The sequence below is a fragment of the Streptomyces sp. NPDC021212 genome (genome assembly GCF_044332925.1).
In the GTDB taxonomy this organism is placed as follows: Bacteria; Actinomycetota; Actinomycetes; order Streptomycetales; family Streptomycetaceae; genus Streptomyces.
This window is the reverse complement of sequence record NZ_JBIRPZ010000019.1, coordinates 2,638-59,093: the sequence shown is the minus strand read 5'-3', so window position 1 is coordinate 59,093 and position 56,456 is coordinate 2,638. Positions and strand designations below refer to the sequence as shown.

The 56,456-nt window shown below is 70.8% G+C and carries 50 protein-coding genes, 1 tRNA gene, 1 pseudogene and 1 riboswitch (1 of these 53 running past the window's edge); of the genes and pseudogenes, 23 read left to right on the top strand and 29 right to left on the bottom strand.

What is annotated here, in order from left to right:
- The 3 genes and pseudogenes from cynR to ACH4SI_RS36910 form a co-directional block, all read left to right on the top strand.
- On the top strand, positions 1-551 hold the 3' portion of the coding sequence (gene cynR / locus ACH4SI_RS36920) for a transcriptional regulator CynR (RefSeq protein ID WP_398303744.1). Its footprint begins 358 nt before the window's first position; only the last 551 of its 909 coding nucleotides appear in the window; its start codon lies off the left edge, out of view; it ends in the stop codon at positions 549-551.
- A gap of 368 nt (positions 552-919) precedes the next feature.
- Complete coding sequence (locus ACH4SI_RS36915) at positions 920-1,825, top strand: recombinase family protein (RefSeq protein ID WP_398303742.1); 906 nt, start codon at positions 920-922, stop codon at positions 1,823-1,825.
- 47 nt (positions 1,826-1,872) lie between these two features.
- Positions 1,873-2,361, top strand: a pseudogene (locus tag ACH4SI_RS36910) (radical SAM protein); the annotation flags it as partial.
- 34 nt (positions 2,362-2,395) lie between these two features.
- On the opposite strand, the gene ACH4SI_RS36905 reads toward ACH4SI_RS36910, so the two are convergent.
- Positions 2,396-3,628 (bottom strand): tetratricopeptide repeat protein, encoded by a 1,233-nt coding sequence (locus ACH4SI_RS36905; protein ID WP_398303740.1) that lies wholly within the window; start codon positions 3,626-3,628, stop codon positions 2,396-2,398.
- Between the two features lie 350 nt (positions 3,629-3,978).
- On the opposite strand from ACH4SI_RS36905, the gene ACH4SI_RS36900 reads away from it, so the two are divergent.
- Positions 3,979-4,767, top strand: a complete 789-nt coding sequence (locus ACH4SI_RS36900) for a helix-turn-helix transcriptional regulator (protein ID WP_398303737.1) — start codon at positions 3,979-3,981, stop codon at positions 4,765-4,767.
- A gap of 18 nt (positions 4,768-4,785) precedes the next feature.
- Here ACH4SI_RS36900 and ACH4SI_RS36895 read toward each other — a convergent pair whose 3' ends face one another.
- Positions 4,786-5,061: a hypothetical protein gene (locus tag ACH4SI_RS36895; RefSeq protein ID WP_398303735.1), complete on the bottom strand. Its 276-nt coding sequence runs from the start codon at positions 5,059-5,061 to the stop codon at positions 4,786-4,788.
- A gap of 91 nt (positions 5,062-5,152) precedes the next feature.
- The gene (locus ACH4SI_RS36890) at positions 5,153-6,535 is read right to left on the bottom strand and encodes an acyl-CoA synthetase (protein WP_398303733.1); all 1,383 of its coding nucleotides are present in this window, start codon (positions 6,533-6,535) and stop codon (positions 5,153-5,155) included.
- A gap of 85 nt (positions 6,536-6,620) precedes the next feature.
- Between ACH4SI_RS36890 and ACH4SI_RS36885 the strand changes: the two genes are divergently transcribed.
- Entirely contained in the window at positions 6,621-7,043 is a 423-nt protein-coding gene (locus ACH4SI_RS36885; protein ID WP_398303731.1) for a hypothetical protein, read from the top strand.
- Between the two features lie 256 nt (positions 7,044-7,299).
- Here the strand turns inward: ACH4SI_RS36885 and ACH4SI_RS36880 are convergent, their stop codons facing one another.
- Positions 7,300-8,685, bottom strand: coding sequence for a cystathionine beta-synthase (locus tag ACH4SI_RS36880; RefSeq protein WP_398303729.1), 1,386 nt, complete (start codon positions 8,683-8,685; stop codon positions 7,300-7,302).
- A gap of 190 nt (positions 8,686-8,875) precedes the next feature.
- Between ACH4SI_RS36880 and ACH4SI_RS36875 the strand changes: the two genes are divergently transcribed.
- From ACH4SI_RS36875 to ACH4SI_RS36865, 3 genes are all read left to right on the top strand, one after another.
- Positions 8,876-9,883, top strand: coding sequence for an SGNH/GDSL hydrolase family protein (locus tag ACH4SI_RS36875; protein ID WP_398303727.1), 1,008 nt, complete (start codon positions 8,876-8,878; stop codon positions 9,881-9,883).
- A 521-nt stretch (positions 9,884-10,404) separates the two neighbouring features.
- Entirely contained in the window at positions 10,405-11,625 is a 1,221-nt protein-coding gene (locus ACH4SI_RS36870) for an acetyl-CoA C-acetyltransferase (RefSeq protein WP_398303725.1), read from the top strand.
- A gap of 240 nt (positions 11,626-11,865) precedes the next feature.
- On the top strand, positions 11,866-12,792 hold the full coding sequence (locus ACH4SI_RS36865; protein WP_398303723.1) for a hypothetical protein: 927 nt from the start codon (positions 11,866-11,868) through the stop codon (positions 12,790-12,792).
- Between the two features lie 25 nt (positions 12,793-12,817).
- On the opposite strand, the gene ACH4SI_RS36860 is transcribed toward ACH4SI_RS36865, so the two are convergent.
- On the bottom strand, positions 12,818-13,159 hold the full coding sequence (locus ACH4SI_RS36860) for a hypothetical protein (protein WP_398303721.1): 342 nt from the start codon (positions 13,157-13,159) through the stop codon (positions 12,818-12,820).
- Positions 13,160-13,282: 123 nt separating this feature from the next.
- On the opposite strand from ACH4SI_RS36860, the gene ACH4SI_RS36855 reads away from it, so the two are divergent.
- The gene (locus tag ACH4SI_RS36855; RefSeq protein WP_385446208.1) at positions 13,283-13,513 is read left to right on the top strand and encodes a DUF4287 domain-containing protein; all 231 of its coding nucleotides are present in this window, start codon (positions 13,283-13,285) and stop codon (positions 13,511-13,513) included.
- A 162-nt stretch (positions 13,514-13,675) separates the two neighbouring features.
- Here ACH4SI_RS36855 and ACH4SI_RS36850 read toward each other — a convergent pair whose 3' ends face one another.
- Positions 13,676-14,572 (bottom strand): Bax inhibitor-1/YccA family protein, encoded by an 897-nt coding sequence (locus ACH4SI_RS36850; RefSeq protein WP_398303718.1) that lies wholly within the window; start codon positions 14,570-14,572, stop codon positions 13,676-13,678.
- Between the two features lie 206 nt (positions 14,573-14,778).
- Positions 14,779-14,861 (bottom strand) — tRNA-Leu (locus tag ACH4SI_RS36845).
- A gap of 402 nt (positions 14,862-15,263) precedes the next feature.
- On the opposite strand from ACH4SI_RS36845, the gene ACH4SI_RS36840 reads away from it, so the two are divergent.
- Together ACH4SI_RS36840 and ACH4SI_RS36835 are read left to right on the top strand one after the other, a co-directional pair.
- Complete coding sequence (locus ACH4SI_RS36840) at positions 15,264-16,046, top strand: ABC transporter ATP-binding protein (RefSeq protein WP_398303716.1); 783 nt, start codon at positions 15,264-15,266, stop codon at positions 16,044-16,046.
- Positions 16,047-16,123: 77 nt separating this feature from the next.
- Complete coding sequence (locus ACH4SI_RS36835; RefSeq protein ID WP_398303714.1) at positions 16,124-18,670, top strand: ABC transporter permease; 2,547 nt, start codon at positions 16,124-16,126, stop codon at positions 18,668-18,670.
- A gap of 84 nt (positions 18,671-18,754) precedes the next feature.
- On the opposite strand, the gene ACH4SI_RS36830 is transcribed toward ACH4SI_RS36835, so the two are convergent.
- The 9 genes from ACH4SI_RS36830 to ACH4SI_RS36790 all read right to left on the bottom strand — a co-directional run bounded on the left by ACH4SI_RS36830 (position 18,755) and on the right by ACH4SI_RS36790 (position 29,060).
- Entirely contained in the window at positions 18,755-20,080 is a 1,326-nt protein-coding gene (locus ACH4SI_RS36830; protein ID WP_398303712.1) for a class I SAM-dependent methyltransferase, read from the bottom strand.
- Between the two features lie 209 nt (positions 20,081-20,289).
- Positions 20,290-21,678 carry an NAD(P)/FAD-dependent oxidoreductase gene (locus tag ACH4SI_RS36825; RefSeq protein WP_398303710.1) on the bottom strand — a complete coding sequence of 463 codons (1,389 nt, stop codon included), beginning with the start codon at positions 21,676-21,678 and terminating at the stop codon, positions 20,290-20,292.
- Between the two features lie 396 nt (positions 21,679-22,074).
- Positions 22,075-23,037 carry an exopolyphosphatase gene (locus ACH4SI_RS36820; protein WP_398303708.1) on the bottom strand — a complete coding sequence of 321 codons (963 nt, stop codon included), beginning with the start codon at positions 23,035-23,037 and terminating at the stop codon, positions 22,075-22,077.
- Complete coding sequence (locus ACH4SI_RS36815) at positions 23,034-23,582, bottom strand: DUF501 domain-containing protein (RefSeq protein ID WP_398303706.1); 549 nt, start codon at positions 23,580-23,582, stop codon at positions 23,034-23,036. The genes ACH4SI_RS36820 and ACH4SI_RS36815 overlap by 4 nt, the downstream gene beginning before the upstream one ends.
- A gap of 65 nt (positions 23,583-23,647) precedes the next feature.
- Positions 23,648-24,124, bottom strand: a complete 477-nt coding sequence (locus tag ACH4SI_RS36810) for a septum formation initiator family protein (RefSeq protein ID WP_398303704.1) — start codon at positions 24,122-24,124, stop codon at positions 23,648-23,650.
- Between the two features lie 126 nt (positions 24,125-24,250).
- Positions 24,251-25,537 carry a phosphopyruvate hydratase gene (gene eno, locus ACH4SI_RS36805; RefSeq protein WP_199831129.1) on the bottom strand — a complete coding sequence of 429 codons (1,287 nt, stop codon included), beginning with the start codon at positions 25,535-25,537 and terminating at the stop codon, positions 24,251-24,253.
- A gap of 114 nt (positions 25,538-25,651) precedes the next feature.
- On the bottom strand, positions 25,652-26,326 hold the full coding sequence (locus tag ACH4SI_RS36800) for a transglycosylase family protein (RefSeq protein WP_398303702.1): 675 nt from the start codon (positions 26,324-26,326) through the stop codon (positions 25,652-25,654).
- A 6-nt stretch (positions 26,327-26,332) separates the two neighbouring features.
- Positions 26,333-26,499, bottom strand: a riboswitch (cyclic di-AMP (ydaO/yuaA leader).
- Between the two features lie 256 nt (positions 26,500-26,755).
- The gene (locus ACH4SI_RS36795) at positions 26,756-27,676 is read right to left on the bottom strand and encodes a transglycosylase family protein (protein ID WP_398303700.1); all 921 of its coding nucleotides are present in this window, start codon (positions 27,674-27,676) and stop codon (positions 26,756-26,758) included.
- Between the two features lie 112 nt (positions 27,677-27,788).
- Complete coding sequence (locus ACH4SI_RS36790; RefSeq protein WP_398303698.1) at positions 27,789-29,060, bottom strand: cytochrome P450; 1,272 nt, start codon at positions 29,058-29,060, stop codon at positions 27,789-27,791.
- Positions 29,061-29,639: 579 nt separating this feature from the next.
- On the opposite strand from ACH4SI_RS36790, the gene ACH4SI_RS36785 reads away from it, so the two are divergent.
- From ACH4SI_RS36785 to ACH4SI_RS36760, 6 genes are all read left to right on the top strand, one after another.
- Positions 29,640-30,749 (top strand): ATP-binding protein, encoded by a 1,110-nt coding sequence (locus ACH4SI_RS36785; RefSeq protein WP_398303696.1) that lies wholly within the window; start codon positions 29,640-29,642, stop codon positions 30,747-30,749.
- Entirely contained in the window at positions 30,746-31,144 is a 399-nt protein-coding gene (locus ACH4SI_RS36780) for a roadblock/LC7 domain-containing protein (RefSeq protein ID WP_055557694.1), read from the top strand. Before ACH4SI_RS36785 ends, ACH4SI_RS36780 begins: the two co-directional genes overlap by 4 nt.
- Positions 31,141-31,512 (top strand): DUF742 domain-containing protein, encoded by a 372-nt coding sequence (locus ACH4SI_RS36775; protein WP_398303694.1) that lies wholly within the window; start codon positions 31,141-31,143, stop codon positions 31,510-31,512. The genes ACH4SI_RS36780 and ACH4SI_RS36775 overlap by 4 nt, the downstream gene beginning before the upstream one ends.
- Positions 31,487-32,077 carry a GTP-binding protein gene (locus ACH4SI_RS36770; protein WP_398303692.1) on the top strand — a complete coding sequence of 197 codons (591 nt, stop codon included), beginning with the start codon at positions 31,487-31,489 and terminating at the stop codon, positions 32,075-32,077. The genes ACH4SI_RS36775 and ACH4SI_RS36770 overlap by 26 nt, the downstream gene beginning before the upstream one ends.
- Before the next feature lie 10 nt (positions 32,078-32,087).
- Positions 32,088-33,422: a cytochrome P450 gene (locus tag ACH4SI_RS36765; RefSeq protein ID WP_398303690.1), complete on the top strand. Its 1,335-nt coding sequence runs from the start codon at positions 32,088-32,090 to the stop codon at positions 33,420-33,422.
- Between the two features lie 286 nt (positions 33,423-33,708).
- Positions 33,709-36,360, top strand: coding sequence for a tryptophanase (locus ACH4SI_RS36760; protein ID WP_398303688.1), 2,652 nt, complete (start codon positions 33,709-33,711; stop codon positions 36,358-36,360).
- 73 nt (positions 36,361-36,433) lie between these two features.
- Here ACH4SI_RS36760 and ACH4SI_RS36755 read toward each other — a convergent pair whose 3' ends face one another.
- The 4 genes from ACH4SI_RS36755 to ACH4SI_RS36740 form a co-directional block, all read right to left on the bottom strand.
- Positions 36,434-36,853, bottom strand: a complete 420-nt coding sequence (locus ACH4SI_RS36755; RefSeq protein ID WP_398303686.1) for a DUF6479 family protein — start codon at positions 36,851-36,853, stop codon at positions 36,434-36,436.
- Between the two features lie 91 nt (positions 36,854-36,944).
- The gene (locus ACH4SI_RS36750; protein ID WP_398303684.1) at positions 36,945-37,940 is read right to left on the bottom strand and encodes a nucleoside triphosphate pyrophosphohydrolase; all 996 of its coding nucleotides are present in this window, start codon (positions 37,938-37,940) and stop codon (positions 36,945-36,947) included.
- A gap of 14 nt (positions 37,941-37,954) precedes the next feature.
- On the bottom strand, positions 37,955-38,572 hold the full coding sequence (locus tag ACH4SI_RS36745; protein ID WP_398303682.1) for a SurA N-terminal domain-containing protein: 618 nt from the start codon (positions 38,570-38,572) through the stop codon (positions 37,955-37,957).
- A 135-nt stretch (positions 38,573-38,707) separates the two neighbouring features.
- Entirely contained in the window at positions 38,708-39,418 is a 711-nt protein-coding gene (locus ACH4SI_RS36740) for an HNH endonuclease family protein (RefSeq protein WP_398303680.1), read from the bottom strand.
- Between the two features lie 61 nt (positions 39,419-39,479).
- On the opposite strand from ACH4SI_RS36740, the gene ACH4SI_RS36735 reads away from it, so the two are divergent.
- Positions 39,480-40,958, top strand: coding sequence for a DUF2079 domain-containing protein (locus ACH4SI_RS36735; RefSeq protein ID WP_398303678.1), 1,479 nt, complete (start codon positions 39,480-39,482; stop codon positions 40,956-40,958).
- Here the strand turns inward: ACH4SI_RS36735 and ACH4SI_RS36730 are convergent.
- The gene (locus ACH4SI_RS36730; protein WP_398303676.1) at positions 40,930-41,718 is read right to left on the bottom strand and encodes a VOC family protein; all 789 of its coding nucleotides are present in this window, start codon (positions 41,716-41,718) and stop codon (positions 40,930-40,932) included. The two genes, ACH4SI_RS36735 and ACH4SI_RS36730, sit on opposite strands and share 29 nt — an antisense overlap.
- A gap of 128 nt (positions 41,719-41,846) precedes the next feature.
- On the opposite strand from ACH4SI_RS36730, the gene ACH4SI_RS36725 reads away from it, so the two are divergent.
- On the top strand, positions 41,847-42,449 hold the full coding sequence (locus ACH4SI_RS36725) for an RDD family protein (RefSeq protein WP_398303674.1): 603 nt from the start codon (positions 41,847-41,849) through the stop codon (positions 42,447-42,449).
- A gap of 192 nt (positions 42,450-42,641) precedes the next feature.
- Here ACH4SI_RS36725 and ACH4SI_RS36720 read toward each other — a convergent pair whose 3' ends face one another.
- A complete protein-coding gene (locus tag ACH4SI_RS36720; protein ID WP_398303672.1) occupies positions 42,642-43,898 on the bottom strand; it encodes an Ig-like domain-containing protein in 1,257 nt (418 codons plus the stop codon).
- Positions 43,899-44,206: 308 nt separating this feature from the next.
- Between ACH4SI_RS36720 and ACH4SI_RS36715 the strand changes: the two genes are divergently transcribed.
- Positions 44,207-44,497, top strand: coding sequence for a hypothetical protein (locus tag ACH4SI_RS36715; RefSeq protein ID WP_398303670.1), 291 nt, complete (start codon positions 44,207-44,209; stop codon positions 44,495-44,497).
- 82 nt (positions 44,498-44,579) lie between these two features.
- Here ACH4SI_RS36715 and hutH read toward each other — a convergent pair whose 3' ends face one another.
- Entirely contained in the window at positions 44,580-46,118 is a 1,539-nt protein-coding gene (gene hutH / locus ACH4SI_RS36710) for a histidine ammonia-lyase (protein ID WP_398303900.1), read from the bottom strand.
- Between the two features lie 240 nt (positions 46,119-46,358).
- The gene (locus ACH4SI_RS36705; protein ID WP_398303668.1) at positions 46,359-47,237 is read right to left on the bottom strand and encodes a helix-turn-helix transcriptional regulator; all 879 of its coding nucleotides are present in this window, start codon (positions 47,235-47,237) and stop codon (positions 46,359-46,361) included.
- A 102-nt stretch (positions 47,238-47,339) separates the two neighbouring features.
- On the opposite strand from ACH4SI_RS36705, the gene ACH4SI_RS36700 reads away from it, so the two are divergent.
- Positions 47,340-48,035 carry an SDR family NAD(P)-dependent oxidoreductase gene (locus ACH4SI_RS36700; protein WP_398303666.1) on the top strand — a complete coding sequence of 232 codons (696 nt, stop codon included), beginning with the start codon at positions 47,340-47,342 and terminating at the stop codon, positions 48,033-48,035.
- A 243-nt stretch (positions 48,036-48,278) separates the two neighbouring features.
- On the opposite strand, the gene ACH4SI_RS36695 is transcribed toward ACH4SI_RS36700, so the two are convergent.
- The 5 genes from ACH4SI_RS36695 to ACH4SI_RS36675 all read right to left on the bottom strand — a co-directional run bounded on the left by ACH4SI_RS36695 (position 48,279) and on the right by ACH4SI_RS36675 (position 54,305).
- Positions 48,279-49,376 carry a diguanylate cyclase domain-containing protein gene (locus ACH4SI_RS36695; protein WP_398303897.1) on the bottom strand — a complete coding sequence of 366 codons (1,098 nt, stop codon included), beginning with the start codon at positions 49,374-49,376 and terminating at the stop codon, positions 48,279-48,281.
- Positions 49,377-49,577: 201 nt separating this feature from the next.
- Positions 49,578-50,372: an enoyl-CoA hydratase/isomerase family protein gene (locus ACH4SI_RS36690; RefSeq protein WP_398303664.1), complete on the bottom strand. Its 795-nt coding sequence runs from the start codon at positions 50,370-50,372 to the stop codon at positions 49,578-49,580.
- A gap of 46 nt (positions 50,373-50,418) precedes the next feature.
- Positions 50,419-51,921, bottom strand: a complete 1,503-nt coding sequence (locus tag ACH4SI_RS36685) for a cytochrome P450 (protein ID WP_398303662.1) — start codon at positions 51,919-51,921, stop codon at positions 50,419-50,421.
- Positions 51,922-52,006: 85 nt separating this feature from the next.
- Complete coding sequence (locus ACH4SI_RS36680) at positions 52,007-53,293, bottom strand: adenylate/guanylate cyclase domain-containing protein (protein WP_398303660.1); 1,287 nt, start codon at positions 53,291-53,293, stop codon at positions 52,007-52,009.
- Between the two features lie 100 nt (positions 53,294-53,393).
- Positions 53,394-54,305: a biotin--[acetyl-CoA-carboxylase] ligase gene (locus ACH4SI_RS36675; protein WP_398303658.1), complete on the bottom strand. Its 912-nt coding sequence runs from the start codon at positions 54,303-54,305 to the stop codon at positions 53,394-53,396.
- A gap of 174 nt (positions 54,306-54,479) precedes the next feature.
- Between ACH4SI_RS36675 and ACH4SI_RS36670 the strand changes: the two genes are divergently transcribed.
- Both ACH4SI_RS36670 and ACH4SI_RS36665 read left to right on the top strand, forming a co-directional pair.
- Positions 54,480-56,075 carry an acyl-CoA carboxylase subunit beta gene (locus tag ACH4SI_RS36670; RefSeq protein ID WP_398303656.1) on the top strand — a complete coding sequence of 532 codons (1,596 nt, stop codon included), beginning with the start codon at positions 54,480-54,482 and terminating at the stop codon, positions 56,073-56,075.
- A 20-nt stretch (positions 56,076-56,095) separates the two neighbouring features.
- On the top strand, positions 56,096-56,302 hold the full coding sequence (locus ACH4SI_RS36665; RefSeq protein ID WP_398303654.1) for an acyl-CoA carboxylase epsilon subunit: 207 nt from the start codon (positions 56,096-56,098) through the stop codon (positions 56,300-56,302).
- Positions 56,303-56,456 lie beyond the last annotated feature (154 nt).

Below are 56,456 nucleotides of genomic sequence, written 5' to 3'. Positions count from 1 at the left end.
CCCACATCTCCCTGAGCATCAGGGAGATGACGCAGGACCGCATCGAGTCCGCCCTCCTCGCCGACGACCTCGATCTCGGCATCGCCTTCCACGGCTCCCACCTGCCCGGCATCACCGCAGAGAACCTGTTCACCGAAACCCTCGGCCTCGTCGTCGGCACCCACCACCCCGACACCGACCGCACCGCACCACTACCGGTGCGCGAACTGGAGGGGCGCCCTCTGGCCCTGCTCAGCAGCGACTTCGTCACCCGCAGGCACATCGACGCGTACTTCGACAGGCACCGCACCACACCGCACATCGCGGTGGAAGCCAACTCGATCCACGCCGTCACCGAGATAGTCCGGCGCACCCCTCTGGCCTCGGTCCTGCCCGCGGCGATCGCCCGCGACCATTCCCACCTGCGCCCCGTCCCTCTAGACCCGCCCCTGCCCGAGCGCACCGTCGCTCTCCTCCGCCGCTCGGACGCCTACCAGAGCGCCGCCGCCCGGGCTTTCGTCCGCCTCACCCGACAATGGGTCGCCTCCAGCGGGTACCCCGCCTCCCCGTGAGACCGCGAAGGCAGGCGCTCGCAGCAGGGGTCACGGTAGGAACGGAACGCAGAGTCCGGGTTACTGTCAAAACTTTTGACGCTCGCGACCGGCAAGGGTGGGCTGCCCCCAATGCGCCGGTAGGCGACTGAACGGTTGTCGGTTGATGTGACCGGACGTGCACTGCCGGTCGAATGGCGGGCGGGGGGCGGAATCAGTCGATTCCGCTCCCAGGCGCAGATCCAATCGGCTCGGCCCGCCGACCTGCCGGAACCGGCCGCCGATCCAATCGAATCCGGTCCACCGTTCCGCCTCCCCATTCAGCCCCCGCTAGAGTGGTCCGCGGCCACCGCCGGGCCCCGCCCGGCCCACCGGGGAGGCGAAGAGCAATGGCCGACCGGCTCTACCTGCGGCACTCCACCGACAAGCAGACCGACGCCCGCCAGCGCCATGCCCTGGCCCCGCTGCTGGCGGCCGGCGCCCCCGTCTACGAGGACCCCGCCACCTCCACCCGGCAGCTCTCCCTCGACCGCCTCGGCTTCACCCGGCTGCTGAACGAGGCCGCCGTCGGCGACACCATCCGCATCGCCGACGCCGCCCGGCTCTTCCGCTCGGTGGCGGACATCCTCGCCCTGCGGCCGGTGCTGATCCGCCGCGGCCTGCACCTGCGAGTCGAGTCCGGGCTGCTGTCCGGCATCGACCTCGCCTCCGACGACCCCGGCACCAAGATGATGGTGAACGTGCTCGCCGCCGTACTGGAGTTCCAACGCGACATGATCTCGGAGAACACCCGCGAAGGCGTCGCCGCCGCCGAAGCCTCCGGCAAGACGCTCGGCCGCCCCGCCGCGCTCGACCCGGAGCAGGCGGCGAAGGTGGTCGAGGCGTTCGGCGAAGGCATCGCCGTCAAGGCCCTCGCCCGGCAGCACCAGGTCGACCCGAAGACGATCCGCCGCGTCCTGGACGCCGCCGGCGCTCGCGAACTGCCCGAGCAGCTCGACGTCCTCCACGACCCGCCCGCCGAGCAGCAGCCGGAGCCGGACCAGGTGGTCACCCTCGACCTGCCCGGCCTGCTTGCCGACCACCTGCGCGCCGCAGGCGACGAAGCTGTTCGCGCGGCGCTCGCCTCCGGCCGGACCATTCGCCGTGGCCAGGGCCACTCGCTCCGGATCACCGTGCCGCTCGAACTCCACCACGCCGTGCTGCAGCAGAGTGCCGTCCTCGCCACCGACACGGCCAGCCCGGCCGAGCGCAAGGCCCACCGGGTCTACGCCACCCGCATCACGGCCGCGACCTGATCATCAGGGGCTAACCGCTAACCACGTCCTGATTGATCCCCGAAGCCGAACGCGTGCAGCGCATCATTGAGCAGCACGGTCGTTCGGTGGTGGTGCGCATGCTCGTGTCGCTGGAGGACGACGGGGCGTCACTGGCCGCCATGCAGGAAGTCGTCGACCACCTCGACGCCGTGCCGGTCCGGAGGATCGTCACAGCGGGTGCGTCGGATCAGCGAGTGCGGTACCGGCTGCCGGACGGGCGGACTCTGTACGCGAAGAGCATCCGGCCCGTGCGCCTCCCGGAGACGTGCGCCGACTGCCGGTTCAACAACCCCGACGACTGCCAAGAGGGAGACTACGGCGTCCGGATGTACCGGGCCACCGACGGGCCATTCATGGTCGGCGTGTGCATTCAGCGGATGGACCTGTGCCTACCGCTCGGCGAGTTCATCATGAGCCAGCGCTGCCGAGAGGTCGCCGCGTTCCGAGACGACGAAGCGGCGAGACTCGCGAAGCTGTACGCGACCCGCATGCCGTCGCCTCAGCATCGGGCATAGCGCCCCCAAGTGGGCCTCGACGGTCAGTGCGGCGTCACGCGAGGGCGGCGGTGATGCGTTCGCGCAGGGCGGCCGCTCGGGGGTCATCGTAGGCGGTGAGCGCGCGCAGAGCCTCTGCCCAGTGCCGCCGCGCCTCCTCCTCGGCCTCCCCCGCCTCGCGCAGCGCACCGGCGAGGCCGTCGAGGGCGAGCGCCGTGTGCCACTGGTCGTCCAGCTCGCGGTGGGTCGCTGCGGCGCGGCGGTGGAAGTCGGCCGCCTCTGCCGGACGCCCGAGCAGGCGGTACGTCTCCCCCGCGCCGTCCCACGCCCGCGCCTCTCGCGCACGGTCGCCGAGGCGGCGTTGAAGCGAGGCGGCACGTTGGAAGGAGATCAGGGCGGCGTCGAAGTCACCGTTCGCCTGCTGCGCCCGGCCCAGCTCCAGGAGCCAGTAGCCCTCCCACATGTGGTTGCGGTGGCTCAGTGCGATCTCCAGCGCGCTCTCGGCGGAGGCCAGCGCCTCGCCTGCCTGGCCGAGGTCCCGCTGAACGGCGCTCAGGATGCGCAGCGCGTTGCCCTCGCCGCCCTGGTTGCCCAGCTCGCGGTGCATCTCCAGGGCCCGTTCGACGAAGGACGCCGCCTCGTCCGGCCGGGCCAATTCGTACGTCACCTCGGCGAGGTTCGCCGTGACGACGGCCTCCCAGTGGGCCGAGTCCAGCTCCCGGAACAGCGCCGCGGCCTGCTCGAAGTGGCTTCTGGCCGCCTCCAGCCGGCGCCCCCGCAGGTGGATCAGCCCGATGTCGTTGAGGGACAGCGCCTCCCCCAGACGGTCCCCCGTCTCCCGGCGGGCGGCGAGGGCGCCCTGGTGGTACTCGGCGCCCTCGGCGAGGCGATGGGACTGCGTACAGGCCATCCCGAGGCTCTCCAGAAGCTCGGCCTCCGCCGTGCGGTCACCCACCCGGCGCGCCGCGCCCAGCCCGATCCGGCTCATGGCGAGCCATTCCTCGAACGGGTTGAGGATCATGTGCACGCTCCGCAGCACCGCCGGCAACTGCCAGGCGATCACGTCGAGACCGGCCTCCTCGGCGGCCCGCGTCGCGGCCAGCAGATTGCCCCGCTCCGCCTCGTACCACCGCATGGCCTCGTCGTAGTCCGCGAAGGAGGCCGCAGTGCCCCCCTCGCTCAGGGGCTCCAGCGGGATGTGGGCCTCTTGCGGGTTGATCCAGGTCTGGGCCGCGTCTGCTGAGTGCAGATACCAGAGCAACACCCGGCGCAACTCGTAGCGGTTCACTGGGCCGTTCCGCCCGTGAATCGGTCGGGCGCCGGACCTGGGCCGACCGCACAGCGTAAGCATTGGCACGGGGGCCACGCCGAGGTGGACAGGGGAGCCAGCGGGTCACTGCTGATGACCACCACTTCGGCGCCCCACGTCCGGCCGCCGTCACGGGACACGCGCATGCTCATGAGCCGTTGCCGTTTTGCTGCTCTGTCCATCACGATCCGCCTTCTCTGCCGCGTTCGGTCGTGATGGTGCCCTCGGCGCCCAGGCCATCGCGACGACAGAAAGGGCGTTGTTCGGGTGTCCCTCAAAAGGCGTCATTTAGATGTCATTGGCGGGCATCTGAGGCTAGCGTGGACATCATGACGACCGAGGTGCACGCACCGAACGACGCATTGCGGGCCGTGCGGATCGGCCTGCGGATGAGCCAGGACGACCTGGCGAAGGCGCTCCGCCGAGCAGGTGTGGAGATGGGCGAGCCGAACGAGGCCAGCAAACGACTGGTCCAACGCTGGGAATCCGGCATCAGCAGGTCGCCGAGGCCGGTCTACATCCGCGCACTGGAGAGGGTCACAGGGGTGCCGGTCGAGTCGTTGGGATTCGTCCCGCAGGTGCCCATGGCAAGGGTCCGAGGCGATGGGACAGGGGGCCATGACATGGCACCGAGCACGGAGGGCATCGTCGGCATCGCCCCCGCGTCCGCCGACACCCGGGCGGCTCAGCAGACGGCCGGGGACAACTTCAGCGGGGTCTGGCTTTCCCGGTACGAGTACTACTCGTCAGGCCGTGACGACGCCTACGAAGGCAGGCATTACGTGGTGCTCGTCCAGCACGGCAACCGTCTGACGGGACGGTCACTGAACGGGGCATCCCTGAACCCCGATTCCCCGCTCTCCCTCGACCTCACCGTCGACCGCAGCGTGGTCACGGGAGCCTGGACCGAGCAGACGGCCACCGATGGCTACTACCAGGGAGCGTGTTACCACGGCGCGATCCAGATGCTCGTGGAGCCGACCGGTCGCCGTATGGCCGGCAAGTGGGTCGGGTTCGGCAAGGACTTCCACGTCAACACGGGACCGTGGGAACTGCGCCTGATGGACACCTCGACCTCGAAGGCGACCCTGGAGCGGTACAGCGTCCCACCGGAGTGACCGGCTCGCGGCGGGCCCTCAAGCCCGGGCGTCGGGGATATCCGGCTTCGCGGCGCTCAGGGTGGCGCCCGGGATGACGACGAGGCGCTCGTCCGGGGCGATGCTGGCGTCGTCGGGGAGCTTCGCGCGATAGGCGTCGGTCAGGTCGCGGCCGATGACCGCGATGTCACCGTTGTCGAGCTGCCAGATGTCGGGGCATCCGTCGCGCCCTCCGGTCTTTCCGAGTTCGCGCGCCGATTTTCCCAATCGGCGCGCGAACGAGGCGGACGGGTCGGCTTCCCAGGCGCGGGCCATCGGTTCCTCCACTCATCCGTCTGTCCGGAATGGCCAACGGTAGACAGGGAGTTCACAGGAGGCAATGGCGCTCGGGGGCCGAAGATCGGGATCAAGCCGGGGGCAGGAGCTTCTTCTGGGGCTTGCCCATGGCGTTGCGCGGGAGGGCGTCCAGGAAGCGGACCTTGCGGGGGCGTTTGTGGACGGAGAGCTGGGTGGCGACGAAGTCGATCAGGTCCTGTTCGCCCACGCCGTCGGCGACGACATAGGCGACGATCTGCTGGCCGAGGTCGTCGTGGGGGGCGCCGACGACGGCGGCCTCCTGGACGGCGGGGTGGTCGAGGAGGGCGTTCTCGACCTCGCCGGCGCCGATGCGGTAGCCGCCGGACTTGATCATGTCGGTGGAGGCGCGGCCGACGATGCGGTGGAAGCCGTCCGGGTCGACGGCGGCGATGTCGCCGGTGCGGAACCAGCCGTCCTCGGTGTACGAATCGGTGGTGGCCTCGGGACGGCCCAGGTAGCCGTCGAAGAGGGTGGGGCCGGTGATCTGGAGTTCGCCGATCTCGGCGCCCTCCTCGGCGACGATCCGGGTGCGGACGCCGGTGATCGGGGTGCCGACGGAGCCGGGGCGGCGTTCGCCGCCGGCGCGGGTGGAGATGGTGATGAGGCTTTCGGTCATGCCGTAGCGCTCGACCGGGCGCTGGCCGGTGAGCTGCTCCAGGTCGCGGAAGACCGGGGCGGGCAGCGGCGCGGAGCCGGAGACCAGGAGGCGGGCGGCGGAGAGGGCGCGGGCGGACTCGGGGTCCTGGACGACGCGGTTCCAGACCGTCGGCACGCCGAAGTAGAGGCTGCCTCCCGCCGCCGCGTACGCCGCCGGGGTCGGCTTGCCGGTGTGGACGAGGCGGCTGCCCGTGCGCAGCGCGCCCAGGACGCCCAGCACCAGGCCGTGGACGTGGAACAGCGGCAGCCCGTGGACCAGGGTGTCGTCCGGCGTCCAGGCCCAGGCATCGGCCAGCCCGTCGAGGTCGGCGGCGACCGCGCGGCGCGAGATCAGGGCGCCCTTGGGCGCGCCCGTGGTGCCGGAGGTGTAGAGGATGAGGGCGGTGGACTCCGGGTCGGGCTCCGGCTTCGTCCACGCCGCCCGCTCGGCCAGGTCCACGGGCACCGTCTCGATCGGCGCCTCGACAGCGGCGTCGCCGGTCAGCAGCAGGGCGGCGCCCGAGTCGCGCAGGATGTGGTCACGTTCGGCGGGTCCGGAGTCCGGCGGTACGGGGACCACGGGCACCCCGGCGAGCAGCGCGCCGACCACCGCCGTCACCGTCTCCGCGGTCGCGGTCGCCCGGACCGCGACGACCGGCGCCCCGGCCACCCGGGCGGCCACCGCGCCCGCGGCGCCCAGCAGGTCCTCGCGTGAGAGGGCACGGCCGCCGACGGTGAGCGCGTCGGGGCGGTCACCGCCCGGCGCGGTGAGGGAGGAGAGGAGGGGTGCGGTCACGGAACTGACTCCTTTCGGCCCCCTGCGCCTTTCGTGGGGGCTGGCCCTACCGACACAGCGTCCCCGTGACCGTACCTTCGTACCCATGAACGCCCATGACCCGGACCTGAAAAGGGAACTCGACGCGACCCTCCAGACCCGCAAGGAGCTGGGCGCGGAATACGAGTCCGAGCTGATCGACTCCTTCATGGAGAAGGTCCGGCAACGCTTCGACGATACGTCGGACCGGGAACTGCGGCGGCAGCGGGCCGAGCGCCAGATGGCCGCCGCGCGCGGCGCGCGCCCGTACGCGGGCGGGGCGGGCGGGGACGGGGAGGCGGCGGGGCTGGGGCTCGGCGAGCGGTTCGCCTTCGTCGGGGTCTCCCTGGTGCTGGCGATCCCGCTGTCGGCGATCGGCGCGGTCAACGCGGGGGTGTCCGGGCTGCTGATCACCTGGTGCGGGATCGTCGGCGTCAACGCGGTGCACGCGCTGGGGTTCTTCTCCCGGTTCCGCCAAGAGCGGCGTTGAGAGGTAATCGCGGGAACCGCCGCACCCCGGCCGGTTGGCCGAGGGCGGGACGACGGCGGTTCCCGCGAGGGACGCGATAGGCCGCGCCCCGGGGCGACCATGGAGGTCCGGGAGCCGCTCCGGATGTCCTTGTCGCCGCATTCTGGGTGTCGGTGCCGTCCTTTCCGACACCCCCTAATCTGCCGGGGCAGTGTTAACGCTGTGCTGCGGTCACGTGACGCTCACGTACCACTTCACCGAAGCGCGAACTCCGGTACTACTTGGCCCCGTTGGCCAGGTACGCGAGCAGATCCTGCCGGCTCACGACGCCCTTGGGCTTGCCCTCCACCAGCACGACCGCCGCGTCCGCCCGGCCCAGGACGGCCATCAGGTCCTCGACCGCCTCGCCCGAGCCGACGTGCGGCAGGGGCGGGCTCATGTGCTTCTCCAGGGGGTCGGAGAGGGAGGCGCGCTGGGCGAACAGGGCGTCCAGCAGCTCCCGTTCCACGACCGAGCCGATGACCTCGGCGGCCATCACGTCGGGGTGTCCGGCGCCGGGCTTCACGATGGGCATCTGCGAGACGCCGTACTCCCGCAGGACCTCGATGGCCTCGCCGACGGTCTCGTCGGGGTGCATGTGGACGAGCGACGGCAGCCCGCCGGCCTTGCCCTGGAGGACGTCGCCGACGCGCACGGCCGGGCCGTCCTCCTCCAGGAAGCCGTAGTCGGCCATCCACTCGTCGTTGAAAATTTTACTAAGGTATCCGCGGCCGCTGTCCGGGAGCAGCACGACGACCACGTCGTCCGGGCCGAGCCGCTTCGCGACCTCCAGCGCGCCGACGACGGCCATGCCGCAGGAGCCGCCGACCAGCAGCCCTTCCTCCTTGGCGAGCCGCCGGGTCATCTGGAAGGCGTCCTTGTCGGAGACGGCGACGATCTCGTCGGCGACGGTCCGGTCGTACGCGGTGGGCCAGAAGTCCTCGCCGACGCCCTCGATGAGGTACGGGCGCCCGGTGCCGCCGGAGTAGACGGAGCCCTCGGGGTCGGCGCCGATGACCTTGACCCGGCCGTCGCTCACGTCCTTCAGATACCGGCCGGTGCCGCTGATCGTGCCGCCGGTGCCGACGCCCGCCACGAAGTGGGTGATCTTGCCCTCCGTCTGCTCCCACAGCTCGGGGCCGGTGGTCTCGTAGTGGGAGCGCGGGTTGTCGGGGTTGCTGTACTGGTCGGGCTTCCATGCCCCGGGGGTCTCGCGCACCAGGCGGTCGGAGACGTTGTAGTACGAGTCGGGGTGCTCGGGGTCGACGGCGGTCGGGCAGACGACGACCTCGGCGCCGTACGCGCGCAGCACGTTGATCTTGTCGGTGGAGACCTTGTCCGGGCAGACGAAGACGCACTTGTAGCCCTTGCGCTGGGCGACCATCGCGAGGCCCACGCCGGTGTTGCCGGAGGTCGGCTCGACGATGGTGCCGCCGGGCTCGAGCGCGCCGGACGCCTCCGCCGCCTCGATCATGCGTACCGCGATGCGGTCCTTCACCGAACCGCCGGGGTTGAAGTATTCGACCTTGGCCAGGACGGTCGCCCGGATGCCCTCGGTCACGGTGTTGAGCTTTACCAGCGGGGTGTTGCCGACCAGCTCAATCATCGATTCGTAGTACTGCACGCCTGCTCCTGGTCCGGAATCCGCGGGATCTCCGCGTCGGGACGGCCGCGTCGCGGGCCCGTACAGCCAGCTTATTGCGCGGACCCGCCCGCCGACCCGTGCGGTTGTGGTCGGGTACGCAGGGGGCACCAACTGGTTGGCAAGGCGTACAAAGGTACAGAAGGCGTTCGGACGGAGGTGGGCTGGACCGATGTCGATGTCGAGGGCGAGGGTTGCGCGGCGGATCGCCGCAGCGGCGGCGTACGGGGGCGGCGGGATCGGGCTGCTGGGCGGGGTGACCGCCGTGCTGTTGCTCACCGAGGTCTCCTTGGCGAGGCGGATCGTGGGCGGGTCGGAGGAGGCGCCGCCGCGCGCGGACGGCCGCTACGGCTTCGCCTTCGCCCGAAGGACCGGCCAGCCCCCGCTGCGGCTGGCCTTTCTCGGCGACTCCACGGCCGCCGGACAGGGCGTCCACCGCCCTAGTCAGACGCCGGGCGCGCTGCTGGCCTCGGGGCTCGCGGCGGTGGCGGAGCGCCCGGTGGACCTGCGGAACGTGGCGCTCCCCGGCGCGCAGTCCAGCGACCTGGAGCGGCAGGTCACGCTGGTGCTGGCGGATCCGGAGCAGCTGCCGGACGTCTGCGTCATCATGATCGGCGCGAACGACGTCACCGGGCGGATGCCGCCCGCCCAGTCCGTGCGGCTGCTGGCGGAGGCGGTGCGGCGGCTGCGCGAGAGTGGCTGCGAGGTCGTGGTGGGCACGTGCCCCGACCTGGGCACCATCGAGCCCGTCTACCAGCCCCTGCGCTTCGTCGCCCGCCGCCTCAGCCGCCAGCTGGCGGCGGCGCAGACGATCGGGGTGGTGGAGCAGGGCGGCCGTACGGTGTCGCTGGGCGATCTGCTGGGGCCGGAGTTCGCGGCCAATCCGCGGGAGCTGTTCGGCCCGGACAACTACCACCCCTCGGCGGAGGGGTACGCCACGGCCGCGATGGCCGTGCTGCCCACGCTGTGCGATGCGCTCGGGCTGTGGCCGGAGGAGGCGCCGGAGACCCGCGACGAGGGCATCCTGCCGGTGGCCACGGCGGCGGCCGCGGCCGCGGCGGAGGGTGGCACCGAGGTGACGGCCGCGCGGGGGCCGTGGGCGCGGCTGCTGCGGCGGCGGCAACCGGCCGGGGAGGTCCCTGCCGAGGACTCCACCGAGGTCCCGCCGCTGCCGCGCTGATTTCCCCCACGCCGCCCCTCCCCGAACCGGGGCTCAGCCCCGGACCCCGGCGGGGGCTTCGCCCCCGAACCCCCACCGGGGCTCCGCCCCTGGACCCCACGTGGGGGTCCGCCCCCACACCCCCGCTCCTCAAACGCCGGAGGGGCTGGGTTCGCGGGTGATCCGCCCGGAAGGAATGGGTGGTGCGCCCGGAGGGGGCGGGCTGCTGGCCTTGGGTCCCGCCCCGCGGGTTCGGGGTGCGGGGCCGGCCGGGCTGGGTGTTGCTCCTCGCCGTCGGCGCTGGACCCCACTCCCCCGAGGCGGAGCCCCGGAAGCCGGATGGGGCTCGGGGGCCGGGGGCGGAGCCCACGGTTTCGGGAAGGGGCGGGGTGGGGAAAAATCACCGCCTCCGGCCAGCTGAGCGTACGCTTAGAAAAAAGAGTTCCGCGTCACAGCACTCGCCCCGTGACCCCCGCTCTACGTACGGGTAACTTCCCTCACAGTCCCACGTCGCACCCCCCGATCCGCCCCATGGAGCCGTGATGCCCGAAGCCGTGATCGTCTCTGCCGCCCGTTCGCCCATCGGCCGTGCCTTCAAGGGGTCGCTCAAGGATCTGCGTCCCGACGACCTGACGGCCGAGATCATCCAGGCGGCCCTCGCCAAGGTTCCGCAGCTCGATCCGCGGGAGATCGACGATCTGATGCTCGGCTGCGGCCTCCCGGGCGGGGAGCAGGGGCACAACCTGGGGCGGATCGTGGCCGTGCAGATGGGCATGGACCACCTCCCCGGCTGCACCATCACCCGGTACTGCTCCTCGTCCCTCCAGACCTCGCGGATGGCGCTGCACGCCATCAAGGCGGGCGAGGGGGACGTGTTCATCTCGGCGGGCGTCGAGATGGTGTCGCGCAGCGTCAAGGGCACCTCGGACGGGCTGCCGGACACCCACAACCCGCTGTTCGCCGACGCCGAGGCCCGTACGGCCGCGCTGGCCGAGCAGGAGGGCACCGACTGGCACGACCCGCGCGAGGACGGGCTGATCCCGGACCCGTACATCGCGATGGGGCAGACCGCCGAGAACCTGGCCCGGCTCAAGGGGATCACCCGCGAGGACATGGACGCGTTCGGCGTGCGGTCCCAGAACCTCGCCGAGGAGGCCATCAAGAAGGGCTTCTGGGAGCGCGAGATCACCCCGGTGACGACCCCCGACGGCACGGTGGTGGCCACGGACGACGGGCCGCGCGCGGGGACCACGCTGGAGGGCGTGCAGGGCCTGAAGCCGGTCTTCCGCCCCGACGGCCTGGTCACCGCGGGCAACTGCTGTCCGCTCAACGACGGTGCCGCCGCCCTCGTGATCATGTCCGACACCAAGGCGCGCGAGCTGGGCATCACCCCGCTGGCCCGGATCGTGTCCACCGGCGTCTCCGGCCTCTCCCCCGAGATCATGGGGTACGGACCGGTCGAGGCGTCCAAGCAGGCGCTGTCCCGGGCCGGGCTGGCGATCGGCGACATCGACCTGGTGGAGATCAACGAGGCGTTCGCCGCGCAGGTCATCCCGTCCTACCGGGACCTGGGCATCGACCTGGACCGGCTCAACGTCAACGGTGGCGCGATCGCGGTGGGCCACCCGTTCGGTATGACCGGCGCCCGCATCACCGGCACGCTGATCAACTCGCTGCAGTTCCACGACAAGCAGTTCGGTCTCGAGACCATGTGCGTGGGCGGCGGCCAGGGCATGGCGATGGTCATCGAGCGGCTGAGCTGAGCCGGATCACGGCACATACGCGGCCCGAACGCGAGTTGTGACCCAATCTCCCCCAGGATGTGACCAACGTCCTGGGGGAGCCCCGTCCCCCCAGCTCAGCTAGGGTGGGCGGCCCCCTTCCGGGCAGGGACTTCGGTCCGCCGGGTGACGTCATGCACTGACGCCGAGAGGCGAACCGAGTCAAGCTGAGGTAGGAATTCGGGGGATCGACAGCAACCGGGAGTTACGTCAGTGAGCCCCATGACCCTTGCCCTCCTGCTGGCCGCGGTGGCCGCCACGGCCACCGGCGCCGCAGCCCTGCACACCGCGCGCGGAGTGCGGCGGCAGATCACCGAGCTGCGCGCCGAGCTGGCCGCCACGGTCGCCGCCGCCGCCGGCCGGGCGGACCGGTCCGGGGAGGACGCCGTCACGGTGCCCGCCGCCCGCGCCACTCCCGCCGCCGAGATACGCGCGGCCGTCGCCGACGCGCTCGCCGAGGAGCGGGAGCGCGAGCTGGCCGAGGCACGGGCGTTCTGGGCCGCCCAGGAGGCCCGGGACTCGGCCGGGACGTCCGACGTCCCCTCGCTGCTCGGCGGGCTGGCCGGGCTCGGCGAGGACGCACCGCAGCACGACACTCCGCACGACGCGCAGCTCTTCGTGCCCCGCCAGGCCGATCTGGCCGGTCTGGAGCCCCTGCTCGGCCTGGACGCGCTGGGTCCGGACGCCCAGGAGCCGGAGGAGCCGATGGAGCTGGAGGTGGGCGCCGAGGTCGGCGCGGAGATCGGCGGCGAGACGGAGCAGGAGGCCGAGGCGGTCGAGTCGCCCGAGCTGGCCGCCGCGCGCCGCCGCCACCCCTCGCACCCCGACTTCACGCCCTCGTCGCCGATCGCCGACCACGACCGGACCGTGGCCCGGCTGACCGAGCTGGCGGAAGCCCGTACCCCGCTGGCGGACGTACGCCCCGGCCCGCTCGGCACGCTCGACGTGTACGTCTTCGCCGACGGCACCACGATCTGCATGACCCCGGGCCACCGGGAGACGGCCGAACGGCTGGCGGAGGCGCTGCGCGAGGGCACCGCCCCGGTACTGCTCGGCGGCTCGGGCGTCTCGGGCGCGTACGCGCTCACCTTCGGCTGCGGGGACGAGAACGTGTATGTCCTCGCCGACCGCGTCATCGCGTCGCTGTAGTCGCCGTACACCTCGTAGGCGGGTCTCAGAACCCGCAGCGCCCGGCCGCCGCCTCGACGAGCGCGACCGCCTCGGCCACGCGCCCGTCCTCATCGCTCTCCGCCGCGCCACCCGGCGCGCGCTCCAGCGCGTGCACCAAATCATGACCGGCCACCGCGACCTGGTCGGCGATCATGAACATCCCCGCATCCGGCATGATCCGCGGCGGGCTCCCGGGCTCCTCCAGACGCTGGGCCCGCACCGACAACTCCCTCGCCAGGGCCAGTCCTTCGGCCGCCGCGCCCTGGCTCAGCCGGGACTGCGGAAGGGTGCGCAGCCGGTCGGCGAGACGGTCGACGGCACGGAGCAGGGGGGTCGCATCATCCACGCCAAGAGCGTATGCGCCACCCACGGACTGTTGCCAACGGCCGAACACTCAGGCACGGTGAGCTGAAGGACCCCACCCGGGTGCTTGAACCCGGGTCCGGAATGACCGCGTCCGGAGGCGCCGATGTCCCAGATCTTCTCCGACGAGACTCACCGGAACCTACTCTCCCGCATCCCCCAATGCACCGGCCGTGACATTGCCGACTGGCTGCGCACGGTAGACGAAGGTCCCGCCTTCTTCCGCTTCGAGGAGAAGGTCAGCTGGCTGCGGGGCGAGCACCAGCTCGCCTATGGGCACGCCAAAGCGATCATCCACGAACACGACCTGAGGCGCGCGGCACGCAAACTGCTGTAGCAGCCCCCTGCGCCCGCTGCCTGGAGGCAGAAGCGTGTATCACAGACGGGCACGACATGAGAGCGGCTCAGACCGCAGAAGACCGCGAAGGGCCCGTGGAGGCGATCGCCTCCACGGGCCCTTCGACTGTCCGGACCGCCGGGGGCCGTCGGCCCCCGGACGCTAGTCCCTGAAGATGGAGATCAGCCGGAGCAGCTCCAGGTAGATCCACACCAGCGACAGCGTCAGACCGAACGCGGCCAGCCAGGACTCCTCGCGCGGAGCGCCGTAGCGGACGCCGTCCTCGACCTGCTTGAAGTCCATCGCCAGGAACGCGGCACCGAGCACGACGCCGATGATCCCGAAGACGATGCCGAGGGGGCCGCTGCGGAAGCCCAGGCCGTCACCGCCGCCGAAGGCGACGAACAGCAGGTTGACCGCCATCAGCAGCAGGAAGCCGATGGCCGCCGCGATCACGAAGCGCTGGAAGCGCGCGTTCACCCGGATGAGCCGGGTCTTGTACGCGGCGAGCACACCGACGAAGACGGCCATCGTGCCGAGGACCGCCTGCATCGGGGCGCCGGACCAGCGCTCGTTGTAGACCTGGCTGATGACGCCGAGGAACAGCCCCTCGAAGAGGGCGTATCCCAGGATGAGCGCGGGCGACGCCTTGCGCTTGAACGCCTGCACGAAGCCCAGCACCATCGCGACCAGCGCGGCACCGAAGCCCACACCGACCGGAAGGTGCGCGATCCAGGCGACGGCGGCGGCGACGATGACGGTGCCCAGCGTCATGCCGGTGCGCATGACGACGTCGTCCATCGTCATCCGGCCGGTCTGCTGACCGGCCGGGGGCGCTCCGTACATCTGCTGGAGCTGCTCGGGCGTCAGATTCTGCTGGGCACCGGCCGCATAGGGATTGGTCGGTGCCTGCTGCGCTTGCGCATACGGGTTGGTGCCCGCGTAGGGGTTGCCCTGGGCTGCGGCGGGGCCCCCGGCCTGCTGGGCCGCGCCGAAGCCGGCGTAGCCGCCGCCGCGGCTGAACCCCCGTCGCGAGAAGACCGGGTTGCTACTCCTCATCTCACTCCTCCATGGCCGCCCTGCGCGACCTTGACTCAAGAGTAATGGGTAAGCAAAGAAAGCACCCTAGTGCCCAAGGAGGATCTTTTCACGCGTGCGCACAGGGCGCGAGGCCCCCTGGGAGCCGATGCGGGACCGGACAAAGGCCCTGGTCGTACGGTGGGCGACCGGTTGCGCACGCAGAGTGCGCCCATGAGATCTGGAGGTGCCCGGAACCGGACTTGAACCGGTACGCCCGCGAGGGGCAGCGAGGTTTAAGCTCGCCGTGTCTGCATTCCACCATCCGGGCAGCGGCTCACCCTGGGGGCACGAAGTACGTACCTCCCTCCCCGCAGGAGAGCAGGACGAGCCTATCCGGGCCGATGGACCCGAACAGCGAACCACCGGACCGAGGTTGTCTTATTTTATTGGCAACTGAGGGCCCATCAGCAGTGGGTCAGGGTACCCGCCGATGCCGGCGCCCGACCGGACCTGCTTATATGCCCTGTGACCCCTTTGACGGCGGATTGACGCAATCTCGATGCCCCCGTTCGGGGGTCCTCTCCTACCCAAGGAGGAGTCCGGCCGACGCGCCTACGACCCGAGTCGCGCACCGAAACCGGAGGAGCGGCGGATCCCGTCCCCCTTTACGGCAAGGACGATGGAAGGACGTCCTGGCCGACCAGCACCCGCACGACAGGAGCTCCGCACCGTGACCACCACCACCTCCGGCGTCGAGACCGCCGCCCGTTCCACGACGGCGGCAGCCCGAGCAACGGACCTCTCCAAGGTCTACGGACAGGGCGAGACCCAGGTCGTCGCCCTGGACTCCGTGTCCGTCGAGTTCCGGCAGGCCGAGTTCACCGCGATCATGGGCCCCTCGGGTTCGGGCAAGTCGACGCTCATGCACTGCATGGCGGGCCTGGACTCCGTCTCCAGCGGCTCGGCCCGCATCGGCGACGTCGAGCTGACGGCCCTCAAGGACAAGAAGCTCACCCAACTGCGCCGCGACAAGATCGGGTTCATCTTCCAGGCGTTCAACCTCCTGCCGACGCTGAACGCGCTGGAGAACATCACCCTGCCGATGGACATCGCGGGCCGTAAGGCCGACCCGAAGTGGCTGGATCAGGTCGTGGAGACGGTCGGTCTGGCCGGGCGGCTCAAGCACCGCCCGAGCCAGCTCTCCGGCGGTCAGCAGCAGCGTGTCGCCGTCGCCCGCGCACTGGCCGGCAAGCCCGAGATCATATTCGCGGACGAGCCCACCGGTAACCTCGACTCCCGCTCCGGCGCCGAGGTACTCGGCTTCCTGCGCAACTCGGTGCGCGAGCTGGGTCAGACGGTCGTCATGGTGACCCACGACCCGGTCGCCGCGGCCTACGCCGACCGGGTGGTCTTCCTCGCCGACGGCCGGATCGTGGACGAGCTGCTGGATCCGACCGCCGACTCGGTGCTGGACCGCATGAAGCGGTTCGACGCCAAGGGCCGTACGAGCTGACGCGAGGCGCGCGTCCGTCACCGCACACCGCGAAGAAGCCTCCGCCTCTCTCACCTTCCTCCCCGGGACTGACTTCCATGCTCCGTACCGCCCTGCGCAATGTGCTTGCGCACAAGGCCCGGCTGCTGATGACCGTCCTCGCCGTCATGCTCGGCGTGGCCTTCGTCTCCGGCACCCTGGTCTTCACCAACACCATCTCCGCCGCCTATCAGAAGAGTTCCGAAAAGGGCTTCGACGGCGTCGACGTCGCCATCACCCCGCACAAGTCCGACTCCGGCTCGGGCATGCCAGGCCCCACGCCGCGGCTCAGCCAGCAAGTGCTCGACAAGGCGGCCAAGGTGGACGGCGCCGCCTCCGCCACCGGTGTCGTCAAGGGCTACAGCGCCCTCGCCGACCGCAACGGCGACCTGCTCGGCGGCGGCTTCTCCACCCTCGGCGGGAACTACTACCCCGGTCCCGACGGCAAGGACCCGCGGTACACGATGACCGAGGGCCGCGCGCCCAAGGCCGCGGGCGAGATCGCGCTCGACTCCAAGTCAGCCAAGAAGGGCCACTACAAGGCCGGTGACTCCATCCGGGTGTCCGTGAACGGCCCGGTGCGCACCGAGAAGATCTCCGGCGTCTTCACCACCGACGACGGCAATGTGGCGGCGGGCGGCAGCCTCGCGCTGTACGACAACGCCACCGCGCAGAAGCTGTTCGCCAAGCCCGGCCAGTTCGACGAGATCGACGTGAAGGCCGCCGCCGGGACCTCGCAGGCCGCGCTGAAGTCCGCGGTCGACAAGGTCCTGCCGCAGGACGCCCGGGCCACCACCGGCCAGAAGCTCGCCGACGACCAGGCCGAGCAGATCAAGCAGGGCATGAGCAGCATGCAGACCGCCATGCTGGTGTTCGCCGGGATCGCGCTCTTCGTCGGCATCTTCATCATCGCCAACACCTTCACCATGCTGGTCGCCCAGCGCACCAAGGAGCTGGCCCTGATGCGGGCGGTCGGCGCGAGCCGCCGTCAGGTCACCCGCTCGGTGCTGATCGAGGCCACCGCCGTCGGCGCCGTCGCGGCCGTCGTAGGGCTCGCCGCCGGTGTCGGCATCGGCGCCGGGCTGCGCTCGCTGCTCAGCTCCACCGGGGCCACCGTCCCCGACGGCCCGCTGATCATCGAGCCGACGACCGTGGCGGCCTCGCTGCTCGTCGGCGTCGTGGTGACCGTGCTCGCCGCCTGGCTGCCGGGCCGCCGCGCCGCGAAGATCCCGCCGGTCGCCGCGATGAGCAGCGTGCACGCCACGCCGACGACCCGCGGCCTGGTGGTGCGGAACACGATCGGCGCGCTGCTCGCCGCGGCCGGTGTCGCGCTGGTGCTGTACGGCTCCGGCCAGGGCATGGACGGCAAGGGCCCGATGGCGTTCGGCGCGGCGGTCCTGGTGATCGGCGTGTTCGTGCTCACCCCGCTGCTGTCCCGGCCGCTGATCGCGGCGGCCGCGCCGGTGCTGCGGCTCTTCGGGATGTCCGGCAAGCTCGCCCGGCAGAACGCGGTGCGCAACCCGCGCCGTACCGCCGCCACCGCCTCCGCGCTGATGGTCGGCCTCACTCTGATCACCGGCATGACGGTGATCGCGGGCAGCGTCCAGAAGGGCATCGACCAGATGGCCTCGGACGGCCTGAAGTCCGACTACGTCGTCAGCATGGGCGGCGCCGGCGGGGCGCCGCGGCCGCTGTCCCCGGACGTGGCCAAGAAGCTGGAGAAGCAGCCCGAGGTCACCGCGGTCAGCCCGCTGCGCCAGGCCCCGGCCAAGATCGGCGGCGAGACCGACTCCCTGACCGGCGTCAACCCCAAGGCCATCACCGAGCTGGTCGGCGTGGACTTCCGCCACGGCTCGTTCTCCGGCTTCGGCGGCCAGAAGGTCGTCGTCGACGGCAAGACCGCCGACAGCAACCACTGGAAGGTCGGCTCGGCGATCCCGGTGACGTACCAGGACGGCCGCAGCGGCAAGCTGACCGTCGGCGGTGTGTACGAGGGCAACCAGATGATCCGCGGCGTCATGGTCGACGCCGCCACCATCACCCCGCACATGGCCACCGTCACCGACTTCCAGGTGATGCTGAAGACCAAGGGCGGCGCGACCGAGGCCAACAAGGACAAGCTGACGAAGGCGCTCGGCGACAACCCGGCCCTCCAGATCCAGAACAAGAAGGACATCTCCGACAGCATCGCCAAGTTCTTCACCCTGATGCTGAACATGCTCTACGGCCTGCTGGCCATGGCCGTGATCGTCGCGGTGCTCGGGGTCATCAACACCCTGGCCATGTCGGTCTTCGAACGGTCGCAGGAGATCGGCATGCTGCGTGCCATCGGCCTGGACCGGCGCGGCATCAAGCGGATGGTGCGGCTGGAGTCGCTGGTCATCTCGCTCTTCGGCGGGGTGCTCGGGATCGGCCTCGGCGTCTTCTTCGGCTGGGCGGCCGGTGAGCTGATCTCCACCGGTCTGACGACCTACGAACTGGTGCTGCCGTGGGGCCGGATGGGCCTGTTCCTGGCGATGGCCGCGTTCGTGGGCGTGCTGGCGGCCCTGTGGCCCGCGCGCCGGGCGGCCAAGCTCAACATGCTGGAGTCCATCAAGGCCGAGTAGCGCCCTGGACGTAGCCGAACGGGCTTGACGCGCTTCCCGCGCGTCAAGCCCGTTCCGCGTTTGTCCCGGCGTTGTCCAGCGCCGTCAGCCCCGCCAGTCGCGGGTCCGCAGCGGCAGCCCGGAGGCGCCGCTCTCCGGCGTACGGACGGCGAGGATCTGGTTGACGCCGATCCGGTTGCGTTCGAACGACAGGGCGCAGGCCGCCATGTAGAGCCGCCAGACCCGGGCCCGGCCCGGGGAGGTCAGCCGGACGGCCTGCGGCCAGGACCGCTCCAGGTTGCCGACCCAGCGGCGCAGGGTGAGCCCGTAGTGCTCGCGGATGGCCTCCACGTCGCGCACCTCGAAGCCGGCCTCCTCCAGCTGGGTCACGGTCCGGCCGACGGGGGCCAGTTCGCCGTCGGGGAAGACGTAGCGGTCGATGAACTCGTCCACGTGGTACGCCTCCTCGTCCGGCTCGGGGCGGCGGCCGATCTGGTGGTTCAGCAGCCGCCCGCCGGGGACCAGCAGCCGGTGCAGGATGCCGGTGTACTCCGCGTACCGCACGGAACCCACGTGCTCGGCCATGCCGATCGAGGAGATCGCGTCGTACGGATCGTCGTCGATCTCGCGGTAGTCCTGCACCCGGATCTCGACCTTCTCGGTGAGCCCGGCGTCCGCGATGCGCTTGCGGGCGTACGCCGCCTGCTCCTCGGAGAGCGTGATGCCGACCGCGCGCACCCCGTACTCGCGCGCCGCGTGCAGCACCATCGAGCCCCAGCCGCACCCCACGTCCAGCAGCCGCTGACCGGGTTCCAGCGCGAGCTTGCGGCAGACCAGGTCGAGTTTGGCCCGCTGGGCCTCTTCCAGCGTGGTGTCGGCTCTCTCCCAGTACGCGCACGAGTAGACCATCGAGGGGCCGAGCACCAGCTCGTAGAACTCGTTGCCGACGTCGTAGTGGTGGCTGATGGCCTGTTTGTCGCGGCGCAGCGTGTGCAGCGGGCCGCGGGTCGCCCCGGCCTCCTCGCGCGGCGGGGCGGGCGGCAGTCCGGGGCCGGCGAGGGCGAGCAGATCGCGGACGGTGGTGCGGGTCTTCGGGTCGCCCAGGGACCGCAGGGCCTTCAGGGCCGTGGCGAGGCGGTTCGAGCGCCGGGATGCGGGCTCGTCCCGCTCCCACAGCAGTCCGGCCAGCTGTTCCAGGGCCTCGTAGAGATCGCCCTCGATGTCGAGATCGCCCGCGACCCAGGCCCGGGCCAGTCCGAGTTCACCCGGCTTCCACAGCATCCGGCGCAGCGCCCGGCGGCGCCGGAGTACGAGGACGGGGGCGCCGGGCGGACCGGTCTCGCTGCTGTCCCAGGCCCGGATGCGAAGGGGGAGCGGGGCTCCCAGCACCCTCTCGGCCAGGGCGGCGAGTCGCGCGGCGGCGTCGGTCATGTCGGCACACCTCCATGATGGCGAGTCAGGGAAGATTTACTCACCACGTAAACACCATGGAACCGCCCGTACAGTCCCGCCGACACGTCTGGAAACGGTAAAAGGGCGCACGCGAAGGGCGTCCGCCCCACGGATGGCGGACGCCCTCGGCGTATGTCCGATGTTCAGATGTGCAGACAGTCGGATCTGTCCCGGTATCGGGGCCCGGGTCAGGACGCCTTGGCCTTCTCCGAGGTGACGTCGGCGGCGGGCTTCTTCGCGGCGGCGGCCGCGGAGACCGGGGCGGCGGCCTCGTAGAACTCCTCGCGGGGGTTCTCCATGGCGCCGAGCGAGACGACCTCGCGCTTGAGGAACATGCCCAGCGTCCAGTCGGCGATGACCCGGATCTTGCGGTTGAAGGTCGGCATCGCCAAGCCGTGGTAGCCACGGTGCATGTACCAGGCCAGCCGGCCCTTGAGCTTGATCTTCATCTTGCCCATGACGATCATCGCGACGCCCTTGTGGAGGCCGAGACCCGCGACGGCGCCCTTGTTGGCGTGCTTGTACTCGCCCTGCGGGAAGCCCCGCATGCCCGAGATCACGTTGTCGCCGAGGACCTTGGCCTGGCGCAGCGCGTGCTGGGCGTTCGGCGGGCACCAGGCGCCCTCGCCGGAGGCGAGGTCCGGCACCTGGGCGTTGTCGCCCGCGGCCCAGATGTAGTCGGTGCCCTTCACCTGGAGGTTGGCGCCGGTGTCCACGTGGCCGCGCGGGCCGAGCGGGAGGCCGAACCGGGCGAGCGCCGGGTTGGGCTTGACGCCCGCGGTCCACACGATGGTGTTGGAGTCGACCTCGAGGCCGTTCTTGAGCACCACGTGGCCGTCGACGCAGGAGTTCATCGAGGTGTTGAGGTAGATCTCGACACCGCGGTTCTGCAGGTGCTCCAGGCCCCACTGGCCGAGCTTCGGGCCGACCTCGGGGAGGATCTTGTCGGCCGCGTCGACGAGCACGAAGCGCATGTCCTCGCGCTTCACGTTCGGGTAGTACTTGGCGGCGTCGCGGGCCATGTCCTCGACCTCGCCGATGGTCTCCGCACCCGCGAAGCCACCGCCGACGAAGACGAAGGTGAGGGCCTTGCGGCGGATGTCCTCGTCCGTGGTGGAGTCGGCCTTGTCGAGCTGCTCGAGAACGTGGTTGCGCAGGCCGATGGCCTCTTCTATGCCCTTCATCCCGATGCCGTTCTCGGCCAGGCCGGGAATCGGGAAGGTGCGGGAGACCGCGCCCATCGCGATGACGAGGTAGTCGAAGGGCAGCTCGTACGACTCGCCGACGAGCGGCTGGACGACGGCGACCTTGCGGTCCTGGTCGATGTTGGACACCCGGCCGGTGAGGACCTCCGCCTTGGGGAGCACACGCCGCAGCGGAACCACGACGTGGCGCGGAGAGATGCTGCCGGCCGCAGCTTCGGGGAGGAAGGGCTGGTACGTCATGTACGAGCGGGGGTCGACGACCGTGACAGTCGCCTCGCCGTACCGCATCTTCTTGAGGATGCGGCGCGCCGCGTACAGGCCTACGTACCCACCGCCTACAACGAGGATCCTGGGACGCTCCGTGGTGCTCATGATTCGAGTATCCAGCACCCCCCGAGGGGGACCTCGTGAGCCCCTTCACAAGCAATGTGGGGGTATCTGCTACACTCCGCCGCCCCCGTGATCGACGCCATAGCTCCAGCGGGGAACCGAGAAGCGGATCAAGGCGTTCCCAGCGCTCTGAGCAGCGATAGTCGTTGAACGCGTGAGTAGACCACATGGTTCCCGCGCGGTCCGTCGCACCGGGTGGGCCGGCCCATCATCCGGCCACTTGTTGAACACCGTCACCAAAAGCACCGCCGGTGACCCCCGGGAGGCGGCCACCAGGCAATTTTTTCATGTGAAGGATTTCACGAACTCTTGTGGCGGGCTTTTGCGGCAGGCCCCCGATTCGGCCCTCCGCAGCCGCTCATACGGTAACGGGTCCGCTCAGGCGATGCTCCAGGCGATGCCGTCGAGGATGTCGTGTTCGCTCACCACGACCTCCTCGGCACCGGTCCGTTCCATGATCGAAAGCAGCACGAGGGCACCCGCGCCGATCACGTCGACCCGGCCCGGATGCATCGCCCCGATCGTCGCCCGTTCGGCATGCGTCGAGGTCAGCAGCTTGCTGGTGATCTCACCGACCCGGTCGGCCGGAATCCTGGCGTGGTGGATCGCGGCCGAGTCGTACTCCGCCAGACCCAGCGCGATGGCCGCGACGGTGGTGACCGAACCGGCCAGTCCGACCAGGGTGTGCCCGCCGTCCCCGGGGCGGCAGACCCCGGGGAGCGGCACCGTCTCCCCGGCCAGGTCCAGCGCCCGGCCGATATCCGCCTTCATGGCGTCTATCTGACCGGGCGTTGGCGGATCGGAGACTTGATTGTTGACCACCAGATGACGCTCGGTCAGCCGCACACAGCCGATGTCGACGCTGCGGGCCGCGCGCACCCCGTCGTCGCCGCTGACGAACTCGGTCGAGCCGCCGCCGATGTCCACCACCAGGAACGGTCCGCTCAGATGCTCGTGGCCGGTCAGCTCCTTCGTCGCGCCGGTGAAGGAGAACTCCGCCTCCTGATCACCGGTGATCACCTCGGGCTCGACACCCAGGATGTCCACGACGCCGCGCACGAACTCCTCGCGGTTCTCGGCGTCCCGCGAGGCCGAGGTGGCGGCGAAGCGGACGCGCTCGGCGCCCAGCTCGCGTATGACCTCCGCGTACTCCCGGCACGCGGCGAAGGTGCGCTCCAGCGCCTCGGGGGCCAGCCGACCGGTGCGGTCCACGCCCTGGCCCAGCCGGACGATCTTCATCCGGCGGTCCAGCTCGGTCAGCTCGCCCGTGGCCGGGTCGGCGTCGGCGACCAGCAGCCGGATCGAGTTGGTGCCGCAGTCCACGGCCGCGACGCGCGTCATGCGGTCTCCTCCCGCTCCGTCTCGGCGGCTGCGCACGGGCTCACGCACGGGCCCTTGCGCCACCACTCCGGCAGCAGCGCGATCGCCTCGTCGCCCAGCGGATTGACCCCGGGCCCGGCCGCGAGGGAGTGGCCGACCAGGACGTGCAGGCACTTCACCCGGTCCGGCATGCCGCCCGCGCTGGGGAAGCCCTTCAGCTCCTCGATGGCGTCGCGGCGCGCGATGTAGTCCTCGTGGGCGGCGCGGTAGGCGGCGGCCAGCTCGGGGTCGCTGCCCAGCCGGGCCGTCATCTCCTTCATCACGCCCTCCGCCTCCAGCGTCCCGATCGCGGACGCGGCGCGCGGGCAGGTCAGGTAGTAGAGGGTGGGGAACGGTGTCCCGTCCTCGAGGCGCGGCGCGGTCTCGACGACATCGGGGTTGCCGCAGGGGCAGCGGTGCGCGACGGCGCGCAGGCCCCGCGGTACGCGGTTCAGCTGCTCCTTGACGGCGGCGATGTCCGCGTCGGTGGGCGCGGTGGGCTCCGTCTGCGGAGGGGGCGTGTCCATGAGGGGAAAAGTTCTCTTCGCTCGGTGTCGGACCGGGTGCGACCGTGACGGGCCGGCGCGGCGCGTCAGCGGCGCTCGGCGGCCGCCTTCGGCGCGTCCGCCGCGTCCACGGTGTCCCAGAGGTTGGTGTACCAGGGGCGGTCGGCCGCGCCCTGGTCGGTGGAGTGCTCGGCCCTGGCGTCGGGGTCCACCATGCTGAAGCCGGTCTCGCCCGGCATCAGATAGTGCAGATGCTCGCGGGCCTGCCGCTCGATGTACGCGGGGTCGCGCAGCCGGGCCTTCTGCTCGCGCAGCTTGGCCACCTCGGCGCGCTCGCGCTGGGCCTGGCGGCGCTGGTCGGCGATCTCCGAGCGCTGGGAGATGTACTGCCGCATGGGATAGGCCAGCGCGACCACCAGTGAGCAGACGACCAGTGCGAGGAGGGCGGCCCGGCCGGTGAGCCGGCTGCGACGGCGCTTGATCCGGGCACGGTAGACCCGGGCGGCGGCGTGTTCGCCGAGCGCCTTGAGCCTGGTCGCGGTGGAGAACCGATCCGCCGGCACGTCGCCTCCCCGGTGATGACTTCGCTTGAGCAGTGCCCGCTGGAGTAGCGGCCGTCCCCGGCCACGGTACGGGACCGCGGCCGGGGACATGCGTCAGACGTGTCCGCTTTTGACGCTGGAGAAGGGTCAGCCCTTGAAGCGCGGGAACGCGGAGCGGCCCGCGTACACCGCGGCGTCGTCCAGGATCTCCTCGATGCGCAGCAGCTGGTTGTACTTGGCCACCCGCTCGGAGCGGGCCGGGGCGCCGGTCTTGATCTGGCCGCAGTTGGTGGCGACGGCCAGGTCGGCGATGGTGACGTCCTCGGTCTCACCGGAGCGGTGCGACATCATGCACTTGAAGCCGCTGCGCTGGGCCAGCTCGACGGCGTCGAGGGTCTCGGTCAGCGAGCCGATCTGGTTGACCTTGACCAGCAGGGCGTTCGCGGTGTCGTTCTCGATGCCGCGGGCCAGCCGCTCGGGGTTGGTGACGAACAGGTCGTCGCCGACCAGCTGGACCTTGTCACCGAGCTGCTCGGTGATCGTCTTCCAGCCGTCCCAGTCCTCCTCGTTCAGCGGGTCCTCGATGGAGACCAGCGGGTACGCCTCGACCAGCTCGGCGTAGTACGCGGTCATCTCGGACGCGGTGCGGTCCTTGCCCTCGAACTGGTAGACGCCGTCCTTGTGGAACTCGGAGGCGGCGACATCGAGCGCGAGCGCGATGTCCTGGCCGGGCTGGTAGCCGGCCTTCTTGATGGCCTCGACGATCAGGTCCAGGGCGTCCCGGTTGGAGTCGAGGTTCGGCGCGAAGCCGCCCTCGTCGCCGAGACCGGTGGACAGGCCCCGCTCCTTCAGGACGCCCTTCAGGGTGTGGTAGACCTCCGCACCCCAGCGCAGCGCCTCGGAGAAGGACTCCGCACCGACCGGCGCGATCATGAACTCCTGGATGTCCACATTGGAGTCGGCGTGCGAGCCGCCGTTGAGGATGTTCATCATCGGGACCGGCAGCAGGTGCGCGTTCGGGCCACCGAGGTATCGGAAAAGGGGCAGGTCGGACGCCTCGGAGGCGGCGTGCGCCACGGCGAGGGAGACGCCCAGGATGGCGTTGGCGCCGAGCGAGGACTTGTCCGGAGTGGCATCCAGGTCGAACATCGCCTGGTCGATCAGGCGCTGCTCGGTGGCGTCATATCCGACCAGCTCGGGGCCGATCTGCTCGATGACGGCGAGGACGGCCTTCTCCACGCCCTTGCCGCCATAGCGGTTCTTGTCGCCGTCACGGAGTTCGAGGGCCTCGAAGGCGCCGGTGGAGGCGCCGGACGGGACGGCGGCACGGCCGGTGCTGCCGTCGTCGAGGCCGACCTCGACCTCGACCGTGGGGTTCCCTCGCGAGTCGAGGATCTCGCGAGCTACGACGACGTCGATGGACGGCACGAGGATCTCCTTCGTATGTGTCTGCGGTAGCAGCATGAGCCTAACCGCACCGAAGCCCCGGCGGGGTGCACCGTGGGGGGCGGCACACCCGGCCGGGGCTCGTCAAGAGGGTGGGGCGGCTCAGCTCAGGTGGAGCTGCTGGCCGGGGAAGATCAGGTCGGCCTTCTGGATGACGTTCTTGTTGAGGTCGTAGAGCTTCTTCCAGCCTCCCTTGACGTCCTCGGTCTTGGCGATCTTGCCAAGGGTGTCACCGGACTTGACCTTGTACTCGCCGTCGCCCTTCTTGACCGGACCACGGGCCTCGCCGCGCGCGGCGTGCTCGGGCGCGCTGCGGGGCGCGGCCTTCTGCTTGGCGGCCGGGGCCGACTGCGAGGAGTCGGACTGGCTCTGCGACGGGGTGGACTGCGCGGGGGCGGACGGGGCGCCGCCGGCGGTCAGACCCTTGCCGCAGACCGGCCAGGCGCCCTTGCCCTGGCTGGAGAGGACCTTCTCGGCCACCTGGATCTGCTGGGCCTTACCGGCCCTGTCAGCGGTGGGAGCGTAGGCGGTACCGCCGTAGGCGGCCCAGGTGGAGGAGGAGAACTGCAGGCCGCCGTAGTACCCGTTGCCGGTGTTGACCGACCAGTTGCCGCCGGACTCGCACTGCGCGACCTGGTCCCACTGGGACGTGGTGGCGGCAGAGGCGGACGTAGCCCCGATGAGCGGGGCGGCCACGGCGGCACCGGCGAGACCGGCGAACGCTGCGATACGAGTGGCCTTGGACGGACGACGGTGCTTGCCCTGAGCGTTGGACATGTTCGTTCGTTTCCTCACCGACGCCTACGAGGTGAGCTGTCGGGTTCGGGCGTGAGTTGCCCGGCCGGGTGCGGGGTCCGCACCCTGCTTCACCCCTAGCCGTTCGGCCGATTCCGCTGGCCTCGCGGCACTTACCTTGGGTCCCCCGCTCCTGCCTTCGGCGCTGGCGCGTCGGTACCGGACGACCGCCGGCAGGACTCGGCGTGACGGTCGACGGTGCTCGCTTGGTGGCGAGCGGAAAGACGTTAAACACACCTCAGGGAAACGTTCAAACACCCTTATCGCAGCGAAGAGGTACGTTATCGATCTCACTCGGCCCACATTGGTGCAGGTGGGGCCGGGTATGGAGAGACCGGACACGAGGGACGGGCGGGAAAATGTGACGAGAGGTATGTCTCACCGGCGCCAGATCGGGCAAATCCCCCCGAACTACTGGCCCCTGATGGTGAGGTCAAGCCGCTGACCAGGGATGATGAGATCCGGATCGGCTCCGATCAGCTTCTCGTTGGACGCGTAGAGCCGACGCCAGTCGCCGCCCAATTCCTGCTTTTCGGCGATTGCTGAAAGGTTGTCACCCCGACGCACCGTGTAGCCGCCATCCGTGGGGTTTTCGACACGATCGGCCCCGCCGCGCGAGGCGCGGTCGCTCGGCCGCGCGTCTTGGTCCGACTCGCCCCGGTGCTCACCGGAGTCAGCCGGGTCCGAGGCACCCGCGGAGGGGGTCTCGGACGGGGTTTCAGAGGGAGTCTCGGAGGGTTCTTCGGAGGTCTCCCCACCGGAGGAAGGGGACGACGAGGGGTCGGACGCGCCGGAAGAAGAAGGGGACGGCGAGGGCGCGTCGTCGTCCGGCGCGGCGGGCGCCTTGGAGACATGGTTCCGCTCCACCCCGCCGGAGTCCCGGTCCGAGTCGCCGGGCTGCGGGGCCTGCTGGGAGGGGCGTGCCGTACTGCCCGGGTTCACGTCCGGGCTGTCGCCGTCGGCGGTCAGCCCGGCGTTCAGCGCACAGCTGGGCCAGGCGTCCGGGCCGCGGTCGCCGAGGATCGATTCGGCGACGGCTATCTGCTGGGAGCGGCTGGCGAGATCGGGGCGCGGGGCGTAGCCGGTGCCGCCGTACTTCTTCCACATGTCGAGGGTCAGCTGAAGACCGCCGTAGAAGCCGTTGCCCTCGTTGGCGCTCCACATCCCGGCGCTCTCGCACTCGGCGACCCGGTCCCACGTGGACGCGGGGGCGGCCTGGGCGCCGGTCGCCCCCAGGAGCGGGATGGCGATGCTCGCGCCGGTCACCCCCGCCGCGACGACGATGGCCGGAGCCTGGCGGGGGCGGCGGTGACGTCCGTTCCCGGAAAGCATGCGAATCGCCTCTCGTGTGGGGCTCGTTTGTCGGTTGAACATAGCGAGGCCACAGGATCATCACAAGCCGGTGTATTGGAGGTCACGCCACGGTCACACGCCTGATCGGATGTCACTCTCCCCAGGTCACCGGGAGGGTGCGCAGTCCACGCATGATGAGCCCGCCGCGCCAGCGCAAGGCGTCCGGCTCCACTGCCAGTCGGAGGTCGGGCAGCCGGCGCAGCAGGGTGGCGAGCGCGGTCTGTGCCTCCAGGCGGGCCAGCGGGGCGCCCAGACAGTAGTGGATGCCGTGACCGTAGCCGAGGTGCTGGTTGTCGGTGCGGCCGAGATCGAGGACATCGGGGTCGGTGAAGCGCTCGGGGTCGCGGTCGGCGGCGGCGAGCACCACCAGCACCGGTTCCCCCTCGGCAATGTGCCGGCCGCCGAGGGTGACCGGCTCGGTGGCGAACCGCCAGGTGGCCATCTCCACCGGGCCGTCGTAGCGCAGCAGTTCCTCGACCCCGGTGGCGAGCAGCCCCTCGTCCCCTTCTTCCAGTGCGCGGTGCAGCCGGGCACGCTGCTCGGGGTTGCGAAGCAGGGCATAGAGGCCATTACCGATCAAATTGACGGTAGTTTCAAAACCGGCGAACAGGAGGATGAAGGCCATCGCCGCGGCCTCGTTCTCGGTGAGGTGGTCCCCGTGGTCGCCGGCCCGGATCAGGTCGGAGATCAGGTCGTCGCCGAGCGCGGCGCGCTTGCGGTGGATCAACTCGGCCAGATACGCGCGGATCCGCTTCACCGCGCGGGCCACCCCGCCGCGCGGGCCGCCGCCGTGCCGGATCATCGTTCCGGCCCAGTCCCGGAAGTCGTCCTGGTCCTCCCGCGGGACGCCGAGCAGATCGCAGATCGCATAGATGGGGAGAGGGAAGGCGAACTCATGGATGAGGTCCGCCTCTCCCCGGGCCGCGAAGGCGTCGATGAGGTCGTCGGTCAGCTCGCGCACCCGCGGGGCGAACGCGGCGACGCGGCGCGGGGTGAACGCCTTGGACACCAGCCGCCGGAGCCGGGTGTGGTCCGGGGGATCGATATTGAGCAGATGTGTCATCAGATCCGCGCGCTGCTCGCCCGGGATGCCCACTTTGCCCCGGGCGTGAGCGGATTCACTGTGCCGCTGGGGGTTCTTCGACAGCCGGGCGTCGGCCAGGGCCTGCCGGGCATCGGCATAGCGGGTCACCAGCCAGGCCTCGACCCCGCTGGGGAGCGTGGTCCGACGCACCGGCTCATGCTCGCGTAGCCACGCGTACGCGGGGTAGGGATCAGTGGCGAACTCCCAGGTGAAGAGGGTGGGAGCGGGGGCAGGGCAGGGCTGTTCTGGCACGCCCCGACGATACCGGCCGCTGTCCATGGATTCCGATACGCCACTTATCGGAAGTAAATCCATAACGCGCAAGTAAAGTCAATTAATGTCGAAGCAATTCGACGACCATCTCCACACACCCTCCACAATGCGCTCACAGCACGCGGCGAATGCCCGATATCTGACGGCTGGGACCGTCACCCGGAGCGGCCCGCGACGAGGGCGGCCCAGACCTGCGGCACATGCGCTGACATCGACCAATGCGGCAGAATACGAGGATGGCTGAAACGGTGTCAGGTGATTGAATGGGCCTCCGGCACATGCACCTGGCCACCTGGCCCTGGTGATACGATCACCGCGCTTGCCAGGCGAGCCAAGGGCCCGTAAGACACACGGCGATCCGGTAAATCAGCCGAGAGGGTTACCACTCTGAGGAGCACTATGCCGCCAGTTGGGCATATGGCACCCACGCCCGTGCGCTGCCCGCGGCCGGACGAGTGCGGTGTATCCCGTCCCCCTGGGCGCCGTGCGGGCGCTGACTTACCGCCGCCTCTCCATAACCCCCGGATTCCTTATTGCGCAGCAACCCTTCAGTCCCTGGCGGTCTAGTCGTTCAAAGAGAGTCTTATGACGCATTTCATACAGGATCCCGCAATCTGGGCCCTGATCGCCGGCACGCCTCTCGCCGTGACCGCCATTGTTCGCGGTCGAAAAGCGAGAGCTAAGCTCAGCGCTGAGAAGGCGGAACTCGGAAACCGCGCCGCCGAACTCGAAAACAACTACGCGGCGATGGTGCAGGACGCTCAGGTACGCGCCGAAGAAGCCACCAAGAGCGCGCTGAAGTCCGCCATGCGGACGCTTCAGGGTCTGGCCAACGAGCAGCAGCTGGCGATCTCGAAGCTCCAGGACCGCTACGGCGAGCACCACATTCTCCAGGATCTGCTGGAGATCGACCACATGAACTCGCAGTTCGGCCGCCGTGCGCAGTCGATCGCCGTTCTGTGTGACGGCTGGCTGGGCCGTCAGCGGGCCGTCGCCTCCGTCTATGACGTGGTGCGCAGCGCCAAGGGCCGCATCCGCCACTACACGCGCGTCGAGATCCGCTCCCAGAGCAACTTCGCCCTGGTCAGCCGGGCCGTCGAACCGGTCGCGCTCGCCCTTGCCGAGCTGCTGGACAACGCGACCAGCTACTCCGCCCCCGATTCCCCGATCGACATCACCATCCGCACCGTCCCCAAGGGCGTCTGCATCATCATCGACGACGCCGGCGTCGGTATGAACGAGGAGGAGAAGAACCGGGCCGACGAGTTGCTCTCCGCCACGCGCGCGGCGGGTGTCACGGGCCTGGGCAATCCGCCGCAGTTCGGCTTCGCGGTGATCGGCGTGCTCGCCTCCCGCTACGGCTTCACCGTCTCCGTCGATTCGGCCTCTCCCTACGGTGGTGTGCGTGCGGTAGTGCTTCTTCCCGAGGACCTCCTGACCAACATGCCCGAGCCGGCAGAACAGCCCGCCCCCCGTAGGTCCGAGACGCCCGCCCCCGAAGAGAGTGATTCCACCGCGGGCGGACTTCCCAAACGTCGCCGCAAGGGCTCCATTTCGATCGTGCCCGAATCGGACACATCCAACGCCCCAGCCCGGACGAGCGAGGAAACCGCCTCGATCATGGGCGCCTTCCAGCGCGGCACCCAGTCCGGTCGCTCCGCAAACCCGAACAGGGAAGGGCATGATCCTCAGTGAACAACGACCTGTCATGGATGCTTGACAGCGCCCTGGAGGTACCCGGGGCACGTCACGCGATCCTGGTGTCCGCGGACGGTCTGCTGATGGCCCGATCTCAAGAGGTCAGGAAGGACGAGGCCGACACCGTCGCCGCCGCGATGAGCGGCATCCAGTCGCTGAGCCGCACCATGGCCGGCTTCTGCGGCGGTCCCCACATGAACTGGCGTCAGACTCTGGTGGAGTTCGACGGCGGCTGGGTCTTCCTCATCTCGGCCGGGGAGGGCGCGTATCTGGCGGTCTCCTCCGCGCCCGATGTCGACATGGCCGACATCACCTTCCGCATGCAGCAGCTCGTCGGTCAGCTCGGCAAGGCGCTGACCACGCCGCCTCGCGAATCGGGCGTTCAGGCATGACTGCCCCCGAGGAGCAGGAGCCCGAGACCGCTGGATTAGTGCGACCGTACGTCATCACCAACGGCCGCGGGCGCCCGGACACCGACCAGTTCAACCTGATCACCTTGGTCACCGCTTCCGAACAGAGACGTTCCCCGACGCTCGACCCGGAGAAGCGCAGCCTGCTGGACCTGTGTTCAGGGGGCTATCTGTCGGTTGCCGAGATCGCGGGCCACATGGGGCTGCCGATCGGCATCGTCAAGGTTCTGCTGTCCGACCTGTCGTCGGACGGCTATCTGGTCACGCGCGCCCCCGCGCCTCCCGCCCAGCTCGTCGACGTTTCACTCCTTCAGGAGGTACTGGATGGTCTCCAGGCCCGCTTCGGATGAGGACGTCTATCTGGACGACGCGGTGCAGATCGCGGCCAAGATCCTGGTCGTGGGGCACTTCGCGGTCGGAAAGACGACGTTCATCGGCACCATGTCCGAAATCCCTCCGCTGCGCACCGAGGAACGGATGACGCAGGCCGGTGCGCACGTCGACGATCTGATGGGCACCCGGGGCAAGACCACGACCACCGTGGCCATGGACTTCGGCCGCCTCACGCTCAGCGAACGCCTCGTCCTCTATCTCTTCGGCACACCCGGGCAGGAACGCTTCGTCCAGGTGTGGGAGGACATGACGCGGGGTGCGCTCGGGGCGCTGATCCTGGTCGATCCGGAACGCCTCAAGGAATCCTTCCCGGTGATCGACCTGGTCGAACAGTACGGACTTCCCTACGCGATATCCGTCAACCACTTCGACGGCACTCCGACGCGCCCCGACGAGGAACTGCGCGAGGCGCTCGACCTGTTGCCCGATACCCCCATCGTCACCTGTGACGCACGTGACGAGAAGTCATCGGCCAATGCACTGATGGCACTTGTCCGCTACCTGCAGGAACGTACCCGCTAGGAGCACGACTATGGACACACAATCGGACTTCCCGGTTCCGCCGCCGGGTTGCCCTGCACATGGGCGGGTACCGCTGCACGGGTCCGAGTTCCAGGCGAACCCGGACGCCTACTACGACTGGATGCGCCGTTACGGGGCCACCGCCCCGGTGGAATTGGCTCCCGGCGTCGAGGCCACCCTCGTCACGGATTACCAGGCCGCGCTCCAGCTGCTGCAGAACTCGGACACGTTCCGCAAGGACGCGCGCCGCTGGCGCGACCTGAACGACGGCAAGATCAGCCCCAGCAGTCCGGTGCTGCCCCTGCTCGGGTACCGCCCGAACTGCATGTTCACCGACGGGGCCGATCACATGCGGCTGCGTCAGGCGGTCACCGACAGCCTGGCCAAGGTGGACACCCACCAGCTGAGCCGGCACGTCGACGGGATCTCCCGCTACCTCATCGAGCAGTTCGGCTCGCGCGGTTCGGTCGACCTGCTGAACGACTACGCCAAGCTGCTGCCGCTCTTCGTGTTCAGCGAGCTGTTCGGCTGCCCCGCGGAAATCGGCGACCGGGTCATCTTCGGGATATCCGGAATTTTCGACGGCACCAACGCCGAAAAGGCGAACGAGGTACTGAACCAGAGCGTCGGCGAGCTGGTTGCACTGAAACGGTCCAACCCCGGGAACGATGTCACGTCCTGGCTTATGCAGCACCCCGCACAGCTGACCGACGAGGAAATGGCGCATCAGCTGGTATTGCTGCTGGGATCCGGCGCCGAACCGCTGCGCAATCTCATCGCCAATTGCCTCCACCTGCTGCTCTCCGACGACCGGTATTCGGGCAGCGGGCTGCTGGTCGAGGACGCCATCGACGATGTGCTGTGGAACAGTCCGCCCATGGCGAATTACTCGCCGCATTACCCGGTATCCGACGTTGAATTCGGCGGAACCACACTGAGGGCGGGCGATCTCGTCCTGGTCAGCTATGCCGCGGCCAACTCGGATCCGGCGGTCACCGCCTCCCGCGAGCAGCAGAGCAAGCGTGCCCACCTGTCCTGGAGCGCCGGTCCGCACGCCTGCCCGGCGAAGGACCCGGCGCAGCTCATCACGGTGTCGGCCATCGAGAACCTGCTCAACCAGCTGCCCGACATCGAGCTGGCGGTGCCCAGCGAAAGCCTGACCTGGCGCCCCGGCCCATTCCACCGCGCCCTGACCGCGCTGCCCGCCCGTTTCACTCCGGTACGGGCAGATAAACGCCCGTCTCAACAGCAACAGCCTGTTACATCCGTCGATCGCGGACAACAGAACACCAAGCGGGAAAAGGGCGGCTTGTGGAGTTCGTTCCTCGCCTGGTGGAGGGTGTGACCCACGTCACACCACCCCCTCTTTTCCTATCGCATGTTCAATCAACAGCTCGGGTAGGCCGTATCGCGAAAAAATTGTTGGCAGAGTTATAAAAAGGAGCCGTCGTGAAGCCAATTGCTGGCGACGCCACCGTCGATCAACGTTCCGCGGTTTCGCTCGAAAATCTTTTCGATTCTCGAAGTGTGCCACCACGCTACGTTTACGCGCCTCCCCCATCCGGCTTTCCTCACTCCACCGGACTCCGGGAGGTTCGGTGAAGCTTTTCCGTTTCGGGAGAAGGAAACGTGTGGGCGCGCGCGAAACCCGTGCGCATCCCGCACGGCTCGGCGACCTCGTCACCGGCCAGCTCACCCGGCTGGGAGAGGTGGCGGGGCTGAGCGAAGCCGACACGACGGCATACGCACAGGTGGTGACCGAGACCCTGGGACCGGTGGCGACGCGCTCGCTGGCGCTGCCACCGCCGTCCCAGAGCTTCCTGTCCGACGACCACACCCCGGTCGAGTACTCCCTGGCCTTCACACCGGACAAACCGCCGGCGCTCAGGGTGCTGGTGGATCCGGGGTGCGGCGCCGAAGACCTGAAGGAGAACGGCCGCATCGGTCTGCGCACCATCCGCGGCATGGCCGACCGCTGGGCGTTCTCCACCGACCGGCTCGACCGGCTCCAGGACCTGTTCTTCCCCGACGCCCCCGAAGGGCCGCTGGCCCTGTGGTACGCCCTGGAGCTGCGCCCCGGCGGCGTCCCCGCGGTCAAGGTGTACCTCAACCCCTCGGCCAACGGCCCGGACCGGGCCGCCGAGACGGTCCGCGAGGCAGTGGACCGGCTCGGCTGCCGGCAGGCGTTCGACGCCCTGCCGGCAGCCGACGGCTACCCGTTCCTCGCCCTGGACCTCGGCGACTGGCCCGCGCCGCGGCTGAAGGTGTACCTCACCCACCGGGGCCTGGGCCCCGCCCGGGCCGCGACCCTCTCCCGGATGGAACCCCACCCCGGCCAGGCGAAGCTGGAGGAGTTCTTCCGCACCGCCGGGGGCCTCCTGACGGCGGGGACCGGCAAGGGGCTGTACGGCCGCTCCGCCATCTCCTGCCACTCCATCACGGAGACCGACAGCGGCCTGCCCAGCGGCTTCACCTCCCATGTGCCCGTCCGCGACTACGTGCGCGACGACGCACAGGCGCGCGAGCGGGCCGTGGCCGTCCTGCGCCGCCACGGCATGGACAGCGCGGCGTTCGACCGGGCGCTGTCCGCCATCACCTCCCGCCCCTTGGAGGACGGCTCCGGTCTGATCGCGTACCTGGCCCTGGCCCACGAACGCGGCCGGCCGCCGCGGGTGACCGCGTACCTCTCCGCGGAGGCGTACGAGGTGCTGCCGCCCCGGGAGACGGAGCCGGCGTACGAGCCGGGGCCGGTCCACGAGACGGCGCCGGAAGACCAGACCCCGGTGGTCCGCGACCTCGAACGGGCCCGGGGCCACATCCGCAACAGCGATGAAACAGGAGAAACGGTCAGCGTGGAGCCCTACCGGATCAAGGTCGTCGAACCGATCCCCATGACGACACGGAAGCAGCGCGAGGAGGCGCTCGAGCGCGTCCACTACAACCTGTTCGACCTGCGGGCCGACGAGGTGACGATCGATCTGCTGACCGACTCGGGCACGGGGGCCCTGTCGGCCGCGCAGCTCGCCGCGGGCATGGCCGGCGACGAGTCCTACTCGGGTTCGCGCTCCTTCTACCGGTTCCACGAGGTGGTCACCGAGCTGACGGGGTACCAGCACATCCTCCCGGCCCACCAGGGGCGCGCGGCGGAGCGGGTGCTCTTCTCGTCCCTGCTGAAGCCGGACTCCATCGTCCTGGCCAACACGCACTTCGACACCACGCGCGCCAACGTGGAACTCAATCACTGCGAGGCGCGCGACCTGCCCTGCCCCGAGGCCAAGGACCTCGACAGCAAGGAGCGGTTCAAGGGGAACATCGACCTCAAGGCGCTCGAACAGGCGCTGACCGGGCCGGACGCCTCCCGGATCGGCGTGGTGGTCATGACCGTCACCAACAACGGCGGCGGCGGCCAACCCGTCTCCATGGAGAACCTGAAGCAGACCTCCGCCCTGTGCCGGAAGCACCGCGTCCCGCTGTTCCTGGACGCCGCCCGGTTCGCCGAGAACGCCTGGCTGGTCACCCGGCACGAGCCCGGCTACCGCGACCGCACCCCGCGGCAGGTCGCGGAAGAGGCCTTCCGGCTCACCGACGGCTGCATGATGAGCGCCAAGAAGGACGGCATCGTCCACATCGGCGGCTTCATCGGGACGAACGACCCCGAGCTGGCCCAGCGGTGCGAACTGCTCCTCATCGCCACCGAGGGCTTCGCGACCTACGGCGGTCTGGCCGGCCGCGACCTCGACATGATGGCGCAGGGCCTCACCGAGGTGACCGATCCCGGGTACCTCGCCGAGCGCGCCGACATCGCCGCGCACCTCGCCCAGCGGGTGCGCGCCGCCGGGGTCGACATCGTCGAGCCGCCGGGGCTGCACGCCCTCTACCTCAACGCCGGACGGCTGTTCCCGCACATACCCCCGCACCAGTACCCCGGCCACGCGCTGGCCTGCCAGCTGTACCTGGAGGGCGGCATACGCTCGGCCGAACTCGGCTCCCTGTACCTCGGCGAGGAGGACGAGGCCGGGAACCCGGTGAAGAGCGCACCGTACGAGCTGGTCCGGCTCGCGCTGCCGCGCCGGGTCTACACCCGAAGTCACTACGACCACGTCGGCGCGACGCTGGCGAAGATCGCGGGCAACGCGGAGTCGGTGCGCGGCTTCCGGATCTTCGACCAGTCCCCGATCCTGCGTCACTTCCGCGCCAAGCTGGAGCCGGTGGCGGCCCCGGCTCCGGCCGCTGCCGCCGCCACGGCACGCGGCTCCCGGCGCACCGCCGCCACGGCCCGCTGAGGGGCGCCCACGGTCCCCGCGGACCGGGCTGATCCGCCGAGCGCCCGGCACCGGATCCACCGGTGCCGGGCGCTCACCCGCTTCCGAACGAACCGCTGCTGCCCTCGTTCCATGTCTTGCGGTCCTCGCTGCCACCCGAGCCGGAGCCCTTGGTGCCGGAGCCGCCCAGCTGGTGCGGGCGGCGCCGGACGCCGTCCTGGGACAGCTCCTCGGGCTCCCGGTTCTGCGTCTGGTAGCCGACCGGGTCCTGATCGTCCTGGTGTCCCGGGCCGTGTCCCGCCCGCCGAGCCTCGCGCTCGCTCTCGTCCACCTGCTGCCAGGCGTTCGCACGGGGCTGCGGGTCCTGGGAGGCCACCGGTTCGCGGGCCCGTATCCGGATGCCGGCCACGACGGCCACGATGAGGATCACGACCACCACGATGCCGACGACCAGCGGTGCGGTCCCGACCACGAAGTCGTGGGGCACGGCGAGGTCCATGGCGTACGTATCCATGGCAGCCGGGTACCCCGCCCCGCCCGGTTGACCCGTCCCCGTAAAGGCCGTTGATCAGGCCGCGGTGAGGCCGCCGGTTCGGGCCATCGGCTCAGGCCGTGCCCTCCGCCGCCAGGATCGCGTCCCGGTAGGCGCGGGCCGCGGCGCGCAGCGCCGTCTCCGGCTCCACGCCCGCCTCCTTGGCGCGGATCGCGAGCGCGAGCAGCTCGTAGCCGAAGCCCTCGCCCTCCGGGAGGGGCACCTCCAGACCGCGGGTACGGGCGCGGGAGGCGAGCTGGGCCGTGAGGGCGAGCGAGGGCTGGCCGAGCGGCACCCCTTCGGTGACCGAATCGCGCTGTTTCTCAAGCGCCTTGGTGCGCAGCCAGTGCTTCTTGACGTCCTCGGCGGTCTCCGCGGCCTCCTCGCCGAAGACATGCGGATGGCGGCGGATCAGCTTGTCCACGATGGCGCCGGCCACATCGTCGACCGAGAACGGCTCGTCCTCGTGCTCCTGCGCGATCCGGGCGTGGAAGACGACCTGGAGCAGCACATCGCCCAGCTCCTCGCGCAGCGCCTCCCGGTCGCCCTCCTCGATGGCCTCGACGAGTTCGTACGCCTCCTCGATGCCGTACTTGACCAGCTCCTCGTGGGTCCGCGCCCCGCTCCACGGGCATTCCGCCCGGATCCGGTCCATCACCTGGACCAGGTCGAGCAGCCGGGCGCCCGGCAGGTCGTACGAACCGGGCAGCAGCTCCAGGTCCGGCATCGCCTCGCGGCCCGAGCCCGCCAGCCGGGCCAGCCCGTCGGTCAGCGCGGACTCGCCGTCGGCCGAGGTGATCACGACGGCGCTGCGGCCGCCGTCGGCGACGCAGTAGTCGACCAGCTCGCGCGCCGCCGGGACCGCGTGCTCGACCTCGATGCCCGCCTCCCGCAGATACGGCAGCTGCGGATGGTCGGGGTCCGCGCACAGCACCCGGTCCGCGCCGCGCAGCGCCTGCCAGGCGGGCCAGGAGAGCAGTCCGGGCGCCACCCGGTGGCTGGTGGTGAGGAGGACGACGCGGCCGGTGGCGAGGCCGGCCGCGGGGGCGGCGGAGTCAGACGTGGTCACCCTTGAAACGTAACCTACGCCGGTTGCTGGGAGGCGGTGGAGGTGCGCAGCCAGGCCTCCTTGGCGAGGACCGCGGTGCCCTTGGTGTCGTCCCAGCTGCCGTAGCGCGGGTTGACCTTGATGTCGAGGTCCTTGGAGGTGCGGGTGAACACCGCGTTGACCTTGGCGACGCCGAGCTTGCGCAGCAGCTCCGTGCGGGTCAGCTCCATGCGGACGGCGTCGTCGATCTGGCCCGGGGCGATGCCCTGCTCCAGGTAGGCGGCGCGCAGCCCGGCGGCCCCGCCGGCCTGCTGCTCGGTGGCGGCGCGGGCGCGCTGCACCGCCCGGCGGCTGACGCCGATGCCGTTGTCCTGGCCGGCCCGCTCGATGACCTTGAACTGGATCATGCGGATGAGGGTGTTCTGGGTCAGCTGACCGCTGGCGGCCACCAGCTGGTCCGCCTTCGGGGAGCCGCGCTGCGCGTCCCGTACGTCCTTCACCTGGGCCTGGAGCTGCGACTCGGTGATCCGCCCGTCGTGCAGGACGGCCGCGGCACCGGCCTTCGGGGTGCCCCCGCAGGCGGTGAGCAGGGGGGCGCAGACCAGCAGGGCGGACGCGGCGGAGACGGAGAGCGCAGTACGGCGGCGGATCATTGAGCCTCCCGGCAGAGATCGTGCGGCGCGACAAACGATCTGGCGTTGATCGATGGTAAGGAGTCGGCGCGGCCTGGGCCACTGCTTGGACAACGATTCACAAGCGTCTTGGTCAGCCTCCGGCCGCGGATCGGCTCAGCGGCGCGCGCCCCGGTCCGACGCCGAGGGCAGCTTCTCCCCCGGGCACGTGCCCAGCACCCGCTTCATCGCGTCCCGCTCGGGGGGCGTCACCCACAGCTCGTACTTCTTCTTCACCGCCGCCTGGCGCGCCACGTACTCGCAGCGGTAGCCCTTGTTGGGCGGCAGCCAGGTCGCCGCGTCGCCGTCGCCCTTGCCGCGGTTGGTGCCGGCGTCCACGGCGATCAGGTTGAGCGGGTCGTTGGCGAAGGCGACACGCTTGTCCCGGTCCCAGGCCCGGGCGCCCTTCTGCCAGGAGTCCGACAGCGCCACCACATGGTCGATGTCGATCTTGCTGTGGCCGCGGACGAACCGCACGCTGTTGCCCGTGTACGGATCGTAGGCGAGGGTGCCCGAGACCACCTCGCAACGGTCGTCGCGGAGCCGCACGCCGGTCAGGTCGCGCCGGAGGACGTCATCGCGGGTGTCGCAGTGGTTGTCGTCCGTGTCGGTCCAGGGGCTGCCGTAGGCGGCACGCTCGTAACCCGTCTTCGGCGCCCGGCCCTTGACCGTGAGCGACGTCACGGCGGACATCGCAGGCCCGGACGGTGCGCCGCTCCCGTGCCCGCCCTTGTCCTCGGGCAGGCATCCGGTGAGGGACAGCAGCGCGGCCAGCGCCACTGCCGCGCCCTTCCCCGCGAACCCCGGTATCGCGAACCGTTTCCGCAACCGTACCGCCCCCTTCGCGTATCTTTTCGACAGACCGCCACCCACACGATAAGGACCCTGGATGGACACGGCTGTGACAGCTCCGCCCGGCACCACCGCCGAAGGGGCCGCCGCCACCGCGAGCCGTAGTACCCGGCTCCCCGCCCGGACAGTCGTGCTGCGCCACCCGCGGATGGATCCGTACTGGCTGGCCCTCGGCCTCTTCGCCGCCTTCGCGACCCTGTCGGTCTGCCGCTACCGCCGCATGGCCACCATGTCGTGGGACCTGGGCATATTCGAACAGGCGATACGGGCGTACGCGCACTTCCAGGCCCCGATAGCCGATCTCAAGGGCCCCGGCGCCAACATCCTCGGCGACCACTTCAGCCCCATCACGGCCCTCCTCGCCCCGCTCTACCGGATCTTCCCGAGCCCGCTCACGCTGCTCGTCGCGCAGGCCGCCCTGTTCGCGCTCTCCGCCGTTCCCGTCGCCCGCACCGCCGCCCGGCTGCTGGGCCGGGCCCGGGGGCTCGCGATCGGCACCGCGTACGGGCTGGCCTGGGGCCTCCAGCGCGCCGTGGACTTCGACTTCCACGAGATCTGCTTCGCCATCCCGCTCATCGCCTTCTCCCTCGAAGCGGTCATCCTCCGACGCTGGTACGCGGCGATGCTGTGGGCCGCCCCGCTGGTCTTCGTCAAGGAGGACATGGGCGGCACGGTCGCCGCGATCGGCGCCGTCATCGTGGTCCGCGTGTGGCGCGAGCGGGAGAGGGGCATCGCGCCGCTCGCCATCGCCCTCATCGGCTTCGGCGTGCTGGGCTCGGCCCTCGCGCTGGGCGTCGTCATACCCGGCTTCAACGGGGCCGGTTCGTACGACTATTGGGACAAGGTCGGCAGCGGGGGCGGCTCCGACGCCACCATCCCCTTCGCCACCGCACTGCGCACCCTGCTGTGGACGCTGCTGCCGACCACCGGGCTGCTCGCGCTGCGCTCCCCGCTGCTGCTGGCCGCCCTGCCCACCCTCGGCTGGCGCTTCCTCTCCCACGACGAGCACTACTGGGGCACGGACTGGCACTACAGCGCGGTACTGATGCCGGTCGTCTTCCTGGCCCTGGTCGACGCGCTCGACCGGATCCGGGAGAGCCGCCGCGGCTGGCTCGTCCGCTACGCCCGTCAGCTGCCCGCCGCGGTCTGCGCCGCGGCCCTGGCCCTGACCACCTCGCTGCCGCTGGCCGGGCTCACCGAGGAGGCCACGTACCGCAAGCCGCCCGACGTCGCCGCGGCGGAGCGGCTGCTGGAGCGCATACCCGACGGCGCGACGGTCGAGGCCAACGTCGGCCCGATAGCCCGCCTCACCAGCCGCTGCCGGGTCTTCTGGGTCGGCGCCACCCAGGGCGTCACCCCGCGGTACCTGGCCCTCGCGGAGCCGCCGGACCGCACGGTGCGGCAGGAGCTGGCGTACGCGAAGCAGCTACACCCCAAGGCGCGGTACGAGGCGCTGGCGACCGCCGGGGGCTACTTCCTGCTCCGGCTCAAGAGCCCATCGGCTGCGGGGCGATGACCGCGAACGGCGCGCCCTGCGGGTCCTGCACCAGAGCCATCCGCCCGGCGACCATGTCGAACGGCGGCTTGAGCACCGTCCCGCCCTCCGCCGACAGCTTCGCCACCGTCCGGTCGGTGTTCTCGACGGAGAAGTAGACCAGCCAGTGCGAGGGCGTCCCGGGCGGCACCCCTTCGCGCAGCGACTGGAGCCCGCCGACCGTGCGGCCGTTCACGGTGAGCCCGTAGTAGCCCTCGGCGCCCTCCATGGAGGTCGTCTCGATGCCGAGCGCCTCCGCGTAGAAGGTGCTCGCCGCCTCGCGGTCGCTGGTGTTCAGCTCGTTCCACACCAGCGTGCCGGGTTCGTTGACGATGCCCGCCCCGGGGAACTCCTGCGCCTGCCAGACGCCGAAGACGGCCCCGGTGGGGTCGGCCGCCACCATCATCTTCCCGAGGTCCATCACGTCCATGACGGGCAGCAGCACGGTGCCGCCGTTGCGGCTGATCGCCTCGGAGGTGGCCTGGGCGTCGGCGGAGCAGAAGTAGGTGGTCCAGACGGTCGGCGGCGCGGGCTGATCGTCCATCGCCTGCGCGGCCATCACCCCCGCCACCGGCCGGTCCTTCAGCGTGCAGACCGTGTACCCGCCGAATTCGGCCGGTCCGATCTCCCCGGCCCAGCCGAAGAGCCCGGAGTAGAAGTCGAGAGCGGCCTGCTGGTCGGAGGCGGTCAGATCGATCCAGCAGGGGGTGCCGGGCTCATAGGGAGCGGTGACTTCGGACATCGGTGCCTCCCGGTTCGGCCACTGCTGTCAATTTTCCCCGGGTACGGCGGGAGCGCCACTCGGCGGGGAGGCGGCTCGGTGGGAGGGCGCCGACGGGCCACGTCATGGGCCTTGGCAGGATTTCGACCATGAGTGATCCACGGGGGCAGTACCAGCCCACTCCGCATTCCCCTCCGCCCGTTTCCGGCAACCCCTACTCCCAGCCCCACGGTCAGCACGGTCAGCCGTACCCGCATCCCTACGCGCACCCCTCCCCGCAGCCCGATGAGCGCTCCGCACCACCCGCCCCGTGGCCCCCGCCGGTCCGCGTCCCGGAACCGGCCGGTGACGAGCGGCGCCTGCTCGCGGCGACGGTGGACTGCGTCCTGGCCTGGGGCGGCGGCTCCACGCTCGGCCTGCGCGTCCTCCCGATGCTCAAGGTCGAGGTCGACTCCCTGCTCCTCGCCGTGGGCTGTGTGTTCGGGCTGTCCATCGCCAACCAGGTGCTGGGGGCCTGGATCTTCCGGGCCTCCGTCGGCAAGTGGATGCTGCGGATGCGCGTGGTGCGCGAGACCGACGCCGGGCGGCCGGGTTTCTGGCGGCTGATGTACCGCTGGCTGCTCGGGATGACCTGGCTGCCGATGCAGCCGGTGCGCAGCCTGATCTGCGCGGACGGCGATCCGTACGAGGACCACTGCAAGATCCGGTACGTGCGGGTCAAGGACCTGCGGCGGCTGCGGCACCGCGGCTGACGGCACGCCAACAGACCCCGAAACGCCGGGCGGGGGGGGGGGGGCCGGGCCCCCCCCCCCCCCCCCGGGGGGGGCGCCCCCCCGCGCGCCCCCCCCGCCGCCCCCCCCCCCCCCCCCCCCGCCCCCCCCCCGGGGCCCCCCCCCCCCCCCCCCCCCCCCCCCCCCCCCCGGCGGTGAAGGTCGAACGCGGCGTCAGGCGCCGGTCGCGCTGCCCGCCACCCACTGGCTCCAGTCCATGTTCCAGCCGTTGAGGCCGTTGTCCGGGGCCACGGTCTTGTCGTTGGAGTTCTTCACCACCACGACATCACCGATCTGGGAGTTGTTGTAGAACCAGGCGCCCTGCGTGTTCGGGTCGCCCGCGCCCTTGGTGTCCGACAGGCCCACACATCCGTGGCTGGTGTTCTGGCTGCCGAAGATGGACTTCGCGCCCCAGTAATTGCCGTGGATGAAGGTGCCCGAGGTGGACAGCCGCATCGCGTGCGGCACGTCCTTGATGTCGTACTCGCCCTTGCCGTCGTCGTCCGTGAAGCCGACCGTCGCACCGTTCATCCGGGTCTCCTTGAACTTCTCGGAGATCACCATCTGACCGTTGTACGTCGTGTTGTCGGGGCTTCCGGCCGAGATCGGGATGGTCCTGATCAGCTTGCCGTCGCGGACGACCTTCATCGTCTTGGACTTGGCGTCGACCGTGCTGACCTGCGAGTGGCCGATCTTGAAGGTGACGGTCTTCTCCTGGACACCCTTCACACCCGACGACGCCTCGACGCCGTCCAGGTCCAGCTTCAGGGTGACGGTGGAGTTGGCCTTCCAGTAGTCCTTCGGGCGCAGGTCCAGCCGGTTGCCGCTGAACCAGTGGCCCACGACCTTCTGGCCGCTGCTGGAGGTGACCTTGATGTGGGACTGGACGTCCTTCTTGTTGGTCACCGCCTTGTCGAAGTTGATCGACACCGGCATGCCCACACCGACCGTCGAGCCGTCCTCCGGCGTGAAGTTGCCGATGAAGCTGTTGGAGGGGGAGACGGTGGTGAAGGAGGAGTGCTCCGTGGCCTTGCGGCCGTCGGAGTCCTTGGCCTTCGCGCTGATCTCGTACTGGGTGGACCGCTCCAGCTGCCCGTCCGGCTTCCAGGAGGTCCCGTCGGACGATATGGATCCGGCCACGGTGGAGCCGTCGGCCTTGGATGTCATGGTCACCGAGGTGAGCTTGCCGTCGGTGACGCTGACCTTGGTGTCGCGGTTGATGCCCGCATTGTTCGCACCGGACTTCGGCGTGATCTTGATGCGAGCATCCGAGGCGTCCTTGGCCGCCGCCTCGTCCACCTGCGACTGCCCTTTGCCACCGCCCTTGCTGTCGCTGCTGTCCCCATCCCCGCCACAGGCGGCGAGAGTCAGTGCACCGCTGAGCACGGCGGCCGCGGCCACCAGCCCCCTACGGCGCTTGCCGTACGTCATCACACGCTTCTCCATTTGCGACTGGACCCCAGAAACCCAAGACCTATCCAGCAAGACCTATCCAGGAAGAACGCCTGTACCTTTTGGTCGGTTCCACGCCCAGTAAAACTGTGCGCGAGGCCACTTAGCAAAGACGCTGGTCCAGCTTATGACGCAGCGCCGTGAATCCGGACAAACCATGACAGTCTTGGATTAGTCATACGGCGCGGAGCAGGCTGCCGTCCCGGTTCGCTACCGTCCGACCCCTATAAGTCACTACGATCGGGCCCCCGGGGTCAATTCGCCGCAGCCTCAAGGAGGATGCCGTTGTGTCCGCACGCCGACCGCTGCTGACCGCCGCCGCCGCGGGTTCGCTGCTGTGCGCCCTGTGGTTCGTCCCCTCCGCCAACGCGACGGTCGAGACCGACGGCCGCGCGCCCTCCGGGAGCAGTAGCCAAGAGCCGTCCCAGCCGCGGACCGAGGCCGTCCCGGGCGAAAACCTCGCCGACACCGGCAGCGTGGACGTCACCCCGTATCTCGCCGGAGGCACGGCCTTCCTGGGGCTCGGGATCACCATGGTGACCGCCTCCGCGCGCCGTACGCGCCCGGAGGCGTCCTGACGGGCCTTTGTGCCCGTTCGCCCGGTTCGCCCGGGGCCGTTGTGCCCGGACCTTCTCCCCGGGCCGTTCGGCCCATGCTCCGTCAGGCCAGCGGCCCGGTCACCGATTCGACCGCCTCGGCCAGCCCCCCGGACCGTACGAACGCCTCGGCGGCCGCCAGGTCCGGCGCCAGATAGCGGTCCCCGCCCGGCCCCTCGACCCCCGCCCGGCGCACCGCCGCCAGCACCGCCCGCGTCGCGGGCGCGGGCACCAGCCCCTCCCGCAGCTCGACCGCGCGGGCCGCCGCGACCAGTTCGATCGCCAGGACCCGGGTCAGGTTGTCCACCACCGTGCGCAGCTTGCGCGCCGCCGACCAGCCCATGGAGACGTGGTCCTCCTGCATCGCGGAGGACGGGATCGAGTCCACCGAGGCGGGCACCGCGAGCCGCTTCAGCTCGCTCACCAGCGCCGCCTGGGTGTACTGCGCGATCATCAGCCCCGAGTCGACGCCCGGGTCCCCGGCCAGGAAGGGCGGCAGCCCGTGCGAGCGGTTCTTGTCCAGCAGCCGGTCGGTGCGGCGTTCCGCGATCGAGGCGAGGTCGGCCGCCGCCACGGCGAGGAAGTCCAGGACGTACGCGACGGGCGCGCCATGGAAGTTGCCGTTCGACTCCACCCGGCCGTCCGGCAGCACCACCGGGTTGTCCACGGCGGAGGCCAGCTCCCGGTCCGCGACCAGCCGGGCGTGCGCGAGCGTGTCCCGGCCCGCGCCCGCGACCTGCGGGGCGCAGCGGATCGAGTACGCGTCCTGGACGCGCGGCGCGTCGTCCTGGTGGTGCCCGGTGAGCCCGGAACCGGCGAGCACCCGCAGCATGTTGTCCGCGCTCGCCGCCTGGCCGGGGTGCGGGCGGATGGCGTGCAGCTCGGGCGCGAGCACCCGGTCCGTTCCGAGCAGCCCCTCCAGCGACAGCGCGGCCGTCACATCGGCGACGGTGTAGAGCCGGGCCAGGTCGGCGCAGGCCATGACCAGCATGCCGAGCATCCCGTCGGTGCCGTTGAGCAGCGCGAGGCCCTCCTTCTCGCGCAGCTCGACCGGCTCGATGCCGTGCGCGGCCAGCAGCTCGGCGGCGGGCCGCACCTCCCCGTCGGGGCCCTCGGCCTCGCCCTCCCCCATCAGCGCGAGCGCGCAGTGGGACAGCGGCGCGAGGTCGCCGGAGCAGCCGAGGGAGCCGTACTCGTGCACCACGGGCGTGATGCCCGCGTTGAGCAGGGCCGCCATCGTCTCCACGACCACGGGCCGCACCCCGGTGTGGCCGGACGCGAGCGTCTTGAGCCGCAGGAACATCAGCGCCCGCACCACCTCGCGCTCCACCCGCGGCCCCATGCCGGCCGCGTGCGAGCGCACGATGTTGCGCTGCAGCTGGGCGCGGAGGTCGGGGCTGATGTGGCGTACGGCGAGTGCGCCGAAGCCGGTGGAGACGCCGTAGACGGGCTCGGGCCTGGCCGCCAGATCGTCGATGACCCGCCGCGCCCTGGCCACGGCCGCCAGCGCCTCCTCCCCCAGCTCGACCCGTGCCCCGCCCCGCGCCACGGCGACAACGTCCTCGGCGGTCGTTCCGGACGTCCCCACCACCACAGTGTGCATATCCATATTCAGGCACCCTAGAGAGTGAATCGCCAGGTGTCACCCCGCGAGCTCCCCACCCGAACCCCCGGCTCCGTTATCGGGTGGCGCTGCAAGCGGAGCAGCTGATCGCCCGCCGCCACTCGGCGACCTCTCCGGTGGCGCCACAGACGGGGCGGCCGTAGCGGTGAGGCGTCGGCGGAAACACTGCGTCGGCCTGTCCGAGGCCGAAGGATGGGGTCATGGGGATTGAGCTGGAACTTACGGCGTGGAGAACAGGCCGGGACCCGGGGGCGCGGGGCCGTCGGCGCGGACGCCGTTCGTGACCCGCAGGAACTCCAGCTTTTCCGCATCGGCGGAACCCGCCGTCACCGTGTAGACGACGAGGCGGACGTCGCAGCCCGGGACGGTGAGCACGTCGCAGTCGCACGTCACCTCGCCGACCTGGGGGTGCACGATGGTCTTGCGGGCCGAGACGTGCGGACCGACCGCACCCTCGTCCCACAGCCGGGTGAACTCCGCACTGGCGGACCGCAATTCCTCGACAAGGTCGATCAGGCCGCGGTCACGGGGGTAGTTGACGAGAGCCGTGCGCAGATCGGCGACGAGGGCGAGGTCGAGGGCGCCGCCCTCCTGGAGCACGGGCCAGGCCGCCAGCCCCGAGGGCCCTGCGGTGAAGACCACCCGCACCAGGTTCCGCTCGACGGGTGTCCGTGCGCTGGGGTCACCCAGCAGCACCGCCCACGCCGGAGTCCAGGACAGCAAGGTCCAGTCGGCACTGAACACGCCCACAGGGAACTCACCGAGGCGGGCCAGCATCCGTTGGACCCCTGCCGGAACATGCGTGGAGATCGTCCCCTCCTGTGGCGGGAGGAGGCCGGCCAGCCGGTAGGCGTGATCGCGCTCCAGGGGTTGCAGTTGCAGTGCCCTGGCCAGGCTCGCGACGACCTGCGCAGAAGGGCTCGTGGCGCGCCCCTGCTCCAGCCGCACCACATAGTCGACCGACAGCCCCGCGAGCTCGGCCAGCTCCTCGCGTCGCAAGCCCACCGCACGTCGTCCGGGCCGCGAGGTCCGCCCGACGTCGGTGGGAGAAAGCCGGTCGCGCCAGCGGCGCAATGCCGTGCCAAGGGTCTCGTCCACACCACCAGTGTGTCCGCCGTGCAGCCGTTGTGCCTGGTACTGGCTTTCCTACCGTCGCAGAGGGCACTGGTTGTCCTCTCCTCACGGGCCGAGAGTGAACGCATGACGACAACATTCATCACGGGAGCCAACAAGTCCCTCGGATATGAGACCGCCCGCCGCTTGATCGAGGCCGGCCACACCGTCCTCGTCGGTGCACGCGATCCAGAGCGCGGCCAGGCGGCCGCCGACGCACTCGGTGCCCGTTTCGTCCAGATCGATGTGACGGATGACGCGTCGGTGGCCGCGGCCGCCGACGACGTCGCGGCTCGCGAGGGCGGCATCGACGTCCTGATCAACAACGCCGGCGTCTTCGGGACGCACAACCCCGCCGACCAGATCACGGCCGCTGACGCCGGCGAGGTGTTCGAGGTCAACGTCGTGGGGATCGTCCGGGTGACGCACGCGTTCCTGCCTCTGCTGCGTAAGTCCGCGACCCCGGTGATCGTCAATGTGTCGAGCGGCATGGGATCCTTCGCGGCCACCCACGACGCCGAGCGCGTCGAGGGCCGGGCCATCGCACCGCTGTACACGGCATCGAAGGCCGCCGTGACCATGCTGACCACGCAGTACGCGAAATCCTGGCCGGACGTGAAGGTGAACGCGGCCGACCCGGGCTACACCGCGACCGACTTCACCGGGCACAGCGGCCCGCAGACAGTGACCGAGGGAACCGACGCGATCGTCGAACTCGCCACCATCGGGACGGACGGACCGACCGGAACCTTCCGTGACCGCCACGGTGAGATGCCCTGGTGATCCACCCATGAATATGGGGCACGACGGGCACGGACGAGGGTTCGCGCGAGCCGTCACGGATGACACGTCGAGGCGACGCGCTGCCGGTGCGGTGGCTCGCAACCCGCGCGAGGAGAGCGCCGGGGGCACCGCCCAGCGGTAGCTGGGGGAGCGACGAGCGTGGGGCCGCGAGGTGCCGGCCGCCGCGGCAGCGGCTGATGTCACAGCGGCGTCGGGAGCCCGGCATGATCGGCGAGGCGCCCCCTACGGCCGGCGGCCTCGGAAGCGGCGGCGTTCCGGGGGGTGGTCCGCGGGGGTGTCGGCCAGGCGGACCACCGGGTCGTCCGGGCCACCCTCGCGGCCCGCGACCACCGGCTTCTGGGACCGGGCCGCCTTCGCCCGGTACTGGGCCGCGTCCGCCAGGCGGAACAGGCGGCGGGCCGACGACACGGGCCCGATCGGGTCGCCGGTCGAGGCGATCCCGCAGGCGACCCCTTCCCCCATCTCCAGCTCCGCCGCCCGCCGGCACAGTTCGTCGGCCACCCGCACCACCTCGTCCGCCGGTGGCCCGACCCCCAGCAGGCAGAACTCATCGCCGCCCAGCCGCGCCGCCAAGGCGCCCGGCAGCATCGCCCCGCACAGCGACAACACCGTGCCGAAACGTTCCAGCAGACGATCCCCCACCGCGTGCCCCAGCGTGTCGTTGACCCGCTTGAGGCCGTTGAGGTCGCACACCACCAAGCTCACCACCGTGCCGTGCTCGCGGTACGCCTCCAGCGCCTCGTCCAGCCGTATGTCCACCGCACGCCGGTTGCCCAGGCCGGTCAGGGGGTCGGAGAAGGCCAGCCGGCGGGCCTCCGCCAGGCGTTCGGTCTGGGCGAGCCCGGCGGCCGCCACCGACGCCAGGACGGTCGCGAAATCGGCGTCGCCCCGGTCGAACACCGGGCTCCCGGCCGCCCGCGCCACATACAGCTCGCCCCACGCCCGCCCGTGCAGCACCAGCGGCGCCACCACGCACGAGCCGCGCCCGCGCCGCCGCAGGGCGGCCACGCGCTGATGGCAGTACGAGGCCGGGCCGGGCCCGGTGCCCTCCGCGGTCTCGACCCACGCGTGCGGCTCGCCGCCCGCGGCCCACCGCTCGTGCAGAAACTCCGTGATCTCCGGGAAGTCGTGCACCGGATACGACTCGTCCTCCGGCGCCGGCTCCTCCCCCGGCATCAGCTCGCCGACGTTCACCAGGACCCGCAGCCGGCCCCGCTCCCGCTCCCACACCGAAACCGCCGCGAACGTGCCGTCCAGCGCGCGGCGCGCGCTCTCGGCGGCGGCGCCCACCGACTCCCGCGGGGTGGGCGCCGCCGCCATCGCCTGCGCGAGACCCACCACCGCCCGCAACCGCCGGTCGACCGCTCGTCCCCCGTCGTCCCCGTTGTCGCTCACGTCGGCCTCGCATTCCTCACCACATATCCGCTCTGCACTCAAGAGTAAGAATGTCGAGGACAATCCGCTTTGGCCCGTTCGCCCCTGATATTCGCCCCTGGTACGGGTGGCCGCGGGGCGCGGCCCTCACTCGCCGGGCCACTCCGGCGTGCGCTTCTCGTTGAAGGCCGCCACGCCCTCGGCCCGGTCCGCGGAGAAGGCGATCGTCCGCCACCCCGCGTCCTCGACCTCCAGCCCGGCCTTGAGGTCCAGGCCGTGCCCGAGCCGCAGGGCCCGCTTGGCGGCGCGCAGGCCGACGGGCGAGTTCGCGGCGATGCGCCCGGCCAGCTCCAGCGCGGCCGTACGGTCCTCACCGGGCGCGACGAGTTCGTCCACCATCCCCAGCGCGTGGGCCTCCTCGGCGGACACCCGGCGAGCGGAGAAGACCAGCTCGGCGGCGCGCGCCGCCCCGACCCGGCGGGGCAGCAGCTGCGTACCGCCGCCGCCCGGGATCACGCCGACGGACACCTCGGGCAGCCCCACCACGGCCGTACGGTCGGCGACGATCACATCGCAGGACAACGCCAGCTCGTAGCCGCCGCCGAGGGCGAAGCCGTGCACGGCGGCGATGGCGGGCACGGGCAGCTCCAGCACGGCCGTATAGGCGGCGCGGGAGATCGGGCGGTGGCGCATCATCTCGGCGTCGGAGAAGGAGTTCCGCTCCTTGAGGTCCGCGCCGACGCAGAAGGCCCGCTCGTGGGTGGAGGTGAGCACGACGGCCCGCACCGAGGCGTCGTCCGCGAGCGCGGCGCACGCCGCCGCGATACTCCGGGCCATCTCGGAGGACACCGCGTTCATGGCCTTCGGCCGGTCCAGCACCAGCTCGGCCACGAAGCCGTCCCGCCGGACCGCGACCCACTCCCCGTACCGCTGCTCACCCATCTCGCACCCTCCCGGTTAACGACCGTGAACCGTTGCCCGGGCTACGTTACCGGCGCCGCCGCCACCGCATCAGGAAGCCCAGCATGGACGGCCGGGGGCGGTGCGCCCCGTCCCCGTCCGCCGCGGGGTCACCCTCGTCGGCCCCCACGGCCCAGGAGGGCACCGGCGCCGTGCCCGCGGCCCTCTCCACGCCCGGGGACGAGGGCGGGGCGGCACCCGCGCCCGAAGCACCGCCGGCGGCGGGGGCCGAGATACCGCCCGGGGCCGAGGCCTCGGGCGGGAGTGGGCCCGGACGCGCGCCCGCCTCCGCCGGGTCGGCCGGGTCGTGGGGCGGCGGCAGGAAGCGGACCGGGAGGGAGACCAGGCCGCGCTGGTAGATGCCGGGGCGCCAACGCAGGGCCTCCTCCGGGCCCGCCAGCTCCATGTCCGGCAGCCGGTCCAGCAGCTTTTCGATGGCCACCGAGGCGATGAGACGCGCCGAGCCACGGCCGGGGCACATGTGCGGCCCGGCGCTGAAGGCCAGGTGGCCACGGTTGCCGCGGTTGCGGTCGGAGGTGCGCAGCGCGTCCTGGTTGGCGGCGGCGAAGCTGATCACGACGGGCTTGCCCTCCCGCAGCCGCACCCCGGCCAGGGTGACGTCGTGACGGGGGAAGTGGACAGCGAGGTTGGCCAGCGGCGGGTCCGTCCACAGCACCTCGTCCAGGGCGTCCTCGGCGAGCATGCTGCCGCCGGAGAGGCGGCCCGCGAAGCGGTCGTCGGTCATCAGCAGCCGCAGGGCGTTGCCGATGAGGTTGATCACCGGGTCGCTGCCGGAGGCGGTCAGCAGCATCAGCTGTTCGACGAGTTCGTGGTCGGCGAGCCGTTCGGGGTGGGCTATCAGCCAGGAGGTGACGTCGGCGGCGGGCCGGGCGCGCTTGAGGGCGACGAGTTCCTGGAGCGCCGCCGTGATCGTACGGTCGGCTTCCGCCACGTCCGTGCCGTCGAACAGGTTGGCGAGCCCGGTGAAGAGCCGGTCCGCGACCTCGCGCGGGCAGCCGAAGAGTTCGCCGAGGACGAGCAGCGGCAGCAGCGCGCAGTACTCGCCGATCAGGTCGGCCTCGCCCGCGTCGCAGAACTGGTCGATCAGCGAGTCGGCTATTCGCTCGACGTAGCCGCGCAGCGCGCCCAGGTCGATGCGGCTGGTGGAGTCGTCGATGGCGTTGCGGTACCGCTGGTGTTCCTCGCCGTCCACCGCGGTGGGCTGCGGCCGGTAGCGGATGAGCTGCCCGGCGTGGCTGGTGTCGGGGACCCGGCCCTCGTTCTTCGCCCGCCAGCGCCGCGGGTCCTTGGAGAACGTCTCGGGGCGGCGCAGAATCTCCAGCGCGGTGTCGTAGCCGACGCACAGGGTCGCGGTGACGCCCGGGTCCAGCTCCACCGGTGCCAGCGGGCCGTACGTCTCGCGCAGTCGCCGGTAGACGGCGGACGGGTCCTTGGCGAACTCGGGTGTGCAGAGCGGCTCAGCCGCCTCGGCACCCGCCGCGCCGCCCGTTTCATCCGGCTCGTCGATCATGCCGACGTACGCTAGCGGAACGGTTTTCCGCTCCGTGCCGACTTCGATGTTTGGTGATATTCGTCAACCGCGGCGGCGCCGCGACTCAACCGCGGCGGCTCAGCAGCCACGGCTCCACGACCCCGAGTCCACGCACCGGCCGCTGCCACATCGGCTGGAGCGCGAAGCGGTACGAGGGCGGCTCCTCGCCCTCCTTCTCGGCCTTGGCGGCCGCCTCCGCGGCCTCCGCCTCCGACACCGGGGCCTCCCCGGTGTGGCTCAGCTCCTCCGCGAACGCGCCGTCCACCAGGACCGCGTTCTTGGGGGCTATGGAGGTCAGCCGACTCGCCAGGTTCACCGTCGTACCGAAGACGTCGCCCATGCGGGTCGCGACGGTGCCGAAGGCGATCCCTACGCGCAGCTCGGGCATCGTCTCGTCATGGGTCAGGGTCTCGATCAGCCGCAGCCCGATCTCGGCGGCGATGCCCGCGTCGTCGGCCGCGTACAGCACCTCGTCGCCCAGCGTCTTGATCAGCCGGCCGCCGTGCGCGGCCACCAGGTCGGCGGCCGTGGTCTCGAACGCCTCGACCAGCTCGCCCAGCTCCTCTTCCTCCAGCCGTCGGGTCAGCCGGGTGAAGCTCACCAGGTCCGCGAAGCCGACCGCGAGCCGCCGGTCCACCATCTCCGCGTCGTCCGCCGCCTGCACGACCCGGCCGGTCGCGGCCGCCAGCTGCCGCCGGTAGACGTACACCAGGAACTCTTCCAGCTCCGGCAGCAGCAGCTCGACCAGCGGATAGGTGATCTCGGTCCGGGTCATCCCGGACTCCTGGGGCTCGGTCAGCCCCTCCAGGAAGGAGTCGATCTGCCAGTCGGCGAGCCGTGCGGTGGTCTGCCCGGTGGACCGGGCCACCTGGATCGCCATGGGCTCGCTCAGCAGCCCCGCCTCGACCAGACCGGACAGCCGGCGCAGCGCCAGCACGTCGGCCTCGGTGAGCGCCTTGGCCTGACCTATGTCGGCGAAGCCCATGGCCCGCCAGAAGCGGGTGGCCAGCTCGACGGAGACGCCCGCGCTGCGGGCGGCCTGGAAGGGGGTGTAGCGCCGTTCGGCGCCGAGGATCAGCTGCTCCAGCCGGAGCGCGATGGGGTCCGGGGCGTCGGCGTCGTCCTCGATGCCGTCCTCAATGTCTTCGTCGGTGCCGTCATGGGTGGCGGCGGCGCTGTCGGCGTGGCCGGTGTCGTCGGCGTGACGAGCACGGTCGGCGCCGGCGGCCGGGCCGCCCTCGCGCGCCCCGGTCTCCCGTACGGCGGCTTCCTGCCCGGCGGCGGCGTCCACGGCGTCGTCCCACACCTCGCGCCCCTTGGCCGTGCCGGAACCCGCGTCGTCGGCGGTCACCGCCCGCCCCCTGTCCGATCCCTGCGCACTGCCCTTACGTTCCTTCTTCCGGTTCGGCCCGCGGCCGCCCCGAACTGGAACGGACCGCCACCACGATACGTCAGGTGTGCCCTAGCTCACTCTCTCCGTCCTCCGGTGATGCGGGACGCAGGTGCACGATGTCCCCGGCCGCGACCGGCTCCTGCACCCCGGCGTCCGAGGCCAGCACGAGCCGTCCGTCGCCGTCGATCGCGACCGCCTCGCCGACGGTCGCCCCGCCGCCCGGAAGTTCCGCGCGGACCCGCCGTCCCAAGGTCGCACACCCCGCCGCGTACGCCTCCTGCAGGCCGCAGGCCGCGGGGTCGCCCTCGGAACGGCGCCATTCCCCGTACCACTGTTCGATGGACCGCAGTACGGCCCTCAGCAGCGGGTCCCGGTCGGTGGAGACCGCGTTCGCGAGGGCGAGCGAGCCGGCCGTCGGCACCGGAAGTTCACCGGCGTGCAGCGAAACGTTCAGGCCGACCCCGATCACCACGGCGTCATCGGCCCGTTCGGCGAGGATGCCGCCGAACTTCCGCTCCTCGCCGCCGACCTTCACCAGCAGGTCGTTCGGCCACTTCAGCGCGGTGTCCACGCCCGCCGCCCGGCTCAGCGCCCCCGCGCTCGCCACCCCGGCGAGCAGCGGCAGCCAGCCCCAACGGTGCGTGGGGACGCCGATCGCGCCGGGCCGCAGCAGAATGGAGAAGAACAACCCGGACCGGGCCGGGGCGGTCCAGGTGCGGTCCAGGCGGCCGCGCCCGGCGTTCTGCTCCTCGGCGACGAGGACCACGCCCTCCGGGGCGCCGGCCCCGGCCCGGGCCACCAGGTCGGTGTTGGTCGAGCCGGTCGCCTGCACCACCTCCAGTTCCGTCCACAGCCCGCCGGGGCGCACCAGGGCGCGGCGCAGGGCGGCCGCGCTCAGCGGCGGCCGTTCCAGGTCCGTCCAGCGGCCCCGGGGGTCTCCTGGGGGCTCGGGGGTGTCAGATGGCGTCATACGGGCCAGCCTAGGACCAGGAGGTGTGGCCAACGACGCAGTGCCACCCGGCGATGGCGCCGATACGCTACGGACCGGTAGCCCCAGCCGGCACAAACCCCACCGAGCCTCCGGAACCACCCCAGCGTCACGGTCCCGAAATCCACCCCCAGGACGAGCAGGAGCCGCATCCCGATGTCCGAGCCGGAGATTGCCCCCGAGATTCCAGATCGTCACACCACCGCGGGGAAGCTCGCGGATCTGCAGCGCCGGATCGAAGAAGCGACACACGCGGGCTCCGCGCGGGCGGTCGAGAAGCAGCACGCCAAGGGCAAACTGACCGCGCGCGAGCGCATCGACCTGCTCCTCGACGAGGGGTCCTTCACGGAGCTGGACGAGTTCGCCCGGCACCGCTCGACCAATTTCGGCATCGAGAAGAACCGGCCCTACGGGGACGGCGTCGTGACCGGCTACGGCACGGTCGACGGGCGCCCGGTGTGCGTCTACTCCCAGGACTTCACGATCTTCGGCGGCTCGCTGGGCGAGGTCTACGGAGAGAAGATCGTGAAGGTGATGGACTTCGCGCTGAAGACCGGCTGCCCCATCATCGGAATCAACGACGGCGGCGGCGCCCGGATCCAGGAGGGCGTGGTGGCGCTCGGCCTCTTCGCCGAGATCTTCCGCCGTAACGTTCACGCGTCCGGGGTGATCCCGCAGATCAGCCTGATCGTCGGGCCGTGCGCGGGCGGCGCGGTCTACTCGCCCGCGATCACCGACTTCACGGTCATGGTCGACCAGACGTCGCACATGTTCATCACCGGACCGGACGTGATCAAGACGGTCACCGGTGAGGACGTCGGCTTCGAGGAGCTGGGCGGGGCCCGCACCCACAACACCACCTCCGGCGTCGCCCACTACATGGGCGGCGACGAGAAGGACGCCATCGAGTACGTCAAGACGCTGCTGTCGTACCTGCCGTCCAACAACCTCTCCGAGCCGCCCGCCTTCCCCGACGAGGCCGACCTGGAGACCTCGGACGAGGACCGGGAGCTGGACGTCCTCATCCCGGACTCGGCGAACCAGCCGTACGACATGCACCGGGCCATCGAGCACGTCCTGGACGACGGCGAGTTCCTGGAGACCCAGGCGCTGTACGCGCCCAACATCATCACCGGTTTCGGGCGAGTCGAGGGCCATCCGGTGGGCATCGTGGCCAACCAGCCGATGCAGTTCGCCGGCTGCCTGGACATCGGTGCCTCGGAGAAGGCCGCGCGCTTCGTCCGCACCTGCGACGCGTTCAACGTGCCCGTGCTGACCTTCGTGGACGTGCCCGGCTTCCTGCCCGGCACCGACCAGGAGTACAACGGCATCATCCGGCGCGGCGCCAAGCTGATCTTCGCGTACGCCGAGGCCACCGTCCCGCTGATCACGGTCATCACCCGCAAGGCGTTCGGCGGCGCGTACGACGTGATGGGCTCCAAGCACCTGGGCGCCGACCTCAACCTGGCCTGGCCCACCGCCCAGATCGCCGTCATGGGCGCCCAGGGCGCGGTCAACATCCTGCACCGCCGTACGATCGCGGCCGCCGACGACCCCGAGGCGACCCGCTCCGAACTCATCGCGGACTACGAGGACACCCTCCTCAACCCGTACACGGCGGCCGAGCGCGGATACGTCGACGCGGTCATCATCCCGTCCGAGACCCGCCGCCACATCGTTCGGGGGCTGCGCACCCTGCGGAACAAGCGCGAGCAACTGCCCCCGAAGAAGCACGGCAACATCCCGCTCTAGGTTCAGGAAGGGCTGTTTCCATGATCCGAATCGTCCGGGGCAATCCCACCCCAGAGGAGTTGGCAGCCGCACTGGCGGTCGTACAAGCACGCGCGGCGGCCGCGACGTCCGCCGCGCAGGGCGAGGGCGCGCCGGAGGAGTGGTCCGATCCGGCCCGCACCATCCCGAGCCGCCGCGTCCCGCAGCCCGGCCCCAAGGCGTGGCGCACGACGTACTGGCCCGCCTGATCCGACATACCCGGCTCGACCGGCTCGACGGCTCGACGGCTCGACCCGGAAATAGTTCCTCCACGCCGTGGGGGGGGGGGGGGGCCCCCCCCGCGCCCCCCCCCCCCCCCGCCCCCCCCCCCCTAGCAAGGAGGGGGACGAGCCCCCCCAAGAC

Excerpts from the sequence above, each read along its gene's own strand:
- ACH4SI_RS36915 (WP_398303742.1), top strand. The coding sequence starts at position 920 with ATGGCCGACCGGCTCTACCTGCGGCACTCCACCGACAAGCAGACCGAC.
- ACH4SI_RS36825 (WP_398303710.1), bottom strand. The coding sequence starts at position 21,678 with ATGAGCACCACGGAGCGTCCCAGGATCCTCGTTGTAGGCGGTGGGTAC.
- ACH4SI_RS36690 (WP_398303664.1), bottom strand. The coding sequence starts at position 50,372 with ATGGGTGAGCAGCGGTACGGGGAGTGGGTCGCGGTCCGGCGGGACGGC.
- ACH4SI_RS36815 (WP_398303706.1), bottom strand. The coding sequence starts at position 23,582 with ATGGACACGCCCCCTCCGCAGACGGAGCCCACCGCGCCCACCGACGCG.
- ACH4SI_RS36670 (WP_398303656.1), top strand. The coding sequence starts at position 54,480 with ATGTCCGAGCCGGAGATTGCCCCCGAGATTCCAGATCGTCACACCACC.
- ACH4SI_RS36775 (WP_398303694.1), top strand. The coding sequence starts at position 31,141 with ATGACTGCCCCCGAGGAGCAGGAGCCCGAGACCGCTGGATTAGTGCGA.
- ACH4SI_RS36700 (WP_398303666.1), top strand. The coding sequence starts at position 47,340 with ATGACGACAACATTCATCACGGGAGCCAACAAGTCCCTCGGATATGAG.
- ACH4SI_RS36745 (WP_398303682.1), bottom strand. The coding sequence starts at position 38,572 with ATGATCCGCCGCCGTACTGCGCTCTCCGTCTCCGCCGCGTCCGCCCTG.
- ACH4SI_RS36885 (WP_398303731.1), top strand. The coding sequence starts at position 6,621 with ATGAACGCCCATGACCCGGACCTGAAAAGGGAACTCGACGCGACCCTC.
- ACH4SI_RS36875 (WP_398303727.1), top strand. The coding sequence starts at position 8,876 with ATGTCGATGTCGAGGGCGAGGGTTGCGCGGCGGATCGCCGCAGCGGCG.
- ACH4SI_RS36770 (WP_398303692.1), top strand. The coding sequence starts at position 31,487 with ATGGTCTCCAGGCCCGCTTCGGATGAGGACGTCTATCTGGACGACGCG.
- ACH4SI_RS36835 (WP_398303714.1), top strand. The coding sequence starts at position 16,124 with ATGCTCCGTACCGCCCTGCGCAATGTGCTTGCGCACAAGGCCCGGCTG.
- ACH4SI_RS36730 (WP_398303676.1), bottom strand. The coding sequence starts at position 41,718 with ATGTCCGAAGTCACCGCTCCCTATGAGCCCGGCACCCCCTGCTGGATC.
- ACH4SI_RS36665 (WP_398303654.1), top strand. The coding sequence starts at position 56,096 with ATGATCCGAATCGTCCGGGGCAATCCCACCCCAGAGGAGTTGGCAGCC.
- ACH4SI_RS36820 (WP_398303708.1), bottom strand. The coding sequence starts at position 23,037 with ATGACGCGCGTCGCGGCCGTGGACTGCGGCACCAACTCGATCCGGCTG.
- ACH4SI_RS36865 (WP_398303723.1), top strand. The coding sequence starts at position 11,866 with ATGACCCTTGCCCTCCTGCTGGCCGCGGTGGCCGCCACGGCCACCGGC.
- ACH4SI_RS36755 (WP_398303686.1), bottom strand. The coding sequence starts at position 36,853 with ATGGATACGTACGCCATGGACCTCGCCGTGCCCCACGACTTCGTGGTC.
- ACH4SI_RS36855 (WP_385446208.1), top strand. The coding sequence starts at position 13,283 with ATGTCCCAGATCTTCTCCGACGAGACTCACCGGAACCTACTCTCCCGC.
- ACH4SI_RS36870 (WP_398303725.1), top strand. The coding sequence starts at position 10,405 with ATGCCCGAAGCCGTGATCGTCTCTGCCGCCCGTTCGCCCATCGGCCGT.
- ACH4SI_RS36830 (WP_398303712.1), bottom strand. The coding sequence starts at position 20,080 with ATGACCGACGCCGCCGCGCGACTCGCCGCCCTGGCCGAGAGGGTGCTG.
- ACH4SI_RS36725 (WP_398303674.1), top strand. The coding sequence starts at position 41,847 with ATGAGTGATCCACGGGGGCAGTACCAGCCCACTCCGCATTCCCCTCCG.
- ACH4SI_RS36695 (WP_398303897.1), bottom strand. The coding sequence starts at position 49,376 with ATGGCGGCGGCGCCCACCCCGCGGGAGTCGGTGGGCGCCGCCGCCGAG.
- hutH (WP_398303900.1), bottom strand. The coding sequence starts at position 46,118 with ATGCACACTGTGGTGGTGGGGACGTCCGGAACGACCGCCGAGGACGTT.
- ACH4SI_RS36785 (WP_398303696.1), top strand. The coding sequence starts at position 29,640 with ATGACGCATTTCATACAGGATCCCGCAATCTGGGCCCTGATCGCCGGC.
- ACH4SI_RS36900 (WP_398303737.1), top strand. The coding sequence starts at position 3,979 with ATGACGACCGAGGTGCACGCACCGAACGACGCATTGCGGGCCGTGCGG.
- ACH4SI_RS36765 (WP_398303690.1), top strand. The coding sequence starts at position 32,088 with ATGGACACACAATCGGACTTCCCGGTTCCGCCGCCGGGTTGCCCTGCA.
- ACH4SI_RS36800 (WP_398303702.1), bottom strand. The coding sequence starts at position 26,326 with ATGTCCAACGCTCAGGGCAAGCACCGTCGTCCGTCCAAGGCCACTCGT.
- ACH4SI_RS36735 (WP_398303678.1), top strand. The coding sequence starts at position 39,480 with ATGGACACGGCTGTGACAGCTCCGCCCGGCACCACCGCCGAAGGGGCC.
- ACH4SI_RS36790 (WP_398303698.1), bottom strand. The coding sequence starts at position 29,060 with ATGGACAGCGGCCGGTATCGTCGGGGCGTGCCAGAACAGCCCTGCCCT.
- ACH4SI_RS36850 (WP_398303718.1), bottom strand. The coding sequence starts at position 14,572 with ATGAGGAGTAGCAACCCGGTCTTCTCGCGACGGGGGTTCAGCCGCGGC.
- ACH4SI_RS36895 (WP_398303735.1), bottom strand. The coding sequence starts at position 5,061 with ATGGCCCGCGCCTGGGAAGCCGACCCGTCCGCCTCGTTCGCGCGCCGA.
- ACH4SI_RS36720 (WP_398303672.1), bottom strand. The coding sequence starts at position 43,898 with ATGACGTACGGCAAGCGCCGTAGGGGGCTGGTGGCCGCGGCCGCCGTG.
- ACH4SI_RS36675 (WP_398303658.1), bottom strand. The coding sequence starts at position 54,305 with ATGACGCCATCTGACACCCCCGAGCCCCCAGGAGACCCCCGGGGCCGC.
- ACH4SI_RS36795 (WP_398303700.1), bottom strand. The coding sequence starts at position 27,676 with ATGCTTTCCGGGAACGGACGTCACCGCCGCCCCCGCCAGGCTCCGGCC.
- ACH4SI_RS36685 (WP_398303662.1), bottom strand. The coding sequence starts at position 51,921 with ATGATCGACGAGCCGGATGAAACGGGCGGCGCGGCGGGTGCCGAGGCG.